Origin of the sequence: Schwartzia succinivorans DSM 10502 (assembly GCF_900129225.1) — a bacterium.
Classification (GTDB): domain Bacteria; phylum Bacillota; class Negativicutes; order Selenomonadales; family Selenomonadaceae; genus Schwartzia; species Schwartzia succinivorans.
In genome coordinates this window covers 1-57,671 of record NZ_FQUG01000011.1, presented here as the reverse complement: position 1 = coordinate 57,671, position 57,671 = coordinate 1, and the positions used below count along the sequence as shown (strand labels likewise).

At 48.7% G+C, this 57,671-nt stretch carries 47 protein-coding genes and 2 tRNA genes (1 of these 49 running past the window's edge); 14 read left to right on the top strand and 35 right to left on the bottom strand.

Features of this window, described 5'->3' with window-relative positions; genetic code table 11:
• Positions 1–1,391, bottom strand: partial view of an alanine/glycine:cation symporter family protein gene (locus tag BUA83_RS11265; RefSeq protein WP_072936393.1) — the 5' portion only. 127 nt of this gene lie to the left of the window's left edge; only the first 1,391 of its 1,518 coding nucleotides appear in the window; it begins with the start codon at positions 1,389–1,391; its stop codon lies beyond the left edge, outside the window.
• A 259-nt stretch (positions 1,392–1,650) separates the two neighbouring features.
• On the opposite strand from BUA83_RS11265, the gene BUA83_RS11260 reads away from it, so the two are divergent.
• From BUA83_RS11260 to BUA83_RS11250, 3 genes are all read left to right on the top strand, one after another.
• Entirely contained in the window at positions 1,651–2,706 is a 1,056-nt protein-coding gene (locus tag BUA83_RS11260) for a methionine ABC transporter ATP-binding protein (RefSeq protein ID WP_200796069.1), read from the top strand.
• Positions 2,707–2,792: 86 nt separating this feature from the next.
• Positions 2,793–3,446 (top strand): methionine ABC transporter permease, encoded by a 654-nt coding sequence (locus BUA83_RS11255; RefSeq protein WP_072936391.1) that lies wholly within the window; start codon positions 2,793–2,795, stop codon positions 3,444–3,446.
• Between the two features lie 74 nt (positions 3,447–3,520).
• Complete coding sequence (locus BUA83_RS11250; RefSeq protein WP_072936390.1) at positions 3,521–4,339, top strand: MetQ/NlpA family ABC transporter substrate-binding protein; 819 nt, start codon at positions 3,521–3,523, stop codon at positions 4,337–4,339.
• A 68-nt stretch (positions 4,340–4,407) separates the two neighbouring features.
• On the opposite strand, the gene BUA83_RS11245 is transcribed toward BUA83_RS11250, so the two are convergent.
• Both BUA83_RS11245 and BUA83_RS11240 read right to left on the bottom strand, forming a co-directional pair.
• Positions 4,408–5,292, bottom strand: coding sequence for a carbohydrate kinase family protein (locus BUA83_RS11245; RefSeq protein WP_072936389.1), 885 nt, complete (start codon positions 5,290–5,292; stop codon positions 4,408–4,410).
• 127 nt (positions 5,293–5,419) lie between these two features.
• Positions 5,420–6,031, bottom strand: coding sequence for a TetR/AcrR family transcriptional regulator (locus BUA83_RS11240; RefSeq protein ID WP_159430516.1), 612 nt, complete (start codon positions 6,029–6,031; stop codon positions 5,420–5,422).
• 344 nt (positions 6,032–6,375) lie between these two features.
• On the opposite strand from BUA83_RS11240, the gene BUA83_RS11235 reads away from it, so the two are divergent.
• On the top strand, positions 6,376–7,245 hold the full coding sequence (locus BUA83_RS11235; RefSeq protein WP_072936387.1) for a shikimate dehydrogenase: 870 nt from the start codon (positions 6,376–6,378) through the stop codon (positions 7,243–7,245).
• A 167-nt stretch (positions 7,246–7,412) separates the two neighbouring features.
• Here the strand turns inward: BUA83_RS11235 and BUA83_RS11230 are convergent.
• From BUA83_RS11230 to BUA83_RS11220, 3 genes are all read right to left on the bottom strand, one after another.
• Positions 7,413–7,489 (bottom strand) — tRNA-Val (locus BUA83_RS11230).
• 65 nt (positions 7,490–7,554) lie between these two features.
• Positions 7,555–7,631: transfer RNA gene (locus BUA83_RS11225), tRNA-Val, on the bottom strand.
• Between the two features lie 129 nt (positions 7,632–7,760).
• Entirely contained in the window at positions 7,761–9,152 is a 1,392-nt protein-coding gene (locus BUA83_RS11220; protein WP_072936402.1) for an anion permease, read from the bottom strand.
• Positions 9,153–9,532: 380 nt separating this feature from the next.
• On the opposite strand from BUA83_RS11220, the gene BUA83_RS11215 reads away from it, so the two are divergent.
• Positions 9,533–11,011, top strand: a complete 1,479-nt coding sequence (locus BUA83_RS11215; RefSeq protein ID WP_072936386.1) for a class I adenylate-forming enzyme family protein — start codon at positions 9,533–9,535, stop codon at positions 11,009–11,011.
• A 68-nt stretch (positions 11,012–11,079) separates the two neighbouring features.
• Here the strand turns inward: BUA83_RS11215 and BUA83_RS11210 are convergent, their stop codons facing one another.
• From BUA83_RS11210 to BUA83_RS11190, 5 genes are all read right to left on the bottom strand, one after another.
• A complete protein-coding gene (locus BUA83_RS11210; RefSeq protein WP_072936385.1) occupies positions 11,080–12,627 on the bottom strand; it encodes an ankyrin repeat domain-containing protein in 1,548 nt (515 codons plus the stop codon).
• Between the two features lie 17 nt (positions 12,628–12,644).
• Positions 12,645–13,004, bottom strand: coding sequence for a hypothetical protein (locus tag BUA83_RS11205; protein ID WP_072936384.1), 360 nt, complete (start codon positions 13,002–13,004; stop codon positions 12,645–12,647).
• A 16-nt stretch (positions 13,005–13,020) separates the two neighbouring features.
• Complete coding sequence (locus tag BUA83_RS11200) at positions 13,021–13,785, bottom strand: M48 family metallopeptidase (protein ID WP_072936383.1); 765 nt, start codon at positions 13,783–13,785, stop codon at positions 13,021–13,023.
• A gap of 257 nt (positions 13,786–14,042) precedes the next feature.
• Positions 14,043–14,714 carry a tetratricopeptide repeat protein gene (locus tag BUA83_RS11195; RefSeq protein ID WP_072936382.1) on the bottom strand — a complete coding sequence of 224 codons (672 nt, stop codon included), beginning with the start codon at positions 14,712–14,714 and terminating at the stop codon, positions 14,043–14,045.
• Positions 14,698–16,050: an ATP-binding protein gene (locus BUA83_RS11190; RefSeq protein ID WP_094756619.1), complete on the bottom strand. Its 1,353-nt coding sequence runs from the start codon at positions 16,048–16,050 to the stop codon at positions 14,698–14,700. Before BUA83_RS11190 ends, BUA83_RS11195 begins: the two co-directional genes overlap by 17 nt.
• 272 nt (positions 16,051–16,322) lie before the next feature.
• Between BUA83_RS11190 and BUA83_RS11185 the strand changes: the two genes are divergently transcribed.
• Positions 16,323–17,594 (top strand): ATP-binding protein, encoded by a 1,272-nt coding sequence (locus BUA83_RS11185; RefSeq protein WP_072936381.1) that lies wholly within the window; start codon positions 16,323–16,325, stop codon positions 17,592–17,594.
• Positions 17,595–17,689: 95 nt separating this feature from the next.
• On the opposite strand, the gene BUA83_RS11180 is transcribed toward BUA83_RS11185, so the two are convergent.
• From BUA83_RS11180 to BUA83_RS11115, 11 genes are all read right to left on the bottom strand, one after another.
• Positions 17,690–18,967: a dicarboxylate/amino acid:cation symporter gene (locus BUA83_RS11180; protein ID WP_072936380.1), complete on the bottom strand. Its 1,278-nt coding sequence runs from the start codon at positions 18,965–18,967 to the stop codon at positions 17,690–17,692.
• A 230-nt stretch (positions 18,968–19,197) separates the two neighbouring features.
• Positions 19,198–21,255 (bottom strand): elongation factor G, encoded by a 2,058-nt coding sequence (locus BUA83_RS11175; protein ID WP_072936379.1) that lies wholly within the window; start codon positions 21,253–21,255, stop codon positions 19,198–19,200.
• Positions 21,256–21,402: 147 nt separating this feature from the next.
• Entirely contained in the window at positions 21,403–22,545 is a 1,143-nt protein-coding gene (locus BUA83_RS11170) for a glycoside hydrolase family 3 N-terminal domain-containing protein (RefSeq protein WP_094756618.1), read from the bottom strand.
• A gap of 150 nt (positions 22,546–22,695) precedes the next feature.
• Positions 22,696–24,870, bottom strand: coding sequence for a diguanylate cyclase domain-containing protein (locus BUA83_RS11165; protein WP_072936378.1), 2,175 nt, complete (start codon positions 24,868–24,870; stop codon positions 22,696–22,698).
• Positions 24,871–24,941: 71 nt separating this feature from the next.
• Entirely contained in the window at positions 24,942–25,319 is a 378-nt protein-coding gene (locus BUA83_RS11160) for a DUF2752 domain-containing protein (protein ID WP_094756617.1), read from the bottom strand.
• A 3-nt stretch (positions 25,320–25,322) separates the two neighbouring features.
• The gene (locus BUA83_RS11155; RefSeq protein ID WP_072936377.1) at positions 25,323–25,727 is read right to left on the bottom strand and encodes a DUF4234 domain-containing protein; all 405 of its coding nucleotides are present in this window, start codon (positions 25,725–25,727) and stop codon (positions 25,323–25,325) included.
• 11 nt (positions 25,728–25,738) lie between these two features.
• Complete coding sequence (gene dnaB / locus BUA83_RS11150; RefSeq protein ID WP_072936376.1) at positions 25,739–27,076, bottom strand: replicative DNA helicase; 1,338 nt, start codon at positions 27,074–27,076, stop codon at positions 25,739–25,741.
• A 2,537-nt stretch (positions 27,077–29,613) separates the two neighbouring features.
• Positions 29,614–30,879: a serine--tRNA ligase gene (serS, locus tag BUA83_RS11130; protein WP_072936372.1), complete on the bottom strand. Its 1,266-nt coding sequence runs from the start codon at positions 30,877–30,879 to the stop codon at positions 29,614–29,616.
• Between the two features lie 249 nt (positions 30,880–31,128).
• On the bottom strand, positions 31,129–32,103 hold the full coding sequence (locus tag BUA83_RS11125; protein ID WP_072936371.1) for a bile acid:sodium symporter family protein: 975 nt from the start codon (positions 32,101–32,103) through the stop codon (positions 31,129–31,131).
• Between the two features lie 207 nt (positions 32,104–32,310).
• Positions 32,311–33,606: an O-acetylhomoserine aminocarboxypropyltransferase/cysteine synthase family protein gene (locus tag BUA83_RS11120; protein ID WP_072936370.1), complete on the bottom strand. Its 1,296-nt coding sequence runs from the start codon at positions 33,604–33,606 to the stop codon at positions 32,311–32,313.
• 228 nt (positions 33,607–33,834) lie between these two features.
• Positions 33,835–34,455, bottom strand: a complete 621-nt coding sequence (locus BUA83_RS11115; RefSeq protein WP_072936369.1) for a DUF5105 domain-containing protein — start codon at positions 34,453–34,455, stop codon at positions 33,835–33,837.
• 172 nt (positions 34,456–34,627) lie between these two features.
• On the opposite strand from BUA83_RS11115, the gene BUA83_RS11110 reads away from it, so the two are divergent.
• Positions 34,628–35,278 (top strand): DUF805 domain-containing protein, encoded by a 651-nt coding sequence (locus BUA83_RS11110; RefSeq protein WP_072936368.1) that lies wholly within the window; start codon positions 34,628–34,630, stop codon positions 35,276–35,278.
• Positions 35,279–35,322: 44 nt separating this feature from the next.
• On the opposite strand, the gene BUA83_RS11105 is transcribed toward BUA83_RS11110, so the two are convergent.
• Positions 35,323–35,583, bottom strand: coding sequence for an HPr family phosphocarrier protein (locus BUA83_RS11105; protein WP_072936367.1), 261 nt, complete (start codon positions 35,581–35,583; stop codon positions 35,323–35,325).
• A 249-nt stretch (positions 35,584–35,832) separates the two neighbouring features.
• Between BUA83_RS11105 and BUA83_RS11100 the strand changes: the two genes are divergently transcribed.
• The 4 genes from BUA83_RS11100 to BUA83_RS11085 all read left to right on the top strand — a co-directional run bounded on the left by BUA83_RS11100 (position 35,833) and on the right by BUA83_RS11085 (position 40,432).
• Positions 35,833–37,539, top strand: coding sequence for a hypothetical protein (locus tag BUA83_RS11100; protein ID WP_144340538.1), 1,707 nt, complete (start codon positions 35,833–35,835; stop codon positions 37,537–37,539).
• A complete protein-coding gene (locus BUA83_RS11095) occupies positions 37,536–38,423 on the top strand; it encodes a PRC-barrel domain-containing protein (protein ID WP_072936365.1) in 888 nt (295 codons plus the stop codon). Before BUA83_RS11100 ends, BUA83_RS11095 begins: the two co-directional genes overlap by 4 nt.
• Before the next feature lie 154 nt (positions 38,424–38,577).
• Positions 38,578–39,789 carry a VanW family protein gene (locus BUA83_RS11090; RefSeq protein ID WP_159430515.1) on the top strand — a complete coding sequence of 404 codons (1,212 nt, stop codon included), beginning with the start codon at positions 38,578–38,580 and terminating at the stop codon, positions 39,787–39,789.
• 139 nt (positions 39,790–39,928) lie between these two features.
• Positions 39,929–40,432, top strand: coding sequence for a flavin reductase family protein (locus BUA83_RS11085; protein WP_072936363.1), 504 nt, complete (start codon positions 39,929–39,931; stop codon positions 40,430–40,432).
• Positions 40,433–40,484: 52 nt separating this feature from the next.
• Here BUA83_RS11085 and BUA83_RS11080 read toward each other — a convergent pair whose 3' ends face one another.
• The 3 genes from BUA83_RS11080 to BUA83_RS11070 form a co-directional block, all read right to left on the bottom strand.
• The gene (locus tag BUA83_RS11080; RefSeq protein ID WP_072936362.1) at positions 40,485–41,981 is read right to left on the bottom strand and encodes a monomeric [FeFe] hydrogenase; all 1,497 of its coding nucleotides are present in this window, start codon (positions 41,979–41,981) and stop codon (positions 40,485–40,487) included.
• 155 nt (positions 41,982–42,136) lie between these two features.
• On the bottom strand, positions 42,137–42,445 hold the full coding sequence (locus BUA83_RS11075) for an AzlD domain-containing protein (RefSeq protein ID WP_072936361.1): 309 nt from the start codon (positions 42,443–42,445) through the stop codon (positions 42,137–42,139).
• A complete protein-coding gene (locus tag BUA83_RS11070) occupies positions 42,435–43,169 on the bottom strand; it encodes an AzlC family ABC transporter permease (RefSeq protein ID WP_072936360.1) in 735 nt (244 codons plus the stop codon). The genes BUA83_RS11075 and BUA83_RS11070 overlap by 11 nt, the downstream gene beginning before the upstream one ends.
• A 257-nt stretch (positions 43,170–43,426) precedes the next feature.
• On the opposite strand from BUA83_RS11070, the gene BUA83_RS11065 reads away from it, so the two are divergent.
• The gene (locus BUA83_RS11065; RefSeq protein WP_072936359.1) at positions 43,427–43,873 is read left to right on the top strand and encodes an RrF2 family transcriptional regulator; all 447 of its coding nucleotides are present in this window, start codon (positions 43,427–43,429) and stop codon (positions 43,871–43,873) included.
• 170 nt (positions 43,874–44,043) lie between these two features.
• On the opposite strand, the gene ychF is transcribed toward BUA83_RS11065, so the two are convergent.
• On the bottom strand, positions 44,044–45,150 hold the full coding sequence (gene ychF / locus BUA83_RS11060; RefSeq protein ID WP_072936358.1) for a redox-regulated ATPase YchF: 1,107 nt from the start codon (positions 45,148–45,150) through the stop codon (positions 44,044–44,046).
• 293 nt (positions 45,151–45,443) lie between these two features.
• Here ychF and BUA83_RS11055 point away from each other — a divergent pair, with 293 nt between their 5' ends.
• Positions 45,444–46,598: an alpha/beta hydrolase gene (locus BUA83_RS11055; protein WP_234988330.1), complete on the top strand. Its 1,155-nt coding sequence runs from the start codon at positions 45,444–45,446 to the stop codon at positions 46,596–46,598.
• Positions 46,599–46,643: 45 nt separating this feature from the next.
• Here the strand turns inward: BUA83_RS11055 and BUA83_RS12900 are convergent, their stop codons facing one another.
• Positions 46,644–47,537, bottom strand: a complete 894-nt coding sequence (locus BUA83_RS12900) for a LysR family transcriptional regulator (RefSeq protein WP_072936357.1) — start codon at positions 47,535–47,537, stop codon at positions 46,644–46,646.
• A 142-nt stretch (positions 47,538–47,679) separates the two neighbouring features.
• Here BUA83_RS12900 and BUA83_RS11045 point away from each other — a divergent pair, with 142 nt between their 5' ends.
• On the top strand, positions 47,680–48,879 hold the full coding sequence (locus BUA83_RS11045; protein ID WP_072936356.1) for an MFS transporter: 1,200 nt from the start codon (positions 47,680–47,682) through the stop codon (positions 48,877–48,879).
• 76 nt (positions 48,880–48,955) lie between these two features.
• Here the strand turns inward: BUA83_RS11045 and BUA83_RS11040 are convergent, their stop codons facing one another.
• From BUA83_RS11040 to BUA83_RS11010, 7 genes are all read right to left on the bottom strand, one after another.
• The gene (locus BUA83_RS11040; protein ID WP_072936355.1) at positions 48,956–50,305 is read right to left on the bottom strand and encodes an ATP-binding protein; all 1,350 of its coding nucleotides are present in this window, start codon (positions 50,303–50,305) and stop codon (positions 48,956–48,958) included.
• A 335-nt stretch (positions 50,306–50,640) separates the two neighbouring features.
• On the bottom strand, positions 50,641–51,243 hold the full coding sequence (locus tag BUA83_RS11035; protein WP_072936354.1) for a hypothetical protein: 603 nt from the start codon (positions 51,241–51,243) through the stop codon (positions 50,641–50,643).
• Between the two features lie 99 nt (positions 51,244–51,342).
• Entirely contained in the window at positions 51,343–51,639 is a 297-nt protein-coding gene (locus tag BUA83_RS11030) for a hypothetical protein (RefSeq protein WP_072936353.1), read from the bottom strand.
• A gap of 185 nt (positions 51,640–51,824) precedes the next feature.
• Entirely contained in the window at positions 51,825–54,191 is a 2,367-nt protein-coding gene (locus BUA83_RS11025) for an FAD-dependent oxidoreductase (RefSeq protein WP_072936352.1), read from the bottom strand.
• 17 nt (positions 54,192–54,208) lie between these two features.
• Positions 54,209–55,840, bottom strand: a complete 1,632-nt coding sequence (locus BUA83_RS11020; RefSeq protein WP_072936351.1) for a glutamate synthase-related protein — start codon at positions 55,838–55,840, stop codon at positions 54,209–54,211.
• Positions 55,828–56,928, bottom strand: a complete 1,101-nt coding sequence (locus BUA83_RS11015) for a class II glutamine amidotransferase domain-containing protein (protein WP_072936350.1) — start codon at positions 56,926–56,928, stop codon at positions 55,828–55,830. The genes BUA83_RS11020 and BUA83_RS11015 overlap by 13 nt, the downstream gene beginning before the upstream one ends.
• Positions 56,929–57,470: 542 nt before the next feature.
• On the bottom strand, positions 57,471–57,671 hold a 201-nt coding region (locus BUA83_RS11010; RefSeq protein ID WP_200796067.1), incomplete at its 5' end, for a transposase.

Sequence of the window (57,671 nt, the reverse complement as noted above, 5' to 3'; positions counted from 1 at the left end):
TTGCAGCATACCATAACTATATTGGCGAAGTCGCTGAGATTCCATAGCGCGCTGAGGTCGAAGCCTGCAATGTTCGTCATCATTCCGAAGGCCAGCACCGCCAGATTAACCAATCTGAGTGCTACAATGAATACTTTGTTGTTTGAAATCTGTCTGGCACATATCTCCGAGAAGGACAGGAATCCCAACAGGCAGGTAAAGGCGAAGATACCAAAGCATATACTGATAACCAACGTAACAAGTCCATAGCCTGCTTCACTCCCAAGCATCTGTGCGCAGGAGGCAAGGAATTTCTCCAGACGGCCCATTTCAAACCATGCCGCCGAGCCGTCCTTCAGCCATGCCTGTCCCATGATGAGTACAAAGCCTGTCAGGGTACATATAACCATGGTATCAAGGAATACACCGATAGCCTGTACAATCCCCTGGTCGCACGGATGCTTGGAATAGGATACGGCAGCAGGCATCGAAAGTGTGCCCTGTCCTGCCTCATTACTCATCAGCCCGCGCTTGATTCCCTGAGAAAGTGCTATACCCATAGCGCCGCCAAAAATCGGTTCAGGGCGGAAGGCCTCTGTTACCACCACATAGAAGAACCACGGCAAAAGCTCAAGGTTCATGGCAGTCATCACCAACACAGCAGCTACATAAACCACTGCCATAATCGGCACCAGCACATCGGTTATGCCGGTAATGCGCCGAATTCCGCCAAATATGGAAAAGGCCGTCACTCCCATCAGCAGCAGGAAAAATCCCCATACCGGGGCACTGTCTGCGGCAACCGTCGTACCTGTCACATTATTAGTGACTGCCACCATGGCAGAAATGGTATTGAAGCCCTGTGCAGGGATGCAGAGCAGGGCATATACGATATAAAGCAGGCTCAGGATGCCGCCTATCATGGCTGCTCCTCCAAGAATCTTCCTGCCGTAGCATGGAAGTCCGCCAACATACTCGTCCCCCTGCCTGTCCTTATATATCTGGGATAGTGTAGATTCCACAAAAGCCGTCGCCATACCAAAAAACGCGGACAGCCACATCCAGAACAGCGCTCCCGGCCCTCCTGTGGAAACTGCTCCTGTCACACCCAAAATATTTCCCGGCCCGACCCTCATAGCCGTGGACAGCAGGAATGAAGCCAACGGGCTTATACCCTGCTTCTCCTTTTGGCTGTTTATCAGAACGTTGAGTCCGTACCTGAAGTACTTGATCTGCACAAAACGAAGGCTGCAGGTGAAATATATACCTGTTCCCACCAGCAGGATAATTACCAAAGGCAGCTCGCCTATTATCGGGAGGCCTGCATACCATTTAATGTTGGTAGGAAACCCCCACACCAAATCTGCCAGCTCCTGAAACACGTAACATATACTTTTTATCAGCTCATACATCCGCAAAATCCCTTCCTGAACTCAATATTATCTTCAATACACTGCATTAACATTAACATTAACATTTGCTCCAGCCCAAGCTTTTCCTTCGTACTCAGTAAAGCGGAAAAAATCACAATATCAACTGTTTTATTGATTTCGACATCTTTTTGTCATTTCCTGCAAAGTATTTTCAGCCACAAACTAATGCGTTATAATATCTGTATTATTGTAAAGTTTCTGTTCGAAACTTACTAAATCAGAACGAAAGAGGATTTGTATGATTAAACTGTCTCATATTGAAAAAACCTATGAAGGGCCCGACGGTCCCGTACCCGCCCTGAAGGGAATCGACCTGACGATAGAAAAGGGTGAAATCTACGGTATCATCGGACTTTCCGGCGCCGGAAAGTCTACTCTGATACGCTGCATAAATATGCTGGAGCGTCCCACAAGCGGAAAGGTCATTGTGGACGGACAGGACCTCACGGAGATGGACGCAGCCCAGCTTCGGGAAGCGCGGAAAAATATCGGCATGATATTCCAGCACTTTAACCTGCTGTCATCGGCAACAGTCTACGACAACGTGGCTTTTCCGCTGCGTCTTGCAAAGATGCCTGAGGATAAAATCCGCGAGAAGGTAGAGCCGCTGCTGGCTCTCGTAAGCCTTTCGGACAAGGCAAACCAGTATCCTTCCCAGCTTTCAGGCGGTCAGAAGCAGCGTGTCGGCATCGCCCGCGCCCTTGCCAGTGAACCGAAGGTACTCCTTTCCGACGAAGCAACCTCTGCCCTTGACCCGCAGACCACAAAGGCAATACTGCAGCTCATCAGGGACATCAACAAAAAGCTCGGGCTTACCGTTGTCATTATTACCCACGAAATGCAGGTAATAAAGGACATCTGCGACAAGGTCGCCGTAATAGAAAACGGCGTAATCGTCGAGCAGGGGCCTGTCCTTGATGTTTTCGTCACACCAAAGCAGCCCATCACAAAGGACTTCATCAGCGTCCTTATGTCAAACGAGCTTCCTGTTGCCTTCCGTGACGCGGAAATATCTCAGGAGCCCTTTGAGGGAGCACAGCTTCTCGTGCGCCTTACCTTCCTTGGTGAGTCCGCAGACGACCCCGTTATTGCAGGTCTTATAAGGAAATTCCCCATTGAGGTCAGCATCCTGTACGGAAATCTCGACCACATCAAGGACACGCCTTACGGCCGCCTGCTCATAGGCATAACAGGACAGCAGAGCGATATCGACGCAGCCATGGAATACCTCAGGCAGCGCGACCTCCGCATAGAGTTTATCGGCTACGCCGAGAAAAAATATCTCCATGCGTGACTTGTTTTCAATTTCCTTGTAAAATGGTATACTTATTTAAATAATCCGCCAAAACGCGGAGAATCCTATTCATTAAGGTGATATAAATGGACTCAAATATTACGCCGCTTCTCGTCACAGCCCTCAGCGAAACAATACGCATGGTTGTTGTTTCCATGCTGGCTGCCACGATTGTCGGTATTCCAATCGGCGTTCTTCTCGTAACAACCGCAAAGCATCAGATTCTGGAATGCGTGCCCTTTAACCGCGTGCTTGCTTCCATAATCAATGCCGTCCGCTCTATTCCTTTCATAATTCTGATGGTTGCAATCATACCGTTTACCCGTCTCGTTGCAGGCACCTCTATCGGTACGAATGCTGCCATGGTTCCCCTGACGATAGCGGCGATTCCTTTTATCGCCCGTCAGGTGGAAACATCATTAAAAGAAGTCCCCTACGGACTCATTGAGGCGGCCCTTTCCATGGGCGCTACCCCGCTGCAGATTATTCGCCGCGTCTATCTCCCTGAGGCCATGCCCGGCATAGTAGCACAGCTCACCACCGTAGTCATTGCCCTCGTAGGTGCTTCTGCAATGGCAGGAACAATCGGCGGCGGCGGACTCGGCGACCTCGCCATCCGCTACGGCTATCAGAGATTCCGTCCTGATGTGATGATTGCAACGATTCTTGTCCTTCTCGTGCTTGTTCAGCTCATCCAGTTCAGCGGCAATCTTCTGGCTAAACGTCTCGACAAGAAGTAACCAATGTTTTTCACAGCGTGAAGCTATCCCTACAGGGAAAAATAGCGTTATTTTTTAAGAAAGGAAGTATCCTTATGAAAAAACTCCTCCTCATCCTCACAGCGCTGGTATTCGCAGTAGCGGCAGCCGGCTGCGGCGGCGGTTCCAAACCGGCCTCCGGCGGCTCCAACGCAAAAACTGTCCTGAAGGTCGGCGCAACTCCCGTTCCCCATGCTGAAATCCTCGAAATCGTAAAGCCGATGCTGGCAAAGCAGGACATCGAGCTCAAGATTATCGAATTCAGCGACTACGTCCAGCCCAACATGGCACTGAACGACAAGGAACTGGATGCAAACTTCTTCCAGCACGAGCCGTATCTTCTGAACTTCTGCGCAGAGCATAAGCTCCAGCTCAAGAACGCAGGCGGTGTCCACGTCGAGCCGATGGGTATTTACTCCAAGAAGGTAAAAAAGCTTGAGGAACTCAAAAGCGGCGCACAGATTGCTATCCCAAACGACCCGACAAACGGCGGACGTTCCCTGCTTCTTCTTGAAAAAGCAGGCATCCTGAAGCTGAAGGACGGTGCCGGCGTAAAAGCAACGGTACAGGACATCGTTTCCAATCCGAAAAACCTTGTATTCAAAGAGGTAGAGGCTGCTCAGGTTCCCCGTACGCTTGATGATGTTGATGCAGCAGTCATCAACACGAACTTTGCGATGCAGGCAAGCCTCACACCGACCAAGGACGCTATGTTCATGGAGGATAAGACTTCCCCGTATGTCAACATCGTCGCTGTCAGAAACGGTGATGAAAACCGCCCTGAAATCAAGGCTCTCATGAAGGCTCTCCAGTCCAAAGAGGTCAAGGATTTCATCGACGACAAGTATAAAGGAGCCATCGTAGCAGGCTTCTGATTAAGCACCAATTCGTATCAACCAAAAAGGCTTCGGCAGAAAATTGCCGAAGCCTTTTTGGTTGCATATTAAGCTATGTATACATTTTCCGGTTTGCCTATTACCTGCGAAGCAGCCTCCGTCCCCAGGCGGCACGCATCTTCAAGGGATTCGCCGCGGGTAAGGCCCACAGCAGTGCCGGAAAAGAATGCATCCCCCGCGCCGGTGGTATCTACAACCTTCACCTTTTTCGCGGGACAGATTCCCGCGTTTCCTTTTTCATCAAGGTACGCAGCGCCGTCCGCATCCATAGTGACGACAAGATTTTTTATGCCCAGCGCATCCTTTCTCTTCTGCATAAGAATCAGCATAGCCTCAGGGTTGTCCACCTGCTCCCCGAGAAGCGTCTGCGCCTCAAGGCGGTTGCAAATGAAACACTCTGCCTTTCTTACATACTTCATGCGCTCCATTGCAAGCTCAATATTTGAAATAACAATATAAACAGGTACTCCATGCTTTTCTGCAAGGCGGAAGGTCTCCTCGGCGATTTCCTCCTCCATATCAAGCTCAAGAAGAACACTGTCGGCCCATGTAAAAATCTCGTCCCCGTGCTCTACAAGAATGTCACGGATAGGCAGGAGATTCGGACGCTTTGATATATTCGCGCAAAGCTCTCCCGTTCTGTCAAAAATAGCCATCCAGGTACCCATTCCGTCATCGGTTGACCTCATGTAGCCTGTATGGATTCCCCGTCTTTCAAGACGTCCCTTCACATCAATTCCTATCCCTGTCTTATCCACAAGACTCACCAGAGAAACATTTTCCCCGAAGCTCGCAACATCCTCAGCAATATTCCGCCCGACGCCGCCGTGAAACTGTTGAACATCTCCTACATTTCTTCCCTTCGGAACAAAATTTCCGAGAGGATACCCCTTTATATCCACGTAAACCGTTCCGATAACCGCTATGTTCATACTTTCTCCCCGTTTCTCACGAAATAAAAACCCTTCTCCTCCATGATACCTCTAACAAACAGCTTTTGACAACGCAAAAAAATACTGCTGCATGGTAAAACATACAGCAGTATCTGTAAACACTGACTTATTTTGCACGAAGCGCATCGGCACGTTTCATATCAGCGCCGATACCAATCATGTAATTTCTTCCGACACGCTGAATCATTTCGTATGCAACTTCCTTTGATTCAAGCTGCGCGCGATCCGAAAGAATCATGGTCACAAGTCCCTGAACATAAAGCATGAGTGTCTGAATTAAGTGCTCTGCCTGATCCACCGAAACAGAAAGCACATCTGCAATCTGACGACTCATTGTCTCATCCATCGAGCGGTCCAGAATCTCAATGAACTGCTCCGCGAAGGTATGACCTTCATGGGCTTCCGTCAAAAATCTGGCAAGATTCGGTTCGTCGTAAGCCAAATCAATGTAACGGTTTCCCATCTCGCGGAAACGGTCAATAGCAACAACATCATCCGGCGGCGGTATCATTTTCTTGTCTGCATACTGAAATGCTGCCTCCGTCAGTTCCTTCCGCAGATTCGGCATGCTGCCGAAATGCCACGAAATCGGCTGGGTAGAACAGCCCAGCTCCTTGGCCAGCGTCTTGATATTGATGGAATCGTAACCGTCACGAATCAACATCTTAAGCGCTGCATCCAAAATTTGATCCTTTGGAATCCTTGCAATACTCCCCATTCGCATTCACCTGTTTCCTTACTTTTCCGAAAACACGCGAGCATCTCCACATACCGCCATGTTTTCATATTACTTCTTGGGTTTTGTACACAAAATACAGTATAACCATATAGTTGGTACACGCTTTCCCTGCATATAGTACTAAATTCTTTATACTTTGTCAATGAAAATATATATCGATTTACCTAAGGCCTTTCTAATATAGGCCTTTATCCCCAGTAATATAAGGGTTTTGCATAAAAGAAAAATTTTTATGCGTTAATGATATTGATTATCCGACTTTTCATTGCGCAATATATAGTGTAATATATGATTACATCTTTACATGTAAAAGAGGTGAAAATATGATTACAGGTACATCAAAAAATCTGGGTGTCATAGGATATCCTATCATACACTCGCTGTCCCCCGCAATGCAGAATTCCGCAATAGATGCCGCAGGACTCGATGCAGTTTACATCGCTATGGAAGTTTCTCCCGAAGAACTTACGGCTGCTGTAAAAGGACTCAGAGCCACTGGCTTCATCGGATGGAATGTCACAATTCCCCACAAAACGGCCATAATTCCTCTGCTTGACGAGGTTGATGAAAACGCCCGGGCAATAGGAGCAGTAAACACTGTAGTGAACAAGGGCGGAAAGCTCATCGGATACAACACCGACATCATCGGCTTCTGCGACGGACTGCACGAAAAAGGTGTTTCCCTCCAGGGAAAGCCTGCCGTCGTGCTCGGTGCCGGAGGGGCAGCACGTGCCGTTCTGCAGGGGCTTATGCTGGAGGGCGCGGCATCCATAACCATCGGTGTGAGAAATCCTCAGAAGGCTGCTTCCATTACGAAGGATATGCCGCTAAAGGTCCCTGTTCAGATTGTTGAATGGGACTCGGAGAGTATGAAGACTGCATTGAACGAAGCCGCGCTTCTCGTCAACACAACACCTCTGGGAATGGCTCCGAAAACAGACGGAATACCTCCTGTTGACTGGGATGTGCTCTCTCCATCGGCCTTTGTTTACGATATAATCTACACTCCGGCTGAGACGCGTTTTTTGAAGGAAGCAAAAAGCCACGGACACGATACGCAAAACGGCGTGCCTATGCTCGTCGGGCAGGGCGCCGCAGCTCTTTCCATGTGGCTCGATACCAACCCCGACCGCACTGCCATGAGAAATGCGCTGGAGGCTGCTCTCCTTGCAAAAGAAAAGACACAGGCATAGTTATCCACATAAGTTCGTGCAAAAAGCCTTGAATTCGCAACAGAATTATATTTGTCCACAGGATTTCTACACATATCAACAGCCCGTGAGGTGCATAATGTGCATAACCCCACGGGCTGTTTCCTGTTTTTCGCACAAAAAAAGGAGCCGAACGGCTCCTGATAATCTGGTGCTCAAACAGCGACTCGAACGCTGGACCCCCACCATGTGACGATGGTGCTCTAACCAACTGAGCTATTTGAGCAATATGCGAAACACAAATACAAAAATATACAATAAAAGGCTGGAATCTCCAGCCAAAATTTCAAGTGGTGCGCTGTGCAGAAATCGAATCTGCGACCCCCACCATGTCAAGGTGATACTCTAACCAACTGAGCTAACAGCGCATTCAGAACATGTATTATTATATCACTGCGATGTCTTCGGTGCAAGTACTATTTGAAAAAACGCCAAATAATCTGCATAAAAAATCACGCAGCCTCCGAAGAAGCTGCGTGATTTATGTTTTGAAGTAATTACCAGAGTCCGAGAACCTTCCACCAGATCGGTCCGATAACAAGGAAGCAGATAACGCTGGAAATCGAGCAGATAAAGCCGATCTTCCACCATTCAGGCTGCGTATGATATTCAGCACCGAAGAAGATAGGAGCCGGGCCTGTAGCATAGTGCGTCAGGCAGCCCATGATACCTGTCTCAACACCGAGTGCGAGAGCAGCCATCATCGGCGGAGCACCTGCAGCAACTGCGACTGCGAGGAATGCAGCATAGACTGCACCGACGTGAGCCGAGAGGCTGGCAAATGCGTAGTGAACGTACATGTTAACAAGGCAGAGGACAATGAGAGCTGTCAGCCAGGAAATACCTGTAAGGCTTCCTGCAACGCCCTTAGCGAACCAAGCAACGAAGCCGGATTTCGCAAGGCCTGTAGCCAAAGACATCAGACCGCCCATCCATACGAGAGTATCCCATGCGCCCTTTTCAGTCGTAACATCGTTCCACTCGATAGCACCGCCGACAAGCATGATGCCTACGCAGACGAGAGCAATCATAGTAGCGTTGAAGCCTGTGAACGAGGACGTAGCCCAGAGAGCAAGAGCAAGGATAAACGTGCCGAGGACGATTTTCTCGCCGCCCGTCATCGGACCCATCTTAGCAAGCTCTTCACGTGCAATCTGCGGAGCTTCCGGAGTCTCTTTCAGATCCGGCGGGCAGACCTTGTAAACAAGGTATGGGCAGATGATGAGAGCCAGGAGGCCCGGTACGATACATGCGAGAGCCCAGAGACCCCAGCTGATTTCTACGCCTGCAGTTTCAGCTGCCAGCGAAACAACCAGAAGGTTCGGAGCAACAGCCGTGATGAACATGGACGACGTGATGCAGTTATTCTGGAATGTACATGCTACGAGATAGGAACCGATTTTCTTTGCTGTCGGACCCGGCTCAGATTCGAATGCCGCGCAAAGGCTGCGGACAATCGGGAACAGGATACCGCCGCCACGAGCCGTATTGGACGGTGTAGCAGGAGCAATGATAAGATCCGTGAAAGCCATCGTATAACCAAGCTTCAGGGAGCTTGTAGCGATAGCCGCCATGATTTTGTAAGCGATGCGTTTGCCAAGGCCCGTTTTGATGAAGCCCTTTGCAAACAGGAATGCCGAAACGATAAGCCAGATTGTGGCATTACCGAAGCCCGAGAGAGCTGCTGCCGGTTTCAGCACCTTCAGGAATCCCGTTACACCGACCGCGATGAGTGCGACGGCGCCGATTGGCAGCGGGTGAAGGATGAAACCAACGATTGTGGATACGAAGATTGCGAACATATGCCATGCCTCAGGCTTAAGACCAGCAGGCATAGGGCAGAACCAAATGATGATACCGATGAGTACTGTAAAAATACCCTTTTGCATGTTTGTTTTCAGCACAACTTTTTCCCCCTTTAATTTAAACAGATGTCGAGCATTTCTTTGCCGGCATTCCTCCCCTCAATAGAATGAATTAATAAATGATTTCTATGAGTTGTTTGTCAACTCTTTGGTAAATTTATTATACTTCATTTCACAGTAACAAGTAAAGATATTTATGAAAATTTCATGGAAAATACTTCATATCTATAGAATAGTCAAAATTTATCCACATATGTGAAAATAATCCATAGTATATATATGTACCTGCCTATAGTTTTTTTCAGATTCTTACTATATAATTATATAGTTAGATAATACATTGTAACTCAGATTTCAGGATTTTTACAACAAAAATATGAAATATCTCCAAGGAGTGAGAAATCATGCTTGTTCATGAAATATTAAAGCGCGGCAAGGACAACAACGATGCCATATACAGCCAGCTGGGAGCGCTTACATATCAGGGACTGCGCGTCGCAACGGAAAACTGCCGCCGCAGGCTCTACGCCATGGGCGTCCGTCAGCGTTCCACCGTCGGCATATATTCCCGCAACCGCGCAGAGTATATCGCGGCATATATGGCGATAGTGTCCCTTGGCGCAATAGTCGTGCCTATCAACTTCCAGCTCAGTATGCGTGAGACAGCGTTCATTCTTAAAAATGCCGACTCGCATTTTCTTCTTACGGATAAGCCTTTGACGCTGGATGCCGCCATCAACTCCCAATACTACGAGGATGTCAAGCAGATGGACATCGGCACCTGCATCGAGCCCACCACGCTGCCGCCTCCGCCGGAGCTTCCGAAGGATTTCAGTCCCGACGAGCCGGCTGCCCTCATCTACACATCGGGCACAACAGGCGAACCGAAGGGCGCCGTGCTGTCCCACAGGAATCTTGTCATGAATACCATCGACCTTCAGCAGGTTGTTCATTACAACAGCTCCGACAATGTACTCTGCGTCCTTCCTATGTATCACTGCTTCGCATGGACCTGCGCCGTCATGATCAGTCTTTACACGGGCGCTACGCTGAGTATTCAGGATGCCTTCACTCCGAAGAAAACCATCGACATCACAAGAGCACTCGGAGTCACCATTATAGTAATGGTTCCATCCATCTGCTCTCTTATAACAAAGCTCGCCACACCCGAGGATTTCAAGACGCTTCGTTTCGTCATGCTGGGAGGAACAACTCTCCCCGAGGCAATCGGCACAGCCTTCACCACAAAGTTCAATATTCCGATAGTAGAAGGCTACGGACTTTCCGAGGCATCGCCTGTTGTCACCATGAATCCGCCGGAGGCTACAAGAGCCACGTCAGTAGGCCCTGCCATCCCCGATGTGAAAATCCGCATCGTAGACCCCGAGACAGGCCTTGACGTACCCAAGGGCGAAAGAGGAGAGCTTCTTGTGCAGGGGCCGAATGTCATGCACGGCTACTGGAAAAATGAAGAAGCAACAGCCACGACGCTTGCCGACGGCTGGCTCCACACAGGGGACGTTGCACGCTGTGATGAGGACGGCTACTATTACATAGTTGACCGCATCAAGGATATGATTATAAGCATGGGTGAAAATATTTACCCAAGAGAAATCGAAGAGCTTATATATGCCTTCCCGGGCATCCGCGAGGTCGCTGTTGTCCCTGTGGCAGACAAGCTGCGCGGTCAGGCAGGAAGCTGCTATTACACAGTCCAGCCCGACACAGAAGTCGATTTGCGTGCCCTCAAGAAATATCTCCAGCAGAATCTGGCACTTTTCAAAATCCCCCGTGAATTCCACGAGATTAAGGAAATGCCAAAAACAGCAACAGGAAAAATTGCAAAGAAGGAGCTTTTTAAGCTCGATGAAGACAGCCTGTGATGCATAAACAAAGGGGCTGTCACATTGAAAATTAATCAATGTGACAGCCCCTTTGTTATATTGCATGTTTAAGAAAACAGTTTGGTAAAGAAATTGCTTGATGAATTATTATACAGCTTAGTAGGATCTATATTATGACTCCTCATTATATCCCGTACTGTCCGCCCATCATTTCCTCGAATATCGACATTCGCACCGGCTTTTACCAATTCCCTGGCCATATCCAGCTCATCCGAGAAACTCCAATTATGGTCCACCGAGTTCATAAGCGGAGTATAGCCTTCATCGTTCGCAATATTAACATTTGCCTTTTTTTGCAACAGTTCTCGCCACATATCCTTTGCACAAAAATCCCAATGCCTGCCTCGCGCAATAACATTCAAAACCGTATTGCCGTTCTCGTACTTTTTGTTGATATCTATTCCATGCTCAATCAATTTTCCCATTATCGATGTTGCCGAACTGTCGAACATATGTATCGAACTATCGAACTTATGTATCAAACCGCGTGTAGTTACATAGTAAAATCCATCATGTCCTGACTCATCGCAGTATAACACATCAGCTCCACCGTCTATCAACAATAACAGTATTTGGGGAGACACATTCTTTTTGCTGCACGCCAAACAAAACAAAGATTTATTCCTTGGATGATTGACTTGTGCACCGCGCTGCAATAACATTTTAACAATACTCACGCGGTCATTCATCACGCCGCAATGCAATGCATCATTCCCTTTGCTATTCAGCCAATTAAAATCAGCCCCATGGTCCAAAAGCATTGAAATAATGGACTCGTTACGATTATACACTATGCCCAATTGCAATGCTGACATTGTTTCCTCTCGCCGATGATTATATAGTTTATTTACATTTGCCCCACTGTTCAATACTTCTTTGACACAGTTGTCAGAATTATTTTCCAAAGCATAATATAAAGCATCTTTACCTTCGCTATCACAATAATTAACATCACAGCACCCTAATTTGAGAAAATATTGTAGCACCCGCAAAGTATCATACTTAGCAGACATTTGAACAACATTTGTCCCACGCTCATCACGATAGTCAGTAAAATTAAATCCACCTTGATTAAGAAACCTTAACAAATCAACATAATCATGTTTGATAAAATGTTTAATATTTTCACCAGAAACTTTACCAGCAAACCATATCGGATTTATGTCCTGCAGATTATTTACGATACTTTTACATGCATTCCCATTTAACCAGCGTTCTACCTGCAGACACCAATATTTTTTAATTTCACAGCTCACATTTTCAGGCAGGTCAGCGTGCAAATATTGTTTTAGTACATCATTATTTCCATCAAAATAGGCACATATTTTATCTTGAGGATATGTTTCCAGTGTTTGTATTGCTATGCTATAATATCCATCTTCCATACAGCATCTGAAATCTATCATATCCGCGGCAAAAGCAATATTAGAATTACCGTTTGCGAATAGCTTCGCCTGTTTGGTTTTTTCCATCGCCTGATTATATCTTTTGCCTTTATAGTCTTCTTTAGCAGCCTCAATCCAAACTTGTGGATTATCATCAATTACTTTTTCTGTTTCAATGTTAATACTTCCCCAAGCAGCACCGGAATCCACGCTGATTCCCCTCTCTTTTAATATCGGTATTCAAACTCCTGCACAATATGATTGCCATGGTTTTCTATTTCCGCCAAAATATCTTCATCTATTGATGATACAGGTGCTTCTGAAGTTATCGTCGTTTTGTTAAAGTACGTAGCCGTCGGGCTTTCCTTCGTATAAACGACAGAACGATTTTTCAGTCTATTCATAACCCTATCAACCATGGATACTGCCTTTTGCATTTTATTGCGCCAAGAATATCCAAGATGTTTCTCGACGGCATCAGCAGCCACAGTGTTCAGCCAATTTTTTATTGAGTCCCAAAACCGTGTCAAAATCGCCCCCAATGCCAATGCCCCAATCAAACAAAAACCAATCGTTGTTAAAAGCATAATAGCCTCCCCTTGTTTAATTCATTACACTTTTGACCGCATATGCTAAAAGTGTTCTTATTCTCAAAGGTCCATATGGAACTTTCTCATCATTTTCGCTAAATCTGTACACAACATCATCAAGCTGATATATATCGGCTGCCTGGCCTATATATTCTTTTACATTTACTTGACTTGCCAGTGAAACATTATTTAGTATCAATGCCAAGATAGCTCTCACACACGGCCGTATATCCTTCACCACATCATACCCATAGCAGTCAGCGCTATAATCAGCTACACGCATCCAATTAGCATACACCAGCTGAAATGTCTTGCTTAAAGTATCTACCCCGGGAATTATATCTATTTTTCCTACCATGTTGAAATACTGTTCTCCAACAAGCGCCCATTTGACCATATCGTGCTTTATGCGACACATTTCACGCGCAACCAAAAAATCAAATTCTTCCTCTGATAAATCAGTTACTGTCTTGGCAGATATCTCAATTCGCGGTGATGTAATTCCCTTTGCCTGCACACCGTAATAAAAATCTTCATATAGAAAAACATCCGGAGTATCTATTCCAGTCATATCTGCGATTCTTTTTATTCTTGTATGCAGCTCCGGTATCTGATGTGCCGTAACCCGAACAGTTTTGCCCAGTAAATCAGGGACCTTTATCTTTCCCTCATATTCCATATAGCACTTAATAATAGCCTCAGGGCAAGGTATCAGTTTTTTGTACTCATCCATCTGTTCAGCATAAGCAAAATGAAAATATTTAGGTGTTTGTTCCATGCATCACTTCCTCCTTGACCCAGATAACGAAGGCATACTACTCCGTATACCGCCGCTGCTGCCAAAATATGTAGTAGAATTTCCTATTTTTAAACTGCTCCCTAAAAACTGCCCGTGATTTCCAATGCGTGAGCTTATATTACCTATTCTAAAAGTACTTCCGCCGCCACGCCCATCAAAGTATCTGGTAAATGAGCCTATTCCTGTAGAGGATCTTGTAGATGATTCAGAACCGTCTCTATGAAAAAAAATAGTATCTAACATACGTTGCACCTCAACAATTCAACGATTTTCTCTTCAGTATCTACTCCCGCAATATTACCAACAACTTGATATACTTCCATGAGCTTTATATGTGCATCTACGGACTCCGGACACAACAGGACTGCGTTTTTCAAATAAAATTCTGCCAGTTTATAATTGTTTCGCTCCAACAGCAGTTCCCCAAATACTAAGTTTAGCAAATAATGATCTCCGAAACCTTTGTGCTGTTCAGAATATCCTTTTAATCGGTCGAAAGCCTCTTCGTGATTACCGTCTGCATATGCTTGCAGCCCATATAAACACTCAAGAAAATCATTTTTAAAATTTCCCATCCATTTTATACAGTTACCAATATTATTAAAGTTTTGACTTCCTTGAAAACACATCACTTGCAAAATTTCATATTGTCTGGTCAGCAGTTCCTTGATTTTCTCTTTATTACCGGTTTTTTCAGCACCATCTTCCTTCAAGTATGCTATTTCCTTGCCTATCGCCATGTAATCATTTTGCATTTGCTTAATTCCACTGGCTACACGTCCATTATCAAAAAAAACACATTCCTCCCGGAAGAAATTTTTGTTTCCCATAATGGTCTCAATAGTCCTAAGCTGAGTTTTCGTGTATAAATCGTGATAGACCTCAACGATCTTATCCAATATCCCCATTGGTTTCCTCCTTATACTGCTCAGCAGAAATTCTCTCAGTTTTTATCGAAACAGCAGGTTCTTTTTTACTATTCCTCCGCCTCAATATAAGCGCATATGCGTCATCAAAGTCCTTCTTTGTCAACAGTACATTATTTTCATCGCGATATAACGCCGACACAGCTGCATAAAGCGTGATATCTTTTATATCCGCTCCGGATATATTCTCATATGCACTTGCTAAACTCTCAGCGGTAATCCCTTCTTCTAAGGGCATTCCCCGCTTTAGGTATATCTCCCAAATATTAGTTCTCCCTTTAAAATCAGGAAGATCAAACGGCATACTTACCAGGATTCTTCGTTTGAAAGCTTCATCATAATTGCTAATAAGATTCGTAGTAAATATTACGATTCCATCAAATTTTTCCAACTCAATCAGCATAACACTCCGGGTAATATTTACACCATAATCTGCCGACTGCGTGACATTTGTAAGCCGCTTGCCCAAGAAGGAATCTGCTTCATCAAATATCAATACAGCATCATCTTCCTGTGCTTTCTTAAATACTCTGACTATATTTTTAGGTGTTTCCCCTACAAATTTTGATTCCAGTTCCGAGTAATTTACCGTGTACACCTTTTTGCCGAGTTCTCCTGCAATCGCCTCCCCCGTGAGCGATTTACCTGTTCCCGGTGGACCATAAAAATTAAACACTATTGCCCGTCCCTGATTTCCGCTTCCCAGCTTCCAATCATCGAAAAGTTGTTTGCGATGTCGCGAAATTAACAAACTCCGTTCAATAGTTTCTTTTACGTTTTCCGGCACATAAATATCGTCAAAGGTCCATCTTGCATCGGATACATGAATACTTTCATTTGATGTCACATCAGTATCTTTACCCTTGCTATTGTATTTAGCATCATTTCTTTTATTTTTATCGTCAATCTTATCCGGATCATCTCGATGAAAAATGACTTCCACAGTATGTGGCCTATAACAGTATTTAGAAGTATTTCTTTCAACTGCATAACTTACAGCACGAAAAATATCTTCTCTCCTGGATTCCCAGACCGGTTCGTCCAATACTTCTATGTCTTGCCCATTGTCTTCATCCATGAAAGTATCCAGTGCCTCGGCTTTTAATCGTAAATTTATTTTGCTTTTAGTATTCCACACAATAGTACGTTTAGACACAGGCCTTCCATCAACTTGTATCATATCTTTGTTATCATTGAAGGTTCCCTCCGTATCTTTTGCTTTTTTATATAGCTCGACCGTGTTGCTTCCCCCTGTTTTTACTTCGCTTTCAGACATTTTATTTGGTGTACTAGACCTCCGATTGCTAAAAAAACGCATCTCTCACGTTCCCCTCAAAATTCATAATTTTTGTAAAATTGGACAAAATACTCTGTTATTCTAGCACGTTTGTCCCCCATCGTAAATACATATGTACCTATACACGCACCATTTCTTACAAACAATCGTTTTATATAAATCTCAATATTTCGTACTTGTCATTCTGCTAATATCAATTATGTAAGATAACATTTCTTGATTTTATCGTATGAGCACGATAAAATATATACATATCATAGAGTTGATACGAAATTTCAAGAAAGGAGACTATCATGAATCATAACACATTAAAACAAGTTATCTTAGATCAGCTGGAAGTAATTCAAAATGCGGAAATTATAGAGAGAGCCTACACCTTTGAAAAAAATGTAAATTATATATTGGTCGGCCTGAGACGCTCAGGGAAATCCACCCTTTTATATAAAATGGCCAGAGAACTCGTTGTCAGTGGGTGTAACTGGTCTCAAATAATCTACGTAAACTTTGAGGATGACCGATTGCTGGGATTCACAAAAGCAGACTTTAACGACATCATTGAAACAGCCTACGAGCTGACAGACGAAAAAGAAATCTATTATTTCTTTGATGAAATACAAATCGTAGATGGATGGGAACATTTCGCAAGGCGCATAGCCGACCAGAAACAGCATGTGTATATAACCGGAAGCAACGCAAAAATGCTGAGTTCTGAAATGGCGAGTGTTCTCGGAGGCAGATACCTTCCCAAAATGATCATGCCATTCTCATTTGGTGAAACCATGGACTACAAGTCTATTCCACACGATGAAAAAGCGTTATTGAGCACTTCAAAATCCGCAAAAATACGTAAAGCATGTCATGAATATATTAATCACGGTGGCTTTCCTGAGGCTCAGCTTTTAACCAATGCTCGCGAATACATCAAAAGTGTATACGAAAAAGTATTATTAGGCGACATCATAGAACGGGAGCAGGTCAAAAACAAATCCGCCCTGCGCCTCATGATAAAAAAAATTGCCGAAACCGTTATGCACGAAATATCATTCAATGCTCTCGCTGGCAACATAAAAGCAACTGGCCTCAAAACCTCGACAGACTCCATGATAGAATACGCTGCCCATGCCGAAAATGCCTATCTCTTGTTCCGAACGCGAAACTATGTGTCGAAATTTGCAGAAAAAGAAGGAATCCCTAGATTCTATTTTTTCGACAATGGATTGCTTGCATTGTTTCTTATTGACAAAGCATCTGCTCTTTTGGAGAATGCTGTTGCCGTCCATCTGCGGCGTATATACGGTGAAGATATTTATTATTTCAAATCCAAACAGACAGGAATCGACATTGATTTTTACGTACCCGAAAAATGCTGCGCAATACAAGTTGCCTATAATTTAGACACTGCAGAGGACAGAGAAACAAAAAGTCTGTTGTCTTTCGCCGAGAAAACAGCGAATATCAAGAGGCTTATGATTGTCACAAATGAAGAAGAACGTACCATAGAAAAAACTGATACAAAAATCGAAGTAATTCCAATCCATAAATTTCTTTTACTGGACTCCCTATGATATGTGATTTACTCAAGACCAGATGTACTGTCTAAAAAAGGAGCTGTGAAAATGCGAAAGCATTTTTCACAGCTCCTTCTTTTCCTAGTTAAATTTTAGTGTTCCGATACAGCAACCAATTCTTCCCCTGCATCTTCCCTATCATCATCTTTGCGGAATCTGTCCACGATAGTGGCGCATGCAGCATCACCGGTTATATTGACAGCTGTCCGCAGCATATCAAAAATACGGTCTACGCCAAAGAGAATTGGCAGAGCATCAATAGGGATTCCGGCAGAAACCAGCACAGCTACAACCAGCAGAGTCGGTCCCGGGACACCTGCCTGTCCCACAGCCCCAAGAGTACTGGTAATAATGATGGCAATGTACTGCGGCATAGAAAGCTCCATACCGTACATCTGCGCAATAAAAGTCGCAGCCATAGCGTAATATGCCGCATTGCCGTTCATGTTAATGGTAGCACCCAACGGCAGCGCGAAGGATGTAGTTTCCTTGGAAACTCCCAGTTCCGTGGAGGCGGTACTCATGTTCAGAGGCAGCGTTGCAATGGAAGAAGCGGTAGAGAAAGCGAAAACCTGTACCTTCCACATGCTTTTGAAGAACTGCTTGTAGGTGGTGCAGCGGGAGAACATTGCCACGGAACCGCCAATCATTCCGTAGGTGACGATTGCCAGTACCGCAACATAGAGAAGAATCAGATAAAGAATCTTGGTGAGCACAGCATAACCAAAGGTACCTGTAGCATCAGCCATCAGGCAGAAAACGCCGATTGGCGCCACATACATGATACCAGTCATAACCTTGATGAATAATTCCGTCAGGTAGTTAAAAAAGTTCAAAACATAGCTGCGTTTCTGCTCGTCCAAATATGTAGCGGCAAAGCCCATGAACAGCGCAAAGACGATAATCTGCAGAATGTTGCCGTTCACCAGCGCCTGGAAGGGATTAGTAGGCACAAAACCCGTAACCGTCTCCCAGAAACCCGGAATACGGGTACTTTCCTCCATATGATCCACATGGATAGCTGCCTCAGACAAAGCGGTCATCTCAATGCCACGGCCCGGCTGGAAAATTTCACTCGCTGCAAGACCCAAGGCAACAGCCACAGCTGTAGTAATTCCATAGTAAGCAAAAGTCAGTAATCCGATTTTTCCGGCACTGCTTGAGTTCCCCAGCGATGCGGCCCCGCCAATCAGTGAAAAGAGTACCAGCGGTACGACAACCATCTTAATCAACTGCATGAAGAGATTACCCATTGGCGCAAACATCTGCGCATCCTTCCCCAAGAGCAGACCTGCTACAGCTCCCAGGATTGTAGCCGCGATAATCCAAATCCCCAGCTTATCGAGGCTGCTTTGTTTCTTTTCTGACATAAATACCCCTCCTAATTTTTCGAAACCGCCATTAAACAGGGAAGCCGTATACACGCATCCCCAAAAGGATGCGTGTATACGGCTTCGTTGCGCGGTTTATTATTTCATATTGTAACACTTATAATCAGAAATGTCCACCCTCAATGGAAAAAACTGTAAATGTCTTTCTGTCAAGCACTGATTAATTCTTCATAAAAGAAGAACGGCTCCGTTGGAGCCGTCCTTTTACATCACTTTTCTTCTTTCTTCTTTATGTATTTCTCTGCTTCCTTCTGCGGCATTTCCTCGTAGTGGGAGAACTCTACGCTGAAGGAGCCTCTGCCTCTTGTCTGGGCGCGAAGGTCTGTTGCGTAGCGGAAGAGCTCAAGCGCAGGTATCTGTGCCTTGATTTCGCTCATGTCGCGTCCGTCGTTTTCCATGCCCATGATTTTCGCGCGGCGGGCGTTAAGCTGTCCCATGACGTCGCCCATGAAGTATTCAGGCGCGCTGATGCGTACATTGAAGATAGGCTCCAAAAGTACAGGGTCACCCTCCTGTACAGCTTTCTTTATTGCGATGGCAGCTGCCGTCTTGAAGGATGCCTCAGAGGAATCCACAGTATGGTAGGAGCCGTCCGTGAGTTTTACGTTTACATCAACAACAGGATAGCCTGCTATGACGCCCTGGGCGAGAGTTTCCATTGCTCCCTTTTCCACAGCCGGGATAAAGGTCTTCGGAACTGCTCCGCCGACGATGGCATCGGTGAAGGTATTGCCTGAACCCGGCGCCAGCGGAGTAAGCTCGAGGAATACATGTCCGTACTGACCGTGTCCGCCGCTCTGCTTTTTGTGCTTGCCCTCTGCCGTGGATTTTTTGCGGATTGTCTCACGAAGAGGAATAGCAGGAGCGGAGAAAATGACATCCAGCTTCGTTTTGCGTTTTATGCGCTCCTTTAGTATATCAAGCTGCACCTCGCCAAGGGCACGGACGAGAACCTCCTTCGTCTCCTGATTGCGCTCCACGGTGAGTGTCTGGTCGCTTATCTGCTCCTTCTCCATGGCAGCCACAACCTTCTCCTCGTCCTCCTTCTTTGCAGCGTGTGCTGCCATTATGAGCATGGACAGAGGATAGTCAGGGGCTTCGTAGCGGATAAGGGCCTCCTTGTCGCAAAGCGTATCCCCGGTGCAGGTATCCGAAAGCTTCGTTGTAGCAACGATATCTCCGGCAATAGCTTTGGAAAGCTTTTCCTTGCGGCCTGCAATCGTGGTGAAGAATCCTCCGAAACGCTCCACGACGCTTCTCGCAGGATTTGCCGCGCTCATATCTCCCGCGGCTTCGCCTGACCATACGCGGAGATAGCTGACGCGTCCCGTAGGCTCCATCACTGTCTTATATACCTGGGCTGAGAAGGCTTCATCGGCGCGCCTTTCCACGATATCTCCCGTTTTCTGGTCAGTTCCGATTTTCACGTTCTGCGGCTCAGGCATGTACGCCACCATACCGTTCATGAACTTTCTTATTCCCAGCACCATAGCCGAAGAACCGCAAAAAAGCGGGAATACCTTTCCTGCCGCAACGCCCTCGGTCAGAGCTTTTCCTATATCCTCCTCAGGAATATCCTCACCGTTGAGGAATTTCTCCAGAAGTGTATCGTCAAAGTCCGCCAGCGCCTCAACCAGCGCCTGACGTGCCTCGGAAACTGCCTCCTCCATAAATTCAGGGACTGCCGTATCAAGATGCTCCGCGTCATGTGCCATGATTCGTCCGCTCAACGAGAGAAGGTCCAGCGTTCCCTGGAAGGTACGGCCCTCACCAATCGGCATCTGCACGGGAACTACGCCCTTGCCGAAGCGCACGCGCAGCTCATCGACAACGCTCTTGAAATCCGCATGCTCGCGGTCCATCTTATTAAGGAAGATTGCTCTCGGCATCTGCTGCTGCTCTGCCAGTCTCCATACCTTTTCTGTTTCTACCTGAATACCGTCAGGCGCCGATATGACTATAAGAGCGTTATCAGCCGCCAGCATGGCTCCCCTGACCTCGCTGAGGAAATCAGGATATCCCGGAGTATCGAGGAAATTCAGCTTACAGTCCTGCCATTCCATTGCCGCCAGCTTTGACGTAATAGAAAAACGCCGTGCGGTCTCCTCAGGCTCGGTGTCATATACCGAAGTTCCCTCATCCACACGGCCGACACGGCTTACAGCGCCGGTCTTAAAAAGACACGCATCCAGAAGACTCGTCTTGCCTACCTGTCCATGTCCAAGTACAACGATGTTCCGAATGTTCTTTCTCGCATATTCCTGCATGCTGATTCCTCCTGTTCATACGTACTGTAATTTAATGTATATATTCGTGAAAATTGGAGGAATCTCCTTCTTTTGAAGTAAAATTTAGTAAAAAAGACCGCCGCACATAATGTACGGCAGCCTTTTACCATTGCTTCCAATCAAAATTTATTTTCCACTGGCAAGCTTCATTCTTATTATGCGCCTTACCGAGGCGTCGAGGCGTTCCTGTGGGATGCGTCCGCTGTTTACGGCCTCCAGCAGTCCGTCGTAGGCTTCCCTCATGTGCTCGTATTCGTGGCATACGAGGATGACATCAGCGCCGGCCTCGACAGCCATTACAGCCGCCTCACCGAAATCATACTGCTTGGATATCGCTCCCATCTCAAGGTCATCGGTAAATACGACTCCGTCGTAGTTCAGCTTCTGACGGAGAAGTCCTGTAATGACGGCATGGGACAGGCTGGCAGGATGCTTTGCGTCAACGGCAGGGTAGACTACATGTCCGACCATGACGGCGCAGTTTCCTCCGACTCTTCCGAAAAGCACGTTGCGGAAGGGAATCATATCCTCAGACTCAAGCTGTGCAAGTGTCGTGTCTACAACGACGTTGCCAAGGTGCGTATCCTCACGCCCTTTTCCTATCCCCGGGAAGTGCTTTATAACAAAGGAGAATTTTTCCTGTGTATAGCCTGCGGCCGCCGCGTTGCCGAACATGGTGACTCTTGCAGGGTCTGTGCTGTAGGAGCGTTCAGGCGGCAGCCCTAAATCCAGCACAGGCGCAAAGTTCAGATTGATACCGTAGGAGCGCAGCGCCTTTGCTGTTTTTACAGCCCATACACGTGCCGCTGCTGTCTCCTCTCCCTTTCCGAGAGCTTCCTCAGAGGGTGGAGCCGCGATGTGGTCACGGAATCTCGCTACCTTTCCGCCCTCCTCATCAACGCAGATAAAAAGAGGAACTCCGGGATGATGCGGGTCAAGCTCAGCCTGTGCTTCTTCATTTCTTCTCATGAGTCCGCTGGTGAGCGCGCGCACCTGCTCAGGGGCACGCAGATTTCTGTCGAAGAGTATAAATCCGCCAAAATGACGTTTTGCGATGAATTCATCCGTCGCCTCATCCGGCATGAGTCCGTGCAGCCCTCCCACAATGAGCTGACCGACCTTTTCCTCCGCAGGCATACGTGCGATTATCCTTTCCACCAGCTCCGCCTGTGTCGGTGTCTTGCTTCCCGAGCTGGGCCTTACACAGCCCCCGAGAATAAGCATAATTCCAATCGTGCAAATCAAAACCAAGCTTTTGTACCGTTCCACATTTTCGGCCCCCTATATTGTCAGAAAATTCATCCGCCTAAAAAAAAGGCCCCAGGATGCGGACCCGGGGTTAGCGGGATGAACCTCCCACTTCGATTTACACTCTGAATATAGCACAAAAAACTGTTTGTATCAAGCAAAAAAGACCAATCAAAAGCGATACATTTTTCCATCAAAACTCAAGGCATCACGGGTAGAATTTTTCACCGCGTAAAGCTCCTGGTCCGCCTCATTGAAAATCTCACTGTAACGTCGGTGTCCGTGCAGGGCCTCGACTGCGCCTATGCTCACGCTCACTCCCGCGTTTTTCCCGCCGGCGATAATTTTTCTCGTTTCCGTCATGAGTCTTTTAATGCCTGCGAGGAATTCCTCTCTCGTCATATTCACCAGAAGCCCCATGAACTCATCGCCGCCGAAACGGCCCAGTGCCTTTGCCTGCGGGAAAATCTCCCCAAGGAGTCCCGCGTATGCCGCCAGGACCTCATCACCGCACTGGTGTCCTTCACTGTCGTTCAGCTCCTTGAAATGGTCAAGGTCGGTAATGAAAAGAATGGCGCTGTCCTTTTTGCTCATTTCCGAAAGTGCTTTTTTTGCTTCCTCATGCAGAGTTCCCTTGTTTAAAAGCCCTGTAAGCTTGTCAGTTTCTGCATCCTGTTTGTAGTAGTCTCTTGCTTCCTTAAGCGAGCGGATTCGTGCCAGAGCCTCCTCCATGGCGCGGTTCTTCTCCCTGAGCACCGCGTTCTGCTTCTTTTCCTCCTTCGCCCTGTACAGGATAAATACTCCAAGCCCCAGCAGGAAGGAGAAAATCATGACAACCAGTGTCACGCTGATAGGGTACTTTTGAACAATATATCTGACGGACACCTCGGGCTCTGAATTTTTCTCTATAATGTGTTCCATCTGCTCCGGTGAAACACGCAGGAGCGCAGTGTTAAGAAGCGGAAGAAGTCTGCGGTCTGCGTAGGGCGAGACGCCAATCCCCACAGGTACCTTGATTCTGGCGGAATATATCATATCAATATCAGGTCTCAGTGCCGTGCTGCTGTAGTAATGTATCAACGCCGCAGGCACAAAAGCACACGTCACATCGCCAAACTCCACGGCCTTCATGCAGTCGCTGGCAAGATTATATTCCACAATCTCGGAGTCAGGGAAGCGCTGCTTCATAAAGTCCACCACGCCCGGGAAGATACGCGGGACAGCAATCATTCCTCCGGCACAGTCCTCAAGGCTTATTCCTCTCCGAACCACCAGAACGAAGGCCTCGTTTCTGGCGGTATTTGTAAAGGCTGCCCCCTCAGGAACGCGGAAATTCTGATACACTGCAGGAATCAGGTCAACCTCTCCATCCCGCATCATCCTGTCAGCTTCATCCTCATCCTTCGCCTCAATGAATTCAAAACGGAGTCCTGTATCCCTTGAAATCGTCTTGAGCAAATCCACATAGATACCCCAGGGCTCTCCCTTTTCAAACCTGAGGTCGAAAAGAGGCGGTACATAGGGCATAAAAACAACACGGAGTGTCGGGGCCTCCTCAGCATACGCCCTGTCATTTTCGGTATACCGCACAATGTGGCGCAGCACAGGGTCAAGATATTCCTTCTCAATTTCCGTCTCAAAGGAAGGATTCAGAATCTCGCTGTCCAGGATGGCGTTATTCATCTCATCCATCAGTGACCGTTTATCCGATACGGTCATGAACTGCTGCTGAACCACGTCAATATCCAAAAGCCATCGTTCGTTATCAATGATATGGCTTCCGTCATCCAGCACTGCATCAATCACGCCTGCCCTGAGGTCCTTCATCATCTGTTCTGAATCAGGATAAAATATCTGCCGGACATCCCACTCGGATTTTTTAACAATATAGGAAAACTTTATTTTGTAGTCCTCTATATCCAGCATTCCTATGCGGCAGCCCTGCATAGTTTTTTTATCTTCCACGTCTAGAGCGGTATTGTCTTTTCCTGTGTAAAGAGACAAAAGACCGTAGCTCGAAAAGCCGCTGCTGAAGATAAACCCGTCACCCCGCGCGGCAGAGGACTCTGTCACAGGCACAATAAAATCTACGCTGCCCTCCTCAAGCATGCGCTTTGCGTCCTCCGGAGGAATGTCCTTTATGGCGTATCTCCACTTTGTCTTTCTGGTAATTTCATCAAGATACGAAGCAGTATATGCCCTCAGAAGCTTTCGGCTTTCCACTGTCTCGTCAACTGTATTCTGCACGAACCCGATATTTATAGTCTGACGTTCAGCCTCTGCAAAGGGTATCAGGGCATAAAAAAAAGCCAAAAAGAGAGCCATACACAAAAAAATTCTGCGCATACCTTTCCCCCCTTTGGCTTAGTTTATCTACTAACAAATATTCGCCGCAAAGAAAAAATATCCTGCCGGGCTTATTTACTTAAAGGAAAATTCCTCCACAGAGTAAAAAGCGCAAACGCCGCAAGGAAAAATTTCCAAACCCACGAAGGCAGTTCAGGCCTCTTTCCCGTTCTTATCCAGCCGATTTCATCACGCAGGATAAGGGCAAGTATAAAAGGCCCCAGCACAAAAAGCATCTGATTTGCGCGGAAAGCTCCCTCTACATCGCCGCAGAAGAGAGAAAGGAAAAGCTCCGTGATTCCGCAGCCCGGGCACAAAAATCCCGTAAGATAATGGAACGGGCATGGAATACTCAGCCCTGTGAGCTTTATAAACGCAAAATAGGCGAGCCCCAGAAAAAGGAGCCCGCCGTACTTTTTCAAAGCAGCATTCCTGCGCTCTGATTCCATATCTTATCCCTGCGCAGTCGGAAGGTTTTCACCCCGTGCCACAGCTTCGTCAAAATCATAAAGGTCGTTCAATGTGCTCTGGATAAGCGCCTCACTGACGATGGCAAGACCGAAGAAAGCAAACAGCAGATACATGATGCTGTCGTCCCCGTCTACGTAAATTCCGCGATTGCGCTTTGCTTCACTGAGTGTTGCACCCATCTTGTAAAGCCAGTAAAAATAATATATACCGCAGGTAACGAAGGTGTACAGACATGCCATACCGCCCGACGCAGTTGTCTGACGGCCTGCCGCCTCGTGACACTCGTTGGTAAGTGCGTACATCCAGTAAATACCGTATATTCCGCAGGTGATAAACGAAAAGACTACCGCCTTTACAATTCCCCTTTTTTCCCAATGATATTCCATAGTTATCCTCCTCACTGATCCGGTATATTCCCGGCAAAATTCGCAAACCTCGTGAATTCCTTATCGAAATAGAGACGGACTGTGTCGATAGGTCCGTTTCTGTGCTTTGCTACGATGACCTCGGTAACGTTCTGCTGCTCAGTTTCCTTGTCATAATAATCCTCACGGTAGAGGAACATTACGATATCCGCGTCCTGCTCAAGGGAGCCTGACTCACGCAAATCTGAGAGCATGGGCCGCTTCACCTGACGGGACTCGACGCTTCGCGAAAGCTGTGAAAGAGCAATGACAGGCACCTTCAGCTCACGGGCCAGTGCCTTTAATGAACGGGATATCTCCGAAATCTCCTGCTGACGGTTGTCGCCGTTCTTGGAGCCCTTGCCCGACATGAGCTGGAGATAGTCGATTATAACCATTGAAAGACCGTGCTCGGCCTTTATACGGCGGGCCTTTGAACGAAGCTCCATTACGGTGATACCCGGCGTATCGTCTATGAAAACAGGCGCATAGGTGAGCCTGTCTGCCGCCGCAATGACGTGCTCCCAGTCCTCATCCTTCATATCGCCGTTCCTGAGGCGCTGGGAATCAATTCCACCCTCGGAGCAGAGCATACGCTGAGCCAGCTGCTCCTTTGACATTTCAAGGGAGAAGAATGCCACAGGCTTATCAAGATGCACAGCCACATAGGATGCGATATTCAGTGTGAATGCCGTCTTACCCATGGACGGGCGCGCCGCCACGAGAATGAGGTCAGAGGGCTGAAAGCCTGAGGTCAGCCTGTCGAGATCCGTAAATCCCGATGCCACACCCGTAAGGCCTCCCTTATTGGTAGAGCGTTCCTCTATCTGCTTGAAAACGCTTATGACGATATCCTTCATGGAGGTGAAATCAGCCGAGTTTTCACGCGCCGTGACCTCAAGAATACGTTTTTCCGCCTTATCCATGACAGCATCCACATCATCGCTATCCTCAAAGGCCCAGCCCGTTATCTCCGAACCCGCGTTTATAAGCTCGCGGAGCTCCGCCTTCTCACGGACAATCTTCGCATGATATACGACGTTAGCCGCCGTAGGAACGGCATTGGCGAGAGCCGTAACCCCGGCAACACCGCCGGCCTTGTCCAAAAGATCGGATTTTTTCAGCTGCTCCGTGACAGTAATCATGTCAACAGCGCTGTCATTCTGGAACACCGCCATTATCGCTTCAAAGACGACGCGGTGCGCGTCCCTGTAAAAATCCTCCGGACGGAGAATTTCCATCGCCTCAATGACAGCCTCCTTTTTAATGAGCATCGCTCCAAGGACGGCCTGTTCCGCTTCGATGTTCTGCGGTGGAATCCGTTCTATCATAATCTCACCTTTTTCTTTCTGACTAATTTATTATTTTACCACAATTATTTTTTTGCGTCATGAAAACAAGATGATGCACCGTATACAGGGAAAATATGAATCAAATAAGTTTTCTTTTCCCGCGGCGTAGCTTATTCACTCCCTCCGTCACGCTTTCAGCGTGCCACCTCCCTCCGTGAGGGAGGCTCTTATACGCGTCAACCCGCGAATCTACTGTCGTGCCCGAGCCGATTAGTGGCTGGCGTTACATAGAATTAAATGCTTTAGATGTGCCTTGGATTTACCACTAATCGGCTTTAGTAGTATAGTTGCGACGCGGGAGACGGAGTGTACAGCTTGCCACGAGAGTAACGCCGCGGGTTCCCCGAGCGACGTGAGGAATGTCACTCCCTCCGACGCTACGCGCCAAGCCAAAGACTGTCGGGGGGGAGCAAGCGCGACGAGCATTAAAGCTGAAACAAATATAGAAAATATAGGACTAAATTTAGACAATAGGATAAAAATTTTTGGACATGTTATAGCCCAATACAGTATGCGACGGGGCGTCGCCCCTTCGCCCTTCCCCACCGCAGGAACTACGTTCCCGCTGAACACCTTCCTCCTAACGCTTCGCTTTTTTCCTTTTCCCGCGGTCAGCTCTATTCTATGGCTATATTGCACGTCACCCGCGAATCTACTGTCGTGGTAGGGCCAGTTTGTGGCTGGCTTTACATAGAAATAAATGCGTACGTCAAAACTAAATGTTTACATAGAAAACGTGCAGCATTACATAGCAGTAAATACTTTAGATATCCCATAAACTTACCACTAATCAGCTTCACCAGTACAGTTACGACGCGGGCGACGGAGTGTGCAGCCTGTCACTAGTGAAAAGCCGCGGGTTTCTAGAGCGACGGGAGAAGCGGTTAAATAAAGGGGACATGGGGGAATTTGTCCCCCGTGTGGGAAAGTCAGAAGGGGCAAAGCCCCGTCTGAGACGAGTTTATGGCTGTAGCAAATATGGAATATATCAGATCAATTTTAAAAAAACAGATAAATATCTTTAGCCTTCGTTATAGCTAAATACTCCATGCGACGGGGCGTCGCCCCTTCGCTCTTCCCCACCGCAGGAACTACGTTCCCGCTGGACACCTTTCTTTTAACGCTTCGCTTTTTTCTTTTCCCGCGGCGACCTGTATTCTATGGCTACATTGCACGTCACCCGCGAATTTACTGTCGTGGTAGGGCCAGTTTGTGGCTGGCGTTACATAGAAATAAATGTGTATGTCATAACTAAATGACTAAAATAGAAATCGCATAGCTTTATATAAAACTAAATGCGTCAGCTATTTCATAGGCTTTACCGCTAATCAGCTTCACCAATACAGTAACGACGCGGGAGACGGAATGTGCAGCTTACCACGAGAGTAACGCCGCGGGTTCCTCGAGCCGTCAGGCGGTTAGAGGGGGTCACGGGGGGCTCCCACCATGTGGGGAAGCCAGAAGGGGCAAAGCCCCGTCTGAAAGAAATTTATGGCTGAAACGTGCATAGAATATATGGGAGTTATTTGTGGAAATATATGGGAGTTATTTGTGGAAATCAGATAAATATCTTTAGACTTCGCTACATCACTCCCTCCGCCACGCTTTCAGCGTGCCACCTCCCTCTAGGAGGGCGGCAGTTAAAAGCCCCCCTCCGGGAGGGGGGGGGTGGCAGCCGAAGGCTGTCGGGGGGGAGCAAGCGCGACGAGCATTAAAGCTGAAACAACTATAGAAAATATAGGACTAAATTTAGACAATAGGATAAAAATTTTTGGACATGTTATAGCCCAATACTCCATGCGACGGGGCGTCGCCCCTTCGCCCTTCCCCACCGCAGGAACTACGTTCCCGCTGGACACCCTCCTCCTAACGCTTCGCTTTTTTCCTTTTCCCGCGGCCAGCTCTATTCTATGGCTATATTGCACGTCGCCCGCGAATCTACTGTCGTGGTAGGGCTGATTAGCGGCAAGCTCTATGTAGAGGTAAATGCTACTTGATATACAATATACTTCTATGTAAAAAACTTGTACTAATTGGCTTTGGAGATACAGTAACGACGCGGGAGACGGAGTGTGCAGCTTACCACGAGAGTATCGCCGCGGGTTCCCAGAGCGACGAAGGAGCGGTTAAAGGGGGGCACGGGGGTCTCCCACCGTGTGGGGAAGTCAGAAGGGGCAAAGCCCCGTCTGAGAGAAATTTATGGCTGAAACGTGCATAGAATATATGGGAGTTATTTGTGGAAATCAGATAAATATCTTTAGACTTCGCTACATCACTCCCTCCGTCACGCCTGCGGCGCGCCACCTCCCTCATGGAGGGAGGCAGTTAAAAGCCCCCTCCGGGAGGGTGTCAACATGCCGGTGGCATGTTGGCTTACAGCCGAAGGCTGTCGGGGGGAGCAAACGCGACATGGCAAAGCCCCGTCTGAAACGAGTTTGTGGCCGGAAGAAAAACTGAACATAATACGCAAAAAATCCGCATCGGGCATAATACCTGATGCGGATTTACAATTCATCTTATTTAATGACTTCGACGCCCATGTACGGTACGAGAACCTCAGGAACGATAACGGAGCCGTCCTCCTGCTGATAGTTCTCAAGAATAGCGGCAACAGTACGGCCTACAGCAAGACCGGAGCCGTTCAGTGTATGAACAAATTCCGGCTTATCCTTCGGTGTGCGGCGGAACTTGATATTCGCACGGCGTGCCTGATAGTCAAGGCAGTTGGAGCAGGAGGAAATCTCACGGTAGCAGTTCTGTGCCGGCATCCATACCTCGATATCATAGGTCTTGGCCGACGTGAAGCTCATGTCACCTGTGCAGAGAGTAACAACGTGGTACGGGAGCTTCAGAAGCTGCAGAACTTCCTCTGCATCATGAATCATGCCTTCAAGCTCGTCCCAGGACTCTTCAGGAAGAGCGAACTTGATAAGCTCTACCTTGTTGAACTGGTGCTGACGGATAAGACCGCGTGTATCGCGGCCTGCGCTGCCTGCCTCGGCACGGAAGCTTGCCGTATATACCGTGTAATGCTCAGGAAGCTTCGCACCGTCGAGGATTTCCTCGCGGTGGAAGTTCGTTGCAGGAACCTCAGCCGTCGGAACGAGATACTGGTCAAGTCCCTCCAGCTTGAACATATCCTCGGCAAATTTCGGAAGCTGTCCCGTACCAATCATGGAATCACGGTTGACGATATACGGGGCCAGCATTTCCGTATAGCCCTGTTTTGCGTGCAGGTCCATCATAAAGTTGATGCAGGCACGCTCAAGACGGGCGCCAAGGCCTTTGTAGAACGTGAAACGTGCGCCGGAAACCTTTGCCGCGCGCTCAGCGTCAAGAATATCAAGGTCCGTACCGATATCCCAGTGAGCCTTCGGCTCAAAGCTGAACTTCTTCGGCTCGCCCCATTTGCGGATTTCAGGATTCTCCGTATCGTCCTTTCCGATAGGTACATCCTCCTTCGGGATGTTAGGAATATGAAGAAGAATATCCGTAAGCTTTGTTTCTACATCCTTAAGACGCGCGTCAAGCTCCTTGATTTTATCTCCGACCTCGCGCATCTCCTTGACGAGAGCATCCGCGTTCTCGCCGTTCTTCTTCATTACGCTGATTTCCTTCGAAGCCGTGTTGCGCTTGTTTTTAAGAGCCTCAACCTCGCCCAGAATCTCACGGCGCTCCTTTTCAAGCTTCTCAAACTCATCAAGAGAAAGGGGATTATGACGGTTTTTCAGCATCGTTTTAACGACGTCAAGATTTTCACGGACAAATTTCAAATCCAACATAACATTTAGCCTCCTATCGACGGCCACTGCCGCCGAAATCATTACAAAAGTATTCTTTTATTATACCTCTTGAAAGTGCCATTGTTCAAGTTTTCCCAACGGCAAAACATTCCTATTTTGCGTTTCGTTTCAATAAATAATACTATCAGGTATTCCATTAAATCAAACATTCAAGCACATATACAAAATCGGCACGCAAAAACGGGAGCCACTGAGTGACTCCCGCAAAGGACTTACTTTAATATTTGCTTATCCGACAGATACAGCAGCCTCTTCTTCGTGTTTTTCATCACGGCGTACGAACCAGCCTGCAAGAAGCGTGCCGGAGATGGAGTGCCATACGCAGGAAACGGCGCATGCAAGTGCTGCGTGCGGATATGCAGCGAAGTGCGCAACCGCAAGACCTGTTGCAAGACCTGCGTTCTGCATGCCGACCTCGATAGACAACGTGCGGCGCTTCGGAGTGCTCATGCCTGTGATACGCCCGACAGTATAGCCAAGGACATAGCCCACACCGTTATGCGCAAGGACAGCCAGGAAGATGATTACGCCTGCGTTGAAGAAGTTGCCGCCAAGGAGAGCGATAACGCCGCCAACGATAAGGGCAAGTCCGATAACAGCAACCGACGGCATGATTTCACGGACGTTCTCCATCGTATGTGTCGCGCCGTAGCGGTAGTTCAGCCAGAAGCCGAGAAGCACAGGAACAATAACAGTCTCAATAATTGTGAGGAACATTCCCGCAGCCGGTACTTCAATGCGTTCCCCCGCAAGGAGAAGCACCATGGCAGGAGTCATAATCGGTGCCAAAAGTGTCGAAGCTGTCGTCATGCCAACGGAGAAAGGTACATCTCCACGGCAGAGGAAGCTCATGATATTGGAAGAAACGCCTCCCGGGCAGCAGCCCACGAGAATAAGGCCAACCGCAATCTCATTGGAAAGGCCGAGGCCTTTGGCAAGGAAATATGCGGAGAACGGCATGATGAGATACTGCGCGGCAGCACCGATGAAAATATCAAAGGGACGGGCAGCCAGCACCTTGAAATCATCAAGAGTAAGTGTAAGGCCCATGCTGAACATAATTACGGAAAGAATAATAATCTGGCTGAAGCCCTTTACCCAGCCAAACATCTGCGGCACAAAGAACGCAATAATGGCTGCAATAATGACGAATCCCGCCGTATGCGATGCCAATAGATGCGATGCTTGTTTCAATCTTTCCATAATAAACCCCTCCAAAAATGTACTTTATACGCGGACATATATTTGTCCTGCGATGTTTTCTATCATAAACTTCATGTGTAAACTTGTCAAGTTATTTAATAAAATGTAAAGAAAAAATTTTTTTGTATAAAAAAAGAAGCCGCGAACAGAATGAATACTCATTCAGCCGCGGCTTTTCAGTCGTATCTTATTTTGTTGTGCGATATATTACTTTACTGCCTTGAGTGCCTGGTCGAGATCCCAGATGATGTCGTCTATATGCTCCGTACCGATGGAGAGGCGGATTGTGGAGCGTTTGATGCCGGAGTACAGCAGCTCCTCCTCTGTCATCTGCGAATGTGTCGTGCTTGCCGGATGGATGACGAGAGATTTGACATCGGCAACGTTTGCAAGCAGGGAGAAAATCTTGAGGTGGTCGATGAATTCCTGCGCCTCTTTTTCTCCGCCCTTGATTTCAAATGTAAAGATGGAGATACCTCCGTTGGGGAAGTATTTCTTGTAAAGCTCATGGTCCGGATGATTCTTGAGGGACGGATGGTTGACCTTCTCCACCTTCGGATGCTTCGCAAGGAATTCGACAACCTTCAGTGCGTTCTCCGTATGACGCTCTACACGGAGGGAGAGAGTCTCCGCGCCCTGCAGGAGAATGAACGCATGGAACGGTGAAAGCGTAGCACCTTCATCACGAAGCGTAAGTGTGCGGATGTATGTTGCGAGGGCTGCGGCGCCTACATCTTTCGCAAAGCTGATGCCGTGGTAGCTTGCATTCGGCTCAACCAGCTGCGGGAATTTGCCGCTCTTTACCCAGTCGAACTTGCCAGCGTCAACGATTACGCCGCCAAGGGTAGTGCCGTGACCGCCGATGTATTTGGATGCGGAGTGGACAACAACGTCAGCGCCGTGTTCAATCGGACGGAGAAGATACGGTGTAGCAAAGGTGTTGTCAACCACCAGCGGAAGGCCGTGCTTATGAGCGATTTTGGCAACAGCGTCGATGTCAATGATGTTTGCGTTCGGATTGCCGACAGATTCGATGTACACAACCCGTGTATTCTCTTTGATAGCCTCCTCGAAAACCTGCGGTCCCTTTGTCGGGTCTACAAATGTCGTCTCAACGCCGTGAGTCGGCAGTGTGTGCTGCAGGAGGTTGAATGTACCGCCATAGATTGTCGTAGCCGCGACAATGTGCTGTCCGCTCTGTACCAGTGCGTCCAGCGCATAGGTAACAGCTGCAGCGCCTGACGCAACGGAAACTGCTGCAACGCCGCCCTCAAGAGCCGCAATACGACGGGAGAGAACATCCTCCGTCGGGTTTGTCAGACGGCTGTAAACGAAGCCCGCATCCTTCAGCGCAAAGCGATCCGCCGCATGCTGCGCATTGTTGAATACGTAAGCCATCGTCTGATAAATAGGAACCGCGCGGGAGCCTGTCACCGGATCCGGCTGCTCCTGTCCTACGTGAAGCTGCAGTGTCTCAAATTTTAATTCTCTCTCTTTTGCCATGATGATTACCCCTCTCGTTTTCGGATTATCTTTTTAATAAAACATACAAACTTAATATGTTTAAAGTATAGCAGATATTCCTACTATGTCAATAGGTTTAGTAATTATTTTTTACACATTTACAATCAATATTCTAAATTCTATCCAAAAGTGTATTCCTTGTCAAAGAAAATAAGCCCTGTACCGCGGAATATTTCCGTGATACAGGACTTTTCTTCAATAAATGTATCAGCCTTTTACGAGAGCTTCATCGAGGTCTGCCTTAAACTTTTCAGGATCCTTCGGCACCCACATTCTGACCTTGCCGTCGTATTTGCACTCAACAACGATGCTCTTGGCACCGGTTACGTTCAGCTCTTCAACAGTCTTCGCGAGGAAATCCGTTGCAAAATCCAGCTTCTGCTCACGGGTTTTGATTTCCTTATGCTTGACAAGCTCCCTCTGCAGGCGGCGGATAAGCGACGCGTCATTCAACGGGGTCATATCAATCTGGCTGACAGAAAGCTCAACTGTTGCAGTGTCACCATCTACCTTTGCACCATATGTTCCGATGTCAACCTTTTTCAGCTTTTTGATGTACGATTCAGCGATGCGGTTTGCCTGCTCACGGGTATAATATCCGCCGCTGGTGCTGAGGAATCCGTCTGCAAAGCCGTCACGGAGTTCCTTATGAACATCCTCTTTCTTCATTCCGACCTTCTTCAGTGCTTCGTCGTCCTCATGAAGCAGCGCTTTGGTGTAAACCTTAATGCTCGTTTCCGGGTCTTCCTTCTTTCCTCCGCAGCCTGCCAGTGTGAGGCAGAGTACCAGCATAGCCAGCACAGCCGCAAAGAGTTTTTTCTTTTCCATTTGTGTTCCTCCCCAAATAAAATTTATTGGATTATTAAGACCTTTGAAAATATACCTCTGAAAAATAAAAATTATCTGAAAAGATGGCACTGTATCCGATTTGATTTTTCGTTTCCTCCAATATATAATTTTATTCTATATTAAAGGATTTTCCTTTCAAGGAGGACATAAAATGAGTGACGTAAAATTTTGCCCGTACTGCGGAAAAGAGGTTCCTGCAGGCGCGCATTTCTGCGGAGAATGCGGCAAGGAGCTGCCCCATGAGGCAGCAGAGGCAGGAATACCGACAGTCCCGCCGCCGCAGACGACCATATCTGCCGTATTACAGAATCAGCCGCCGCAGAAGCCGCGCCGTGTTCCAGATGTCGGCTTCGCAGAGAATTTCCTGAAGTCAGAAGGACGCCTGAACCGTCTGCGTTACTTCAAACGTTCCATCGTCGTCGGAATTCTCGGCATGATAATTTTTCTTATCGTTGCTTCATTCGTTGACGGCAATTCCAGATTTGAGCAGGCCATTCTTGCAATCGCGGCAGGCTGCACACTTCCCGTATCTCTGATGCTGAACACGCGCCGTCTCCAGGATATGGGCCGCGACGGCACCATAGCAGACAATATCATGCGTCTTGACGCGGCCATGTATCTCATGCCTGTTATTTTTTATCCATGGGAGCCGCCTATAGAAAACATAGCGTATATCCACTTTGAAACGCTGGATTATGTGTACTACAGTATCGTTATTATTTCCTGCGTACTCAATCTCTATCTTCTTTTCGCTCCCGGTACTCACGGCGATAACAAGTACGGCCCGAGTCCATTGCATTAAAAACAATCCCTTCGACACAGATGTGCATCGAAGGGATTTATTTTTTACTGTTTTTCTCCTGTCAGGTACGCGCCCATTGCTTTAACTGCCTGTTCCTCGTCAGGGCCCTCTGCCTTTACCGTTACCTCGTCGCCTTTTTCAGCACCGAGTCCCATGATTCCCACTATACTTTTTGCTGGAGCAGTTCTGCCGTGAGCCGAAAGCTCAATACGCGACTTGAATGCACCTGCTGCCTTCACGAGAATCCCCGCAGGACGTGCATGCAGACCTGTTTCCAACGCAACCTTGAATACTTCTTCCTTCATTATATATTCCTCCTTTGACCTTCGGGGCATACATTACCCTGTAATCCAGACATATACATATTCTTCTTCAAAGCTTCTGTTAATTATGAAAATTTCATTCTCAAAAGAAAATTCACCAGCGAAACACGTTTTATTCTTTCTATAAAGATGATATACTATAGAGAGGTTTTCTGCCATAATTTTTTTGCGTATGGCGGACCTTCGCCTGCTCCCGTATTTTTTAATGGGCAGCGTGGCAGAAGAAGAGTGGTGAGACTGTTGGTCTTTTTTCTGCTGGCTACTGTAATCATGGCCGTCAGCACCGTATTACTTTATAAAGCCACCCAATATCTCGGTCTGAAGGTTGACCGCTGGGCACTTGTTATGTGTGCCGTGTTTGCGCTGTGCGTGAACTTTGCCTCGATATTTGTTTCCATTCACATGACACTTAATTATGTTCTTGTCATCGCGGGATTTGTTCTGGCTGCGGCAGCCGCCGTAACAGGCTTTAACGAATACCGGATCAGACGGACACTGGCCGCCGAGGAATCGGAGGACGAGGTTTTGGAAGCAGCGGTGCCCCCTTCACAGGCGGAGTCCGTGGAAGAATCTGCGTCTGAGGAAGTGGAGACTTCTGCCGAGGAATCTGCTGCAGAGGCTGAAACCGAGGCTGAATCTGCTGCCGAAGAATCCGTTGCAGAAGCTGAAACCGAGCCTGAGGCAGAGACCGCTGTCGAAGAATCTGCTGCAGAAGCTGAAACCGAGGCTGAGGCAGAGACCGCTGTCGAGCCTGAGGAAGAAGCTGAATCCGAGGCTGAGACTGCTGCCGAAGAATCCGTTGCAGAGCCTGAAACTGCGGAGGAGACGGAAGCTGCCGTCGAGCCTGTAGAGGAAGCTCCGGAGCAGGAGGCTGTCGAGGAGGCAGCGACAGAGGAAACACCTGTCGAAGCCGAACCCGAGGAGCAGGAAGAAACTCCATACGAGGAAGCTGCTGCAGAGCCTGAAGCCGGGACTGAAACCGAGGAAGAAACTGCTGAGGCTGAACCCGAAGTTGAATCCGAGGAAGAAGAACCTTCTGAACCTGAGGAAGAAGCGGAAGCTGAATCCGAGACTGCAGAAGAGCCTTCTGAGCCTGAGGAAGAAACTGAAGAAGCTGAATCTGAGGCTGAAATCGAAACTAAAGAGGAAGCTGAAGAAACCGAATCCAAACCTGAGGAAGAATCTGAAGCTGAGGTTGAAGAGTCTGAAGCTGAAGCTGATACTGAAGCCGAGACTGAACCCGAAGAGTCCGAAGCCGAACCTGAGGAAGAAACTGAGACTGAAGAGGCTGAACCTGAAGAGGCTGAACCTGAAGAGGAAGCTTCCGAGGCTGAAACCGAGTCTGAAGAAGATACAGAAGAAGCCGCTGAACCTGAGGTTGAAGAGTCTGAATCCGAACCTGAGGAAGAAGCTGCTGAAGCTGAGTCCGAAGCTGAAGGCCGCGAGGATACTGGAGAACCTGAAGCCGAGGAGGAATCCCCGGAGCAGGAAGAAGAGTCCTCCGAGGAAGAAGCTGTTCCGGAAACGCTCCGTACTCTCGACGATTATCTCGACTATGCACAGGAGCAGAAGACAGCCGGTATGCACAAGGCGGCAGCCGTTGCATACAAGAAAGCAATCGACTCCTATGGCGACGATCCTTACGCGCCATTCGTTGTCATCGAGCTGGGTAACCTTTACAAGGACATTGGACTCTATGATGAGTCCTCCGAGGTTTACGAAAAGGCGCTCTCGCTCCCAATGCTGCAAGGCCAAACCGATATACAGGCAGAGTTCAAAAAGAACATTATCTACCTGCATACCGTTTCGCATATATTAACCCGGCACGATGTGCCAAATACACCATTCCGTAAAATTCCGCCGGAATATATTGAGGAAATCGAAACAGAATTCAAAAAATCACAGGCGGATGAAACACACAGGAGGAATTACCAATGACCAAGAAAAGCGTAGAAATCCTGAATTTGCCAATCATCAGTATTTCAGAGGGCCGCGAGCTCGGCACGAGCAAAACGCTCCTTATCGATGCCAAGAACGGTGCTGTCGCAGCTATCACAATCGAGGATGAGGACTGGTACCGCGGCGTAAAACTGCTCCCGTATTCTTCCGTCATCGCTATCGGTCATGATGCCGTAACAATCACGTCCAGCGAAAACATCCTGACTCTTGAGGATGCCAGCGACTACGAGCCGATGCTCGATGCCAACATCCGCGTTATCGGCACGAAGGCTATTACAAAGTCCGGTACTATCCAGGGTAAGGTCACTGAAATCTTCATCGGAGAAGGCGGCAAGGTTGAAAAGTGCGAAGTCACTGCTTCCGACGGCTCCACATCTGAAATCAGCTCCGATCAGATTTCCATCTTTGGTAAGCAGGTAACGGTCATCGACCCTCCTGACGAAGAGGAAAAAAAAACTGAGCCTGTAGCAGCACCTGCACAGGCAGCTCCGGCACCTGCTCCTGCAGCACCTGCACCGACACCGGCACCGGCTCCGGCTCCGGCTCCGGAAGAGAAAAAGGAAGAGCCTGCAGCTGAGCCCAAGAAAGAAGAGCCTAAGCAGGAAGAAAAACCTGAGCCGAAAAAGGAAGAAGCTCCTAAGCAGGAACCTGCAAAACCGGCAGCTCCTACAAAAGAAGCTGCTGCCGACAAGGCTTCCGAAGAACGTCACCGCCGTTTCCTTCTCGGGAAAAAAGCAGCACGTGACATTGTAACCGACAACGGTGTTGTCATTGTCAAGGCCGGCGCAGACATCACCGAGGAAGTTCTCCAGAAAGCAAAGCTTGCAAACAAGTTCATTGAGCTTTCCATGAACATCCAGTAAAAAAGCCAAACGCCGTGCAGCCAAAAGCTGCACGGTATTTTTTTCGTAAGTCAGGCATGTGTAAGGCATTAAAAATAAAACTTTGAAAGGAGACCGCGTTTCAGCCAATATGAAGCCACGTAATTTAATCATAATATTTACGGCATTGTGCCTTTTGGTCGCACTGCTCCTTTCAATATCATTTTTCAGTCTTATCTTCGGCTTCGTGTCACAGGACCGCATTGCCTTCGGTCTCCGCTTTGACGACCAGCCTCTTACGGGGCTCACTAAGTCGGAAGCACAGCACATGTTCGAGAAAAAAGCCGAGGCTGTGATTCCCGATGTCCCTGTTGTTCTGACGGACGGAGCAAAGCTCTATCCCATCAAAAGAGCAGCGATTGCCCTGAACGCGGACACGGATGCCGCTCTTGAAAAGGCTTACAGCGCAGGACGCATCGGCAGCCGCCTTGAGCAGATTACAGATGCCCTTGACTGTGCCATACGCGGAAGAACGATTACCCTGAAGGGAATCTGGGATGAAGAAAAGCTTCAGCACGAACTGAAAAAAATCACAGCTTCCATAGAACGACAGCCTATAGAGGGCTGCGTCTGGCTTGAGCCTACAGGCATACATCACCGCCCGCCCGCCGCCGGACTTCACGTTGATACGGAGGCTCTTGACGAGGAGCTCGCGCCGAAGCTGACAGAGCTTTGCGTACCTCATACCTTCCAGCTTCCTATTGAAACGATTCCGCCGAAGGTTCCTGCGGAGGCCTTTGCCTCCATTGATGCGGTGCTGTCCGAGTACTCCACCTTCTACAATCCCTCCAGCAACCGCGGAGAAAATATCGCGATTGCCGCATCCAAGCTGAATCAGGTCATTATTCAGCCCGGTGAGGAGTTTTCATTCAACGGCACTGTCGGAGGACGCGTAGTCAGCGCAGGCTATCTTGATGCTCCTGTAATAATCGACGGCAAGGTAGAGCAGGATATCGGAGGCGGCGTGTGTCAGGTAAGCTCAACCCTGTATAATGCGGTGCTTCTGGCAGGGCTTACCCCAACCATGCGCACCTCACACTTCTACCCTTCGGATTACGTTCCAGCAGGGCTTGATGCCACAGTTGCAGACGGGCAGATTGATTTCTGCTTCAGAAACGACCTTCCCCACAGCGTATACCTTCTGGCAGGTGCCTCAGGCGGAACTCTTACCGTCACGGTCCTCGGCTCCTCTCAGGACGCGCGGAGCTACGGCCTTACTACCGAAATCACGGGACCGAACCCCACTGTTGACGTCTACCGCGTAACCTACGAAAACGGCGCGGTCATAGACAGCGAATATCTCCACACGGATACCTACGATATTCCGCAGGAAAATAACGCCCATTAACTAGATGATTAAACCTGCCGAGGAATTTTTTCGCCAGGCAAGGAAGATGCCGCGAAGGCGTAGTATCCACTACGTCGAGCGGCAGCTGACACCGCATGACGGAAAAAGCCACGGCAGTGATGCAAGGAGGAATAACGACATGTTCAAGACAATCGAACCTAAGGAAATAACAAGAAACCCCTTCACCCTCATAGGTGACGACTGGATGCTTGTCACAGCCGAAAAGGACGGCAAGGCAAACACAATGACCGCCTCCTGGGGCGGCGTCGGCATCCTCTGGGGCAAAACAGTTGCTACAATATATATCCGCCCCCAGCGCTACACAAAGGAATTTCTCGAAGCCTCCGACCACTTCACACTCTCTGTTCTGGGGGCAGAGCACAAAAAGACTCTCGGCTATCTCGGAAGCGTATCGGGGCGTGACGAGGACAAAATAGCAAAATCCGGACTCACCCTTGCCCACGAAGACGGCTCGCCGTATTTCGAAGAAGCGGAGCTGGTTCTCGTATGCCGTAAGCTCTATAAGCAGGAGCAGACCCCCGAAAGCTTCCTGGACAAGGAATACCTCGAAAAATGGTACGCCGCCAAGGACTACCACACAATGTACATTGCAGAGATTGAAAAAGTATTGAAAAAAGCATAAAAAATGCAGCTGTGGAGAATTTCCTCCATCAGCTGCTTTTTTATTGGCTGTTTTATTTTGTTTTCAGGTTGAGCTTTTCCTTTGCCTCTACCGCCGCCATGTCCTCGTCGCTTCGCTTTTTCTGCGCGCCGCCCGCGAACTTCGTTACCATAACACGGGTAAGGCCCTGCTGCGCGAGAGCTCCCGGGCCGTCAACGCAGCCCTGGGCGCAGGCCATGCCCTCGAAATATTCGCATGAGAGCTTCCCTGCCTTGATTTCGCTCAGCTTTTCGCTGCACTTTTCAAGACCTGCCGCATACTCCATTTTCGCTGACTCAGCACGCTCCTCAGGAAGTACCTTCTTCATGGATGACTGCACTCCGCGCTCAAGAGGGAACCCGATGCCTCCTGCCGCCGCCGTTGTCTCGTATTCCTCCGTGGGCACCGCCAGGTCAACACCCGTCCCCTCAAAGATACAGGACAGCTCCTCGTAGGTCAGGACGAAATCAACGTCATCCTTAAAATGAATTGCCTCTGATTTCTTTGCAATGCACGGCCCGATGAAGCAGGTCATTGCGTTTTTATATTTTTCCTTTACCCAGCGGGCGCAGGATATCATAGGCGAAACTGTCTCCGAGATGTTTTCCCCGTACTCAGGGAAATGCTTTCTTACAAGGTCCACAAAGGCAGGGCAGCAGGAACTGGTGAGGAACGGAATGTCCTTCGGAACCTTCTCCAAAAACTCCTCTGCTTCGTGAAGCGTTGTAATATCCGCGCCTACAGCCACCTCCACCACCGCGGTAAATCCGAGAGCGCGGAGACCGTCAACAATTGCCGCAGGAGTGACCTTCATGCCAAGCTGTCCCACAAAGGACGGAGCAAGCATGGCTACCACAGGGCGCTGCTTTTTCTTCAGAGCGAGAAGAAGGGGCACAATCATGCTGCGCTCCTCAAGGGCGCCAAAGGGGCAGGCGCTCCGGCAGTTTCCGCAGCTGACACATTTTTCGTGGTCGATTACCGTACGCGTATCCTCTCCCTCACTGGCACTCATGGCACCCAGGGCACAGGCCTGTATGCAGGGACGGTTGATTTCAATGATTGCGCCGTAGGGACAGGATTTTGAACAGCGTCCGCACTCTATGCACACATCGCGGTCGATAAAGGCGCGGTTGTTCTGTATGCTGATAGCGTGCTTCGGACAGTTGTCTATGCACTTATGCTGAATGCAGTGACGGCACACATCCGTTACGTAATAGCGGTCGATAGGGCATGAATCGCAGGCATCCGGAAGCACGTCCATGACAGGCAGGCTCTTGTCGAACTCCCCTGCCAGCGCCGCATTCGCAGCATTGATTATGTTCAGCTTAAGCGGCTGCCAAAGAGCCATCTGTATGCGGTTTTTAAGCACGGCGCGCTCCTTGTGGACACAGCAGCGCACACGCTGGGTATCATCACGCACCGTCTGGTATATTATGTCGTAAACGTGGTCTGGAAGCTCATCATTCCATGTGTACTGCGCGATACGCCGCAGTACCTCGCGGCGAAACTTCGTAACCTGTGTAGTTTCCATTCCCATCCCTCCGATTCCTTTTCATATGTCTATTATAGCATATCATCACGATTACTTTTTCATATGAAAACAAATAAAAAAGCTGCCCCGAAAGGCAGCCGAAAAAAGGATTCATTGATTAAATAAAGCTGTATTATTGTCGAGGGATTTTTTCGCTAGGCGAGGAAAAACTCTACCGCGAAAACGACTATACAGCAGCACGCGGAAACCTGAAAGAGGCTTGCCTCGAACCACGCCAAAGCTATGCCTATCAAAAGCGCTGCCGTTCCTGCCTGCGGGATCTGTGTCGCGTCCACAATGGACGGGAACGTCATGACCGCAAGAGTCACATAGGGCACATAATACAAAAAAGATTTCAAAAAGCGGTTCTCTATCTGCCGCCTTAAAAGGGTGATGGGCAGGATTCTTATTGCGAGGGTAACAGCACTCATCACAATGAGATAAATATAAATATTATGCGTCATGCTGCTCCTCCTTCACAGGGAAAAACCACGCCGCTGCCGCCGAAATGACAACGGTCAGAATTATGGTGCGTGTACCCCCCGAAAGCTCCATGATAACCGGCAGATTCGCCGCCAGAAAGCTCGCCGCGAAGGACAGCAGCACAAAACCGCCCACCACTCTGTCATCACGGGACGGCGGAATGATGATGGCGAGAAACATACCGTAAAGAGCCACAGACAGAGCGCTGACTACAGAGGCAGGCAAAGCGTTTCCTGCCAGTACCCCCAGCATAGTTCCGCCCGCCCAGCCCGGCAGGGCAACTATCATTGCTCCGTAGTTATAAAAAGGATTCAGCGGATTTTTCCGTGCTGCCGCAATACCGAAGATTTCATCCGTCATATCAAAGCCCACAAATATGCGGTGCCATATGGAAACATCAGGCGCCAGCTTCTGGCTGATAACACAGCTCATAAGCATGTATCTCGCATTGGCTATGAGTGTCATAAGCGCAAGCTCCAAATAAGGCGCGTCCGCTTCAATCAGAGTGAACGCCGCGTACTCCCCTGCTGACGCGTTGTTGAAAAAGCTTGCCAAAAAGCCCTGTATCGGCGTCAGCCCCGCGTTTCGCGCCGCAATACCGAGAGTAAAGCCAACCACAAGATATCCCAGAGCGATAGGTATACCGTCATGAATGCCGTTTCTTATCTCCCGCGAATTAGACAATTTAATCGACTCTTCTACCATTTTCTATCCTGCTTTCGTAACGTGCTATTTATCTATTGTAATCATTTGTCCATTCTTTGTAAAGGAAGGAATTTCCACAGTCCCGTCACAGCTCCGAACACTGAGGCCCGCAAATTTGCGAAAAACATATCATTCATCTATGTATTGACTTTTTTCGTTCTCCACTATATCATATAATATATATATGAATTATTCGGACGTTTTAAGCGCATGCCGCGCCAACTGAATAACTCCATTTCATTGAGAGGTGAACAGAAATGAAAATATCCGCCAAGGGCCGCTACGGTCTTGCCGCAATGACACATCTTGCCATGAACTACGCGTCAGACACTCCCATCACGATTATAAGCATATCCGAAAAGCTGGGCATATCGAAGATATATCTTGAGCAGGTCTTTTCCCTGCTGAAACGGGCGAAGCTTGTCCTGTCCATCAAAGGCTCCCAGGGAGGCTATCAGCTGGCCCGGGCGCCGAAGAATATCAGCGCCTACGATATCCTGACCGCCATAGAGCTGAGTCTCGTGGAGGAAACCTCCTCCTCAACGAACGGGAAGGTTCCTTCTCTTGATGACGCGCTTGAGGCTATCATATACCAGCCCATAAATGACGCGCTGAAGGAAACACTTCAGAATGTCTCCCTGGCAGACGTCCTCACGGAAACGGAAAACAAACGACAGGACGAGACCATGATGTATTTTATTTGACGGCATAAAAAATAGCCTTCTCCTTTAGGAGAAGGTGGCTGCGAAGCAGTCGGATGAGGTGTACCCCAAAGTACCTACTATCTACGCAGATAGTGACTCGCTTCTGTATACCTCATCCACCGCTGACGCGGTCCCCCTTCCCCAAATGGGGAAGGCTTTTTTATTTGTGCTTACACGTTAAAACGGAAGTACGTTACGTCGCCGTCCTGCATGACGTAGTCCTTGCCCTCAAGACGTACCTTGCCTTTTTCACGGGCCGCTGCGGTGCTTCCTGCGGCGATAAGGTCATCATAATTTACAATCTCCGCACGGATAAAGCCGCGCTCGATATCTGAATGAATCTTTCCTGCGGCCTTCGGAGCAACTGTGCCGTTGCGGATAGTCCACGCGCGCACCTCGTCAGGGCCTGCCGTAAGGAATGTAAGAAGTCCCAGCAGCTTGAACGCCGCCTTTATGAGACGGTCAAGGCCGGATTCCTCAAGACCGATGGTCTCAAGATATTCCTTTGCTTCCTCCTCGTCAAGCTCCGCAATCTCTGACTCTACACGGGCAGAGATGGCGATAACCTCGGCATTTTCCTTGGCCGCGTATTCCTTCACGCGCTGAACAAATTCGTTATCGTCCTGTGCCGTTGCCGCCTCGTCTTCAGCCACATTCGCCACGTAAAGCGTCGGCTTCAGCGTCAGAAGGTTCATATCGTTGGTAAGCGCAAGCTCGTCCTCCGTGAGCTCCGCCTGACGTACAGGCTTGCCGTCGTCGAGGCACGCCTTGATTTTCTGGAGCACCTCAACCTCTGCCTTGGCCTCCTTGCTGCCGCTCTTTAAGAGCTTCGATGTTTTCAGTATGCGCTTTTCGACCACCTCAAGGTCAGCAAGGCAAAGCTCCGTGGTGATGATATCAATATCGCGGATAGGATCCACAGAACCCTCCACGTGGGTGATGTCCTCGTCCTCAAAGCAGCGGACAACATGGGCAATGGCGTCCACCTGACGGATGTGCTCAAGAAACTTGTTGCCAAGGCCCTCGCCCTTCGACGCGCCCTTTACAAGACCTGCGATATCGACGAAACGGACAGATGCCGGAGTCGTCTTTTTGGAATCGTACATCTTGTGAAGCACCTCAAGACGCGGGTCAGGAACGTCCACCACGCCGACGTTCGGCTCGATTGTACAGAATGCGTAGTTCTCAGCCTGCGCTCCTGCCTTCGTGATTGCATTAAAAAGTGTACTCTTGCCGACATTCGGCAGACCTACAATACCAACTTCCAGATTGCTCAATTTACATACTCCTTATCAAAGAAAAGCCTTAAAGCTTTTCGTTTTGTTTCCATAATATTTTAGTTTATCGCCTAACCTTTTGCAAGTAAATGGGTTCGTAGCGGTTTTATCCGATGCCAAACACCTGTAAAGCACCGAATATGTTTAACTTTATCTTGCCTATATCTATTACATAAAAGCATAGCTTCATATTTACTATAAGTATTGGTAATCAAAGCTACTGTCAGCTATACTTAAAGCATCAACAAAGCTATTAAATGTCATACCGTATTGAAGAAAGGACAGGCGATAAAATGATAAGCAGAAAGAAAAAGGCTTTATTGGCAGCACTGGTGGCAGGAGTAATTTCCTTTGGAGTTATGGGAGGCGGTGTTTCAATGGCAGCTTCGGCAGGTGACTTGTCCGCGTACTCGCAGATGCAGCGCGCTTCTGTCAGCGAGCTTGAGAACGATACCCGCGTATTCGCTGTCGATAAATCCATCGAGGTAAAGAAGGTAAAATTCGAAAACCGTTTCGGCTTCGAGGTGGCAGGCCATCTTTATCTGCCGAATGGCTTCGATGCCGGCAGACAGTACAAGGCGGTTGTGGTGACAGGCCCATTCGGCGCGGTGAAGGAGCAGGCATCAGGGCTTTATGCGCAGGAGCTGGCGAAGAACGGTTTTGTCGCCCTGGCATTTGACCCGTCCATGACAGGTGAGAGCAGCGGAAGCCGCCGCAACATGGGTTCTCCTGAGATTTTCACTGAGGATTATCACGCGGCAGTAGATTTTGTTTCAAACCTGAAATTCGTTAACCCTGCTCAGGTCGGCGCTATGGGTATCTGCGGTCTTTCGGGCATGGCCATCACAGCGGCAGGCAGCGACAGCCGCATAAAGGCAGTAGCCACCTCTGCCATGTACGACATGAGCGAAAGCATCAGCGACCACTACAATGGCGCGTACTATACGCCTGAGCAGCGCGCACAGGTAAAACGCCATCTTGCAAAAATGCGTGACGAGGAAGCAAAGTCCGGCAAAGCAATCCGCGGCGCTCATGAGCTGGGAGTAAACGCCGACGGCAAAGCAGAAACCTTTGATACCATGTTTCCTGACAAGCTGCCTGCCGATGCCAACGAAGTCATCAAGGATTTCTACGGATACTATGTAGGACGCGCCTTCCATCCAAGAGCCATCAACTCCAACAAATCCGCGTGGGATTCGGTGACACCCTACGGCTTCTTTGATTTCACGCTTATGAGCAACATCGACGAGCTTGGAAATACTCCTGTCCTGCTTATTACAGGCGACAGAGCACATTCAAAATATTTCTCCGATAATGTCTACGCAAAAATAAAAGGACCGAAGGACGAAATCGTTGTGCCGGGTGCTACGCACGTAGATCTCTATGATCAGATGGATAAAATTCCATTTGATAAGCTTGTGGAATTCTTTGACAAAAATTTGAGGTAAGGAAAAGGGGCTGTGGTTTTCACAGCCCCGATTTAATACGGCAAATCACTTCGCCCTGAATTTTTCTTCAAGTGTCTGCAGAAAGAGCTTTGAAGCCTTTGAAAAGACCTGATTCTTTTTCCACGCAACGGAAGGCTCCGTGTAGACAGGCGGCTGAAGCGGCCGCGTACAAAGCTCAGTTCCCGCGGTGTTTACAATATCCGCAAAGGATATGGCATAGCCCAGGCCCTCCCTGACCATCAATGTGGCATTGTAGAGCAGCGTGTAGGAGCCTGCAACATGAAGCTCCTCCAGGGGCTTTTGAAGCCACTGCAAAAGTTCATCGCCGTGGGTGCTGGAAGACAATGCCTGCCTCGAAAAAAGCAGCGGACGCTCCCAAAGGTCTTCCGCCCTGATGGTTTCTTTTTCTGCAAGGACATCGTCCTTTCTGAGAAAAAGCACCCATTTGTCGCGTACCGGCAGGTCGAGAACATGGTATTTTGACGGGTCAAGCTTTCCGTATACAAATGCGAAGTCGATAAGCCCCCTGTCAAGTCTGGTAAGGGTGGTTCTTCCGTCGCCGGTAACGATATGAAAACGGATACCGGGATGCTTTTCCTGAATCTGCCGTGCAGCCTCCATTATAAGGGAAAAATGTACTGATTCCCCCGCGCCTATGCGTATATCTCCGCTTATATCCTCATCTCCGCTCATAAGCTCCCCCGCGGTCTTTTCGGCGAGAGACAGAATTTCCTCGGCACGTCGGCGGAGAAGCTGCCCGTCATCCGTCAAAAGCACATGCCGCGGCTCACGGACAAGCAGCTGTTTTCCGAACTCATCCTCCAGCTCCTTTATCTGACGGGACAAGGTAGGCTGAGAGAGATGCAGCTTTTCTGCCGCCCTTGAAAAGCTTCCCTCACGGGCAACAGTAAGAAAGTACCTGAGGACACGCAGCTCCATAAAATCAGCTCCTTTTGCTGCTTTTGCTTTTCTTCATTGTACCCCAGGAATCCCATAACCGTAAAGCATAGATATACCCTTCCCATGAGTATTAGTTTTAATCGATATTAATTTCCACTGAAACACAAAGGAGTACATTACCATGGAGCAGACAGTAAACAGTAAAATAATGCTGATAATACTCGCCGCAGGAGTATTCGGCATACTCAACACCGAAATGGGCTTCATCGGTATTCTGCCCTACATTGCGGAGCATTACCACGTAAGCATTGTACAGGCAGGATGGCTCATAAGCCTGTTTGCCCTCGGGGTTGCTGCAGCAGGGCCTACCATGCCACTTTTCATGTCACGTTTCAACCGCAGGAATGTGATGGTTTTCATTCTTGGTTTATTCACCCTCTGCAGTGCCGCAGCGGTTTTCACGGATAATTTCTACGTACTGCTGGCGCTTCGTGTACTGCCTGCCTTCTTCCACCCCGTGTACTGCGCCATGGCCTTTACCGTAGCCGCAGGACTTGCCAGACCCGGAGAGGAGCCCAAGATGGTCGCGAAAATAAATATGGGCGTGGCTGCCGGCATGGTGGCAGGCGTCCCTGTCAGCAACTTCCTTGCGGAGGAAATAAGCCTTGCGGCATCCATGGCTTTCTTCGCCATCGCCACATTTACCGTACTGCTGGCAACATTATTGTATGTTCCGTCAATGCCTGTAAAGGAGCGTCTTAGCTACGGCAGTCAGCTGTCAGTACTGAAAAAGCCTTCTGTATGGACCTCCATCGCAGCGGTGATTTTCCTCAACGGCTCAATTTTCGGCGTATTCAATTATCTGGCTGAATATCTGGGGGCTGTTTCGGGCATCGCTCCCACCATCATAAGCATCCTGCTTTTTGTCTACGGTATTTGCAATATTTTGGGCAGTCTTTTGGCAGGAAACCTCCTTACAGTGCGCCCCATCGCGACAGTCAAGGCCTTCCCCTTCGCCGCGGCGCTCATCTATCTGGTAATGCTTATGGGCGGAAGTGCCTGGCCCTTTATGGGAGCAGTCGTTGTATTCTGGGGAATACTGGCAGGAATCAACGGAAACATAAACCAATACTGGATTTCCCGTGCCGCCCCCGAAGCCCCTGACTTTGCCAACGGTCTTTTCCTCACCGCCGCAAACCTCGGCTGCGTATTCGGCACAACCGTCAGCGGAAAATTTATCGAAGCACTGGGCACATCCTATGTCGTGCTGGGAGGTCTCGTATTCTGTGCTGTGGCCGCGGTCATTCTTTGGCTGCAGTGCTCGAATGGAAAAATCGCCCGTCAGAGCTCCCGAAAGATAATCAGAGATGCGCTGTCATAAACTGCCTTAAAAAATAAGACTATTGCAAAATGGAAACCATCTTTGCAATAGTCTTATTTTTTTTAAACCACTCGGCTCACAAAAGCCCTGCCATATAAAGCGGATAATGAATCACGCCGTCCTTTTCCATGTAGTCCTTCCCATACAGAATGAATTTTTCTCCCAGTCTGGAATCAAATTTATCCATGAACTTATCAAGAGAAGAGTGCTTCCTGTAAGCTGATGATTTAACCTCCACAGGACTGATTTTTCTTCCGCGCTTAATCAGAAAATCAATCTCCATGTTATTCGTTCTGTTATTTTTATCGCTGCGCGAATAGAAAAAGAGTTCATGCCCTGCCGCTTTTATCATCTGGGCGACGACATTTTCCGTCAGCATTCCTTCATTCACGTTTATTTTGTCCAGCAGTATATCCCTGTACAATTCGTTATCCATGTATGAATCATCCTGAAACGCCAATGTAACAAGCAGACCTGTATCCGCCATGTAGAGCTTTTGCGTGGTGTATTCTTCACTCAGCTTCAGCCCCACTGTCGGATCCGTAGCATTCAGGCAGGGACTTACAATCATCGCCTCCGCCAGCCACACGAAGGCATCCTCATACTCACGCATACGCGCTTTTTTGCTGATAGATGACAACTTGTATTTCTTTTCTTTTTTAGACAGCTGTCCCGGAATATCGTCAAAGATGGCGTATACCTTGCTCTCATAACCTTCGGCAAATTTTGAAATATCGTCACGATAGAGCTTCAAAATCCTGCGTTTAATCCTGTCAGCAGCCTCATAATCATGCGTCTCGACGAAGGCTTCCACTACCTGGGGCATTCCGCCGATTAGCATGTATTGCCTGAAAAGCTTCATTACGTTCCTGTGAAGCGCCTGCCCCAAAGGCTTCCGTTTTTCGAAGTGCTCACGTACGAGAGGATATGTCACTTCATCTCCCAAGGCCCAAAGAAATTCCTCAAAATCCAGCGGATACATTCTTATGTGCTCTTCTTCCGACGGAATCACTATGTCCTTGATATTTCGCTTCAGGGTTATAAGCGAGCCTGTTTCGATATAATCATACCGCCCGTCCGCGACCAGATATTTTATTAATTGTCTTGCTTTCGGGCACTGCTGGACTTCATCAAATATGATTACCGAGTTTCTCTTATACAATCTGACTTTATAATATGCCGAGAGTACCGCAAAAAGATTGTCGAGATTTTCCCCCTCTGTCTCGAACAGGCTGTGGATTGTTTGAGGAGCTTTCGCGAAGTCTATCAGAATATAGCTTTTATATTCATTTTTCGCGAAACGCTCCGCTATATAGCTTTTCCCGACACGGCGGGCACCTTCTATGAGCAGTGCGCTGCTTCCGTTGTCCAGCCGTTTCCACTCAAGCATTTTTTGATACGCTTTTCTTCTGAATGCTGCGTCCATACGTCCTCCTCATTACCGATTCACGCTTTGAGCAAGTCGCTTGTTCTCACGAAAAGGCACTTCCCGAAAGGCAAAATCCTCACGAAAAGGCACTTTCTTTAAGCTGATATTATCACGAAAAGGCACTTTTATCAACAGCAAATTATCACGAAAAAGCACTTTCTTTGTTATCGATTTTCCCATGAAAGGGCACTTTCCAAAAGGCAAAATTCCCACGAAAAGGCACTTTCTTTTGCTACTGACGATTTTTAGGCTGCAATATACTCATAAAGCAAAAGAGCCGCAGCCCGAGGGCGGCAGCTCTTTTGCTTTTTGTAAGGGGGGATTTATTTATCTTAATCGCTGTTTTCGGCAGCGTCGTTATTTCTCTCTTCATGATTCGGGCGGTGATTCTGGTTGTTGTCTCCGTCCCTGTGCATAGGCGGCCGTCCGTCTCTTCCACGGCCGAAGGAGTCTTCATCTCCGCGACCGTGCTGAGGTCCGCGGGCATGGTCACCGCCATCCCGCTCCATACGGTGCTCGCCCCGTCCGTCCCTGTCATGCTCCGAATGCATCGGCGGACGGCTGTGGCCGCGGTCTCCGTTTTCGAAATCAGGATGATTTCCGCGATGCTCCCTGTCCTCAAAATCCGGACGGTGGGCCTCATGGTTTCTTTCATCCCTATGATTTCCTTCATTTCTGTGGTCTCGTTCACTCCGGTGATTTGCTTCGTCCCTGTGTTCTCTGTTACTGTGCTTTCCCTGCCTGTTATCCCGGTCGTGCTCTTCGTCTGAGGTATTGCTGCCGCTGTGGATTTCCTCCATGACTCTCTGCGCGTGCACGAGTCCCGGCGACGCCTGCGCGGCTGCTTCCGTACTCTGCATCGTTCCCACGAGAGTACCTCCGACCACCATCAATCCCAAAGCAGCCGTCATCGCTTTCGTTCCCAGCTTTTTCATTATCAGCACTTCCTTTCCAGGTCTTTTTTCAAAATTTAATATCTTTAGTTAAAGCTTCAAAATGTTTCTTAAATCCGCCAAAATGTACTTCCGCAGAGATTAATCCTTGTCGCGGTCGTGGTGATGCTCAGGATGCTCATGCTTCGGATGATGCTCGTGATCCTTCGGCGGCTCAGGCGGGCGATGCTCCTTTTCATATTTTTCGTGATGCTCTTCATGATGGTCGGCAGAAGTAAATACTATCTCACCTACGCCCTCAATCACAGCCTTTGTTTCCACAAAATCCGCTGACGTCAGCGCTGAAGCCTCCGCAGTCTGTGCTGCTCCGATAAGCGTGCCTCCTGCGACCATCATGCCCAGCGCGGCAGCCATTACTGTTTTTTCTAATTTTCTCATGTTGACACTTCCTTTCGATTTGATGTTTTTAATGCTAAGGCTGTTTTATGAAAAGAAACTGGTCGTTTTATTAGATTATTTTAAAGAATCCTTTCATTTTTGTTCCATGAAGTTATGTCAAAGATTAAAAAATTAGAGCCTGTTCATAAGAGCAGGCTCTAATTTGAATTCATATTACATGCGTATTACTGCGCGCGGCATTTTCTCATTTCTTCCCTGCCGTAGGTACGATACATAGGAATCGGCTCCGGGTTGTCCACGAGGCCCCATATGCCGCAGGGGCATACACCTGCACAGATTCCGCAGCCAATGCATTTATCCGGGTCTGAAACATACTCCCATGTTCCGTCAGGCAGGGCGTTTCGTGTTATTGCCTTTTCGGGGCAGGAGTTCAGGCACATGCGGCAGTCACGGCAGGTTCCGCAGCTTACGCAGCGGTTGTGGTCTTCCTCGGGGTTTTCCGGCAGGTCGCAGTGATGGCACTTTTCGAAATACGCCCTGGACAGGCGTTCCATGGGGATTACCTTTTTCTCCACCACAGGAGTTATAGCTTCGCCGCGCACGAACCGGTCAACGCAGTGTGCCGTTCTGAGGCCGTCACCGATGGCGTCTGTCAGGCGGCCCGGCTTGACTACATCTCCTGCCGCGAACACTCCGGGCATAATCATCTTTTCCTCGGACGGCACAAGCCAGTCTTCTCTGAAGCGCTTGATCTTCGGGTCATCGGGCAGGAATTTCTGTGTCTCCGGTGCTTCTCCTATGGAAACGATAACCTGATCTGCTTCGATAAACCGCCCGTCCTTGGCGTATATTCCCTCAGGGGTGATTTTCGAGGTGACAAACGGCCAGACAATGCTTCCCCCAAGGTCAAGTATGCGGTGGATTTCCTTTTGAAAGGCCGCAGGGCGCTGGACATCTACGAGGGTTACCTTTTCCGCGCCCATCTCGTATGCGTCGGAGGCAACGTCCATGCCTGAGTTGCCGGCGCCGATTACAACCACATGGCGCCCTACCTTCGGATGTTCTCCGGCGTTTACTTTTTTGAGGAAATCCAGTCCCATAGTGAGATTTTCCAATCCTTCCCACGGGAAGAAACGGGATTTCGTTCCTCCAGTAGCAACAATGAGGGCGTTATGCGCGCTGCGGAGCTTTTCAAATTTCTCATGGTCCACATGGCAGCCCGTGACGAATTTGACACCCATATCCTGAATACGCTGCAGCTCCTTCTCCAAAAGCTCATGGGGAATACGGCTGCGGGGGATTACCTGCTCGATCTTTCCTCCGATTTTCTCACCCTCGTCATACACGGTAACCGAATGCCCTCTGAGCGCAAGCTGCCATGCGGCCGAAAGACCTGCCACGCCGCCGCCGATGATTCCTATGGATTTATCCGTATGCTCCTTCGGAGGCTCTACCTTCGTCTGCGCGGATTTCGCGCCAAGGGCGCCAATCTGTATAGCCTCGTCTATGCTTCCGCGGGTACAGCCCTCCATGCACGGATTCGGGCAGAGCGTACCGCATACGGAGCCGGGGAACGGAGTATACTGCAGAACAAGCTGCAGGGCTTCTTCTTCCTTCCCTTCCCGAAGAAGGTCAAATCTCCGCTGTGTAGGGATTCCGCTTGGGCAGTTGAATTCGCAGGGGGAGGCGTATTTACCGTTGTCCCAGGAAGGAACGCGCAGACGGTAAAGGCCCTTGTTCACCGTCGGTACTACCGCGAAATCGTCCATGGCCACGTCACTGAATATGCCGCCGCGTACCCAGCCTGTCATGCGGAAATCAGCAAGGTTCGGCTGCGGCTGCGGCTTCTTCTCAGCAAAGGTCAGAGGACGGAGTTTTTTCCATTCGCTCCAGTCGGAAAGCTCCGCCGCAAGCTCAGGTTTTCCGACGGAATCAAGGAAGTCTCCCATGCCGCCTGCAAGAAATGCACGATCCTCGTCCTCAAGGTCGAGGCAGAGAATATCGTCGGGAAGCGCAGGCACCTCGCCTCGTACGTATATAAGGCCGCCAACCATTCCCACGCAGGCACGTTCACCCAGAACGGACGCGAACTGACTGCTGTCCCAGCCGCAGACCACGACTCGGCCGCCGCCCATAAATTCAAAGGAAAAGCTTCCTACATTTTTAAGAATCCACATTTCGGGCTCTTCATAAAGAGGGTCGTGCTTCATGAGGGAGCCTGTACGGGCGCCCGCACGGCCTCCGATATATATTTTGCCGCCTGATGAGCAGTGCCCTGCCGTATCTCCCGCGTCGCCGCGTACCGTAATCTTTCCTCCGGCATTCAGCCAGCCTACGTCGGCAGGTGCCGGGCCGTCCACCACAATCTCTGTATTATCAAGGCACATGGAGCCTACGCGCTGGCCCGGATTCGTCACGTGGAAATGAAGTGTTTTCCCCTCGGGATGCCAGAGCGGCCCTCCAATATCGTGCTGACCTGAGCCTGTTATCTCAAAATCAGTCTCGCCGCCTGTGACCGCCTCCTCGATTTTCAGAAGGAGGTCCTGTGTGGACATACGCTGATGTCCCTCCATTGTATCTATATGAAACATCACAAATCCTCCTTTTATCAGCAGACATACTGAATACCCAGCTTATCAGCCACAGCCTTGTCCGTGGAAACGAGCGCGTCGCTCCGCCCGACAGGCAGGGAGCTGTTTCCGATAGGTGCCATAAGCTTTCTGAGCTCCTTGTCAAAGGCGAGCACATAGTCAACAATCTTCTGCGCGCCGCGGTCCACATCAAGACGCTTTACGAGGCGCGGGTCCTGGGTGCAGATACCGGTGGGGCATTTTCCTGTGTTGCAGGCGTTGCAGCGGCCCTTTTCGTTTCCGATGCAGCCCAGAAGCTGGATAAGCACCTTGCCGCAGAATACGCCGTTTGCACCAAGGCATATCATCTTGAAGGCATCCGCCGCGGCGTTTCCCGTAAGGCCGATACCGCCGCCGCCGTAGAGAGGAATCTGTCCCTGCAGGCCCTGGCGCACAGCGGAAAGATAGCAGTCACGGATTTTGGAGACAACAGGATGTCCCGTATGGTCAAGGGATACCTCAGCCGCAGCCCCTGTACCGCCCTGAATACCGTCAATGAAAAAGCCTCCGCAGATTTTATACGGGTCGCGCAAAAGGTTATGATACACGGCGACTGATGTGGCCGAGGCCGCGCATTTTACGGCAACCGGCACACGGAAGCCGAAGGCCGCGTTCAGTGAAAGGTGCATTTTCTGCACGGATTCCTCAATGGAATAAAGTCCCTGATGATTAGGCGGCGACGAAAGTGTAGCCTTAGGTACACCGCGGATAGCCTGAACATGCTCCGCGACCTTTGCCTCAGGCAGCAGTCCGCCGTCACCGGGCTTTGCTCCCTGTCCTATTTTTATAAGGATTCCGCCCGGGTCGGTAACCATGTGGGGCATCGCCTTTATGATACGATTCCAGCCGAAATGTCCCGATGCAATCTGAATGATGAAGTATTTAAGATACTCCGACTCAAGGAGCTTTACGGGCATACCGCCCTCGCCTGAGCTCATGCGCACGGGCAGATTGCACTTCTCGTTGAGATATGCCGTCGCGAGAGCCACAGCCTCCCACGCCCGCGTGGAAAGAGCACCGATGGACATATCCGAAAAGATAAGGGGATATATCCACCGTACAGGAGGCGTACGGTGAGCCATCTCCAGCTTGTCTCCGCTGACCGTGAGAGGAAGCTCCCTCGGTGAAAGCACCCGCCCGAAGGGAGCGCGGATATCGAAGGTATGGCGTACGGAGTCGAGAGCAGGGTCTGTCATCTGGGAAATACGCCCGACGATAATGCTGTCCAGTGTACGCTGGGCGTTAAGATTTGTACGGCCGCCGCGCTTTATCGGGCCGTTGTCCCTGGAGAGAAGCGCCTTTCTGTCGTCAGGATTCCTCACGGGACGTATCGCGTTATTCGGGCAGACTCTCTCACACATACCGCAGCCGCGGCACATATAGGCAAGGTCCTTCTTCTGCTTTATTATAGCGAGAGCCAGCTGACGGCGTACCGGTGACGGCTGATTCTGTTCGGACACAGTCATGGACTGGCGCTGCACCACGACCTCAATGGCATTGAAGGAGCAGCTTGCCACGCAGCTTCCGCAGCGCGTACAGCGTTCCGCGTGATATTCTATCCGCCACGGCAGGTCATTAACCGCTACGTCCTGTACCTTTATTGTTTCCATCTTTCTACCTCCAGGTCCTGATTGATAACCACAACCTCACGCTCGTTAGGATAGATATCCTTGGACGTATCACGGTTCGGCAAAATTTCATTGATTCCGCATACCTCAGACGAAATAGCGACCATCTCTCCGTCCCCTCCCACAACGACAGGACGGAGCTTCTTCGAATCACAGCAGGTCATCATGCGCCCGTCGGGAAGTCCCGCTATGATAGTATTCGGCCCGTTTATCTCAAGATGGGCAAGGGACTGGCGTATAGTCATCAGCACGTCCCTGTCAGGGCGCTGCGCCAGCTCCGAAAAGGGCAGCGGCGTTATGACATGCTTATAGTAGGAAATCGGCCATTTGAGCTCATGAAGCACATAATGAAGTGTATAGAGGAAATTCTGCGAATCGGATTCAAATCCGATATAGCCACGAAACAGCGATTTCTGAAACTCGGTATTCTTCGTGAAAAAGGTATTCTCTCCGTTGGCGCAGAGCGTATATCCCTGAAGGAAAAACGGATGAGCCGCATAGCGCACGATATCGTAGTTCGTATTCTGACGGCACTGCACTATGATATTTTTCGCAAGCAGGCAGCCGTTGTCATCCCACAGATGGAAATAAGTAGCTATATCCCTCGGGTCTCCGATTTCCTTCAGAGTGAGGACGTCAGGCCAGAAGGAATATACATATCCCTCGCCTGTTTCTTCAAGCATCCTTCTTAGTGCCAGACGCGTATCCAGAAGGAGCGCCTCGCGGGCCTCCGGCTCCTTCACAAACTCAGGATAGTCATAGTTACGGAAAATATAAAACGGCAGAGCCTCAATATTGAGATTCGGCTGTTTGTCAGGCACAGGCACCCATGCGGCCAACTGGGTGAAATGATGCTTGTCCATGTATTCTTCAACGAGGCGTGCTCCCTCACGTGTGCAGGCCATCGACAGCAGCGGTTTGTCCTTGTACTGCGAAAATACACCGTATAAATCCTGCATGACCATAGCAAAGCCTGAATTGTCATAGCCCTCCTGCTGCGGCAGCATCAGATGCAGCGCCTTGGATGGATGCACCGGCACTTTGCTCTTGATTGCTCCTATCCTACACATTCATAATCACTCCTCAGTAAAATACATTTGTCCTCACTCACTGTATTTAGTATGCAGTTTCCATTATAAAAATCGCAAAGTGCTCTGTCAATGGAAGGGAAAGTGTTAAATTTTCAGAAATAAAAACAGACAGCTTTCGTTTCAGAAGCTGCCTGTTTACGTTTTTCTGCATATTCATGCATTATTTGCATATTTATGCGTTCTAATATTCTTTTTAAGTATATAAACCGCATATTTATAAAGGAATCACATGTTGAGAGCTTTTTCTCTCTCCTATAACTTTATTGCATAGTTTTGCACCACTGTATACATTTGTTCTATTTTGTTCTAAAAAATCCCCACTAATGTATACATTATTTTTATGGAACGTGCATGTATCAGAACGATTTATCATAGCAAAAATCAAAACCACCCGTGAAACGGGTGGTTTGCTCAGGCCCTATAAGGGCCAATTACCTGTGGTAGCACCCTAAAGGGCGCATCGAAACAATCTGGCAATCACACTATTATCACTGGCAGCCCCCTACTCGGGGGCTTTTTTCTTAGCCTTTTTTCTCTCGCTTCCCCGTAAACGGGTCCACTGATTCAAATAAACTTAATTGATCATTTGCAATATCATCCTGCAATTGGTTCTGTATATATTCTTTAATCGCGTTTTCGTATTTACCAACTGTGTCAACATAATACCCACGACACCAAAAATGCCGATTTCCATACTTGTATTTTAAATTTGCATGGCGATC

Excerpts from the sequence above, each read along its gene's own strand:
- BUA83_RS11110 (WP_072936368.1), top strand. The coding sequence starts at position 34,628 with ATGAGTGACGTAAAATTTTGCCCGTACTGCGGAAAAGAGGTTCCTGCA.
- BUA83_RS11070 (WP_072936360.1), bottom strand. The coding sequence starts at position 43,169 with ATGGTAGAAGAGTCGATTAAATTGTCTAATTCGCGGGAGATAAGAAAC.
- BUA83_RS11030 (WP_072936353.1), bottom strand. The coding sequence starts at position 51,639 with ATGAGAAAATTAGAAAAAACAGTAATGGCTGCCGCGCTGGGCATGATG.
- BUA83_RS11205 (WP_072936384.1), bottom strand. The coding sequence starts at position 13,004 with ATGCTTTTAACAACGATTGGTTTTTGTTTGATTGGGGCATTGGCATTG.
- BUA83_RS11045 (WP_072936356.1), top strand. The coding sequence starts at position 47,680 with ATGGAGCAGACAGTAAACAGTAAAATAATGCTGATAATACTCGCCGCA.
- BUA83_RS11195 (WP_072936382.1), bottom strand. The coding sequence starts at position 14,714 with ATGGGGATATTGGATAAGATCGTTGAGGTCTATCACGATTTATACACG.
- BUA83_RS11020 (WP_072936351.1), bottom strand. The coding sequence starts at position 55,840 with ATGGAAACAATAAAGGTACAGGACGTAGCGGTTAATGACCTGCCGTGG.
- BUA83_RS11250 (WP_072936390.1), top strand. The coding sequence starts at position 3,521 with ATGAAAAAACTCCTCCTCATCCTCACAGCGCTGGTATTCGCAGTAGCG.
- BUA83_RS11075 (WP_072936361.1), bottom strand. The coding sequence starts at position 42,445 with ATGACGCATAATATTTATATTTATCTCATTGTGATGAGTGCTGTTACC.
- BUA83_RS12900 (WP_072936357.1), bottom strand. The coding sequence starts at position 47,537 with ATGGAGCTGCGTGTCCTCAGGTACTTTCTTACTGTTGCCCGTGAGGGA.
- BUA83_RS11235 (WP_072936387.1), top strand. The coding sequence starts at position 6,376 with ATGATTACAGGTACATCAAAAAATCTGGGTGTCATAGGATATCCTATC.
- BUA83_RS11175 (WP_072936379.1), bottom strand. The coding sequence starts at position 21,255 with ATGCAGGAATATGCGAGAAAGAACATTCGGAACATCGTTGTACTTGGA.
- BUA83_RS11015 (WP_072936350.1), bottom strand. The coding sequence starts at position 56,928 with ATGTGTAGGATAGGAGCAATCAAGAGCAAAGTGCCGGTGCATCCATCC.
- BUA83_RS11160 (WP_094756617.1), bottom strand. The coding sequence starts at position 25,319 with ATGGAATCAGAGCGCAGGAATGCTGCTTTGAAAAAGTACGGCGGGCTC.
- BUA83_RS11185 (WP_072936381.1), top strand. The coding sequence starts at position 16,323 with ATGAATCATAACACATTAAAACAAGTTATCTTAGATCAGCTGGAAGTA.
- BUA83_RS11255 (WP_072936391.1), top strand. The coding sequence starts at position 2,793 with ATGGACTCAAATATTACGCCGCTTCTCGTCACAGCCCTCAGCGAAACA.
- BUA83_RS11080 (WP_072936362.1), bottom strand. The coding sequence starts at position 41,981 with ATGGAAACTACACAGGTTACGAAGTTTCGCCGCGAGGTACTGCGGCGT.
- BUA83_RS11215 (WP_072936386.1), top strand. The coding sequence starts at position 9,533 with ATGCTTGTTCATGAAATATTAAAGCGCGGCAAGGACAACAACGATGCC.
- BUA83_RS11065 (WP_072936359.1), top strand. The coding sequence starts at position 43,427 with ATGAAAATATCCGCCAAGGGCCGCTACGGTCTTGCCGCAATGACACAT.
- dnaB (WP_072936376.1), bottom strand. The coding sequence starts at position 27,076 with ATGATAGAACGGATTCCACCGCAGAACATCGAAGCGGAACAGGCCGTC.
- BUA83_RS11125 (WP_072936371.1), bottom strand. The coding sequence starts at position 32,103 with ATGGAAAGATTGAAACAAGCATCGCATCTATTGGCATCGCATACGGCG.
- BUA83_RS11105 (WP_072936367.1), bottom strand. The coding sequence starts at position 35,583 with ATGAAGGAAGAAGTATTCAAGGTTGCGTTGGAAACAGGTCTGCATGCA.
- BUA83_RS11165 (WP_072936378.1), bottom strand. The coding sequence starts at position 24,870 with ATGCGCAGAATTTTTTTGTGTATGGCTCTCTTTTTGGCTTTTTTTTAT.
- BUA83_RS11055 (WP_234988330.1), top strand. The coding sequence starts at position 45,444 with ATGATAAGCAGAAAGAAAAAGGCTTTATTGGCAGCACTGGTGGCAGGA.
- BUA83_RS11155 (WP_072936377.1), bottom strand. The coding sequence starts at position 25,727 with ATGGAATATCATTGGGAAAAAAGGGGAATTGTAAAGGCGGTAGTCTTT.
- serS (WP_072936372.1), bottom strand. The coding sequence starts at position 30,879 with ATGTTGGATTTGAAATTTGTCCGTGAAAATCTTGACGTCGTTAAAACG.
- BUA83_RS11115 (WP_072936369.1), bottom strand. The coding sequence starts at position 34,455 with ATGGAAAAGAAAAAACTCTTTGCGGCTGTGCTGGCTATGCTGGTACTC.
- BUA83_RS11095 (WP_072936365.1), top strand. The coding sequence starts at position 37,536 with ATGACCAAGAAAAGCGTAGAAATCCTGAATTTGCCAATCATCAGTATT.
- BUA83_RS11025 (WP_072936352.1), bottom strand. The coding sequence starts at position 54,191 with ATGTTTCATATAGATACAATGGAGGGACATCAGCGTATGTCCACACAG.
- BUA83_RS11260 (WP_200796069.1), top strand. The coding sequence starts at position 1,651 with ATGATTAAACTGTCTCATATTGAAAAAACCTATGAAGGGCCCGACGGT.
- BUA83_RS11245 (WP_072936389.1), bottom strand. The coding sequence starts at position 5,292 with ATGAACATAGCGGTTATCGGAACGGTTTACGTGGATATAAAGGGGTAT.
- BUA83_RS11200 (WP_072936383.1), bottom strand. The coding sequence starts at position 13,785 with ATGGAACAAACACCTAAATATTTTCATTTTGCTTATGCTGAACAGATG.
- BUA83_RS11180 (WP_072936380.1), bottom strand. The coding sequence starts at position 18,967 with ATGTCAGAAAAGAAACAAAGCAGCCTCGATAAGCTGGGGATTTGGATT.
- BUA83_RS11220 (WP_072936402.1), bottom strand. The coding sequence starts at position 9,152 with ATGCAAAAGGGTATTTTTACAGTACTCATCGGTATCATCATTTGGTTC.
- BUA83_RS11190 (WP_094756619.1), bottom strand. The coding sequence starts at position 16,050 with ATGCGTTTTTTTAGCAATCGGAGGTCTAGTACACCAAATAAAATGTCT.
- BUA83_RS11120 (WP_072936370.1), bottom strand. The coding sequence starts at position 33,606 with ATGGCAAAAGAGAGAGAATTAAAATTTGAGACACTGCAGCTTCACGTA.
- BUA83_RS11040 (WP_072936355.1), bottom strand. The coding sequence starts at position 50,305 with ATGGACGCAGCATTCAGAAGAAAAGCGTATCAAAAAATGCTTGAGTGG.
- BUA83_RS11035 (WP_072936354.1), bottom strand. The coding sequence starts at position 51,243 with ATGAAAAAGCTGGGAACGAAAGCGATGACGGCTGCTTTGGGATTGATG.
- BUA83_RS11240 (WP_159430516.1), bottom strand. The coding sequence starts at position 6,031 with ATGGGGAGTATTGCAAGGATTCCAAAGGATCAAATTTTGGATGCAGCG.
- BUA83_RS11085 (WP_072936363.1), top strand. The coding sequence starts at position 39,929 with ATGTTCAAGACAATCGAACCTAAGGAAATAACAAGAAACCCCTTCACC.